This window comes from Sporofaciens sp. SGI.106, assembly GCF_050314255.1.
Taxonomy (GTDB): domain Bacteria; phylum Bacillota; class Clostridia; order Lachnospirales; family Lachnospiraceae; genus Claveliimonas.
On sequence record NZ_JBNPMZ010000012.1, the window covers coordinates 1 to 57,671 of the forward strand.

54 protein-coding genes and 2 tRNA genes (1 of these 56 running past the window's edge) are annotated in these 57,671 nt (G+C 40.2%); 44 read left to right on the forward strand and 12 right to left on the reverse strand.

All coding sequences use genetic code 11. The annotated features are described in order from the left end of the window. Nucleotides 1-205: 205 nt before the first annotated feature. From ACQRCC_RS09715 to ACQRCC_RS09730, 4 genes are all read right to left on the reverse strand, one after another. Nucleotides 206-293 (reverse strand) — tRNA-Ser (locus tag ACQRCC_RS09715). Nucleotides 294-360: 67 nt separating this feature from the next. Beyond that, nucleotides 361-1,077: a lysophospholipid acyltransferase family protein gene (locus ACQRCC_RS09720; RefSeq protein ID WP_427850623.1), complete on the reverse strand. Its 717-nt coding sequence runs from the start codon at nucleotides 1,075-1,077 to the stop codon at nucleotides 361-363. Next, complete coding sequence (locus ACQRCC_RS09725; protein ID WP_427850624.1) at nucleotides 1,077-1,625, reverse strand: Fe-S-containing hydro-lyase; 549 nt, start codon at nucleotides 1,623-1,625, stop codon at nucleotides 1,077-1,079. The genes ACQRCC_RS09720 and ACQRCC_RS09725 overlap by 1 nt, the downstream gene beginning before the upstream one ends. A gap of 2 nt (nucleotides 1,626-1,627) precedes the next feature. Next, the gene (locus ACQRCC_RS09730) at nucleotides 1,628-2,470 is read right to left on the reverse strand and encodes a fumarate hydratase (RefSeq protein WP_427850625.1); all 843 of its coding nucleotides are present in this window, start codon (nucleotides 2,468-2,470) and stop codon (nucleotides 1,628-1,630) included. Between the two features lie 139 nt (nucleotides 2,471-2,609). On the opposite strand from ACQRCC_RS09730, the gene ACQRCC_RS09735 reads away from it, so the two are divergent. The 5 genes from ACQRCC_RS09735 to ACQRCC_RS09755 all read left to right on the forward strand — a co-directional run bounded on the left by ACQRCC_RS09735 (nucleotide 2,610) and on the right by ACQRCC_RS09755 (nucleotide 5,399). Continuing rightward, nucleotides 2,610-3,056, forward strand: a complete 447-nt coding sequence (locus ACQRCC_RS09735; protein ID WP_427850626.1) for a C-GCAxxG-C-C family (seleno)protein — start codon at nucleotides 2,610-2,612, stop codon at nucleotides 3,054-3,056. Between the two features lie 150 nt (nucleotides 3,057-3,206). Then, nucleotides 3,207-3,404 (forward strand): sulfur carrier protein ThiS, encoded by a 198-nt coding sequence (gene thiS, locus ACQRCC_RS09740; protein WP_427850627.1) that lies wholly within the window; start codon nucleotides 3,207-3,209, stop codon nucleotides 3,402-3,404. 3 nt (nucleotides 3,405-3,407) lie between these two features. Next, entirely contained in the window at nucleotides 3,408-4,055 is a 648-nt protein-coding gene (gene thiF / locus ACQRCC_RS09745; RefSeq protein ID WP_427850628.1) for a sulfur carrier protein ThiS adenylyltransferase ThiF, read from the forward strand. A gap of 4 nt (nucleotides 4,056-4,059) precedes the next feature. Next, entirely contained in the window at nucleotides 4,060-4,833 is a 774-nt protein-coding gene (locus ACQRCC_RS09750; protein WP_427850629.1) for a thiazole synthase, read from the forward strand. After that, nucleotides 4,833-5,399, forward strand: a complete 567-nt coding sequence (locus tag ACQRCC_RS09755) for a thiamine phosphate synthase (RefSeq protein WP_427850630.1) — start codon at nucleotides 4,833-4,835, stop codon at nucleotides 5,397-5,399. The genes ACQRCC_RS09750 and ACQRCC_RS09755 overlap by 1 nt, the downstream gene beginning before the upstream one ends. On the opposite strand, the gene gyrA is transcribed toward ACQRCC_RS09755, so the two are convergent. The 6 genes from gyrA to dnaA all read right to left on the reverse strand — a co-directional run bounded on the left by gyrA (nucleotide 5,394) and on the right by dnaA (nucleotide 13,907). Then, nucleotides 5,394-7,901 carry a DNA gyrase subunit A gene (gene gyrA, locus ACQRCC_RS09760; RefSeq protein WP_427850631.1) on the reverse strand — a complete coding sequence of 836 codons (2,508 nt, stop codon included), beginning with the start codon at nucleotides 7,899-7,901 and terminating at the stop codon, nucleotides 5,394-5,396. The two genes, ACQRCC_RS09755 and gyrA, sit on opposite strands and share 6 nt — an antisense overlap. A gap of 13 nt (nucleotides 7,902-7,914) precedes the next feature. Further along, nucleotides 7,915-9,846: a DNA topoisomerase (ATP-hydrolyzing) subunit B gene (gene gyrB, locus ACQRCC_RS09765; protein ID WP_427850632.1), complete on the reverse strand. Its 1,932-nt coding sequence runs from the start codon at nucleotides 9,844-9,846 to the stop codon at nucleotides 7,915-7,917. A gap of 9 nt (nucleotides 9,847-9,855) precedes the next feature. Continuing rightward, nucleotides 9,856-10,941: a DNA replication/repair protein RecF gene (recF, locus tag ACQRCC_RS09770; RefSeq protein ID WP_427850633.1), complete on the reverse strand. Its 1,086-nt coding sequence runs from the start codon at nucleotides 10,939-10,941 to the stop codon at nucleotides 9,856-9,858. Then, nucleotides 10,931-11,140 (reverse strand): RNA-binding S4 domain-containing protein, encoded by a 210-nt coding sequence (locus ACQRCC_RS09775; RefSeq protein WP_427850634.1) that lies wholly within the window; start codon nucleotides 11,138-11,140, stop codon nucleotides 10,931-10,933. Before ACQRCC_RS09775 ends, recF begins: the two co-directional genes overlap by 11 nt. 20 nt (nucleotides 11,141-11,160) lie before the next feature. Beyond that, nucleotides 11,161-12,267 carry a DNA polymerase III subunit beta gene (dnaN, locus tag ACQRCC_RS09780; protein WP_427850635.1) on the reverse strand — a complete coding sequence of 369 codons (1,107 nt, stop codon included), beginning with the start codon at nucleotides 12,265-12,267 and terminating at the stop codon, nucleotides 11,161-11,163. A gap of 263 nt (nucleotides 12,268-12,530) precedes the next feature. Next, nucleotides 12,531-13,907: a chromosomal replication initiator protein DnaA gene (gene dnaA / locus ACQRCC_RS09785; protein ID WP_427850636.1), complete on the reverse strand. Its 1,377-nt coding sequence runs from the start codon at nucleotides 13,905-13,907 to the stop codon at nucleotides 12,531-12,533. Between the two features lie 383 nt (nucleotides 13,908-14,290). Here dnaA and rpmH point away from each other — a divergent pair, with 383 nt between their 5' ends. From rpmH to rsmG, 8 genes are all read left to right on the forward strand, one after another. Beyond that, entirely contained in the window at nucleotides 14,291-14,425 is a 135-nt protein-coding gene (rpmH, locus tag ACQRCC_RS09790) for a 50S ribosomal protein L34 (RefSeq protein ID WP_427850637.1), read from the forward strand. A 53-nt stretch (nucleotides 14,426-14,478) separates the two neighbouring features. Then, on the forward strand, nucleotides 14,479-14,823 hold the full coding sequence (rnpA, locus tag ACQRCC_RS09795) for a ribonuclease P protein component (RefSeq protein WP_427850638.1): 345 nt from the start codon (nucleotides 14,479-14,481) through the stop codon (nucleotides 14,821-14,823). A gap of 21 nt (nucleotides 14,824-14,844) precedes the next feature. Beyond that, nucleotides 14,845-15,057 (forward strand): membrane protein insertion efficiency factor YidD, encoded by a 213-nt coding sequence (yidD, locus tag ACQRCC_RS09800; protein WP_427850639.1) that lies wholly within the window; start codon nucleotides 14,845-14,847, stop codon nucleotides 15,055-15,057. Nucleotides 15,058-15,080: 23 nt separating this feature from the next. Continuing rightward, on the forward strand, nucleotides 15,081-16,157 hold the full coding sequence (locus ACQRCC_RS09805; protein ID WP_427850640.1) for a YidC/Oxa1 family membrane protein insertase: 1,077 nt from the start codon (nucleotides 15,081-15,083) through the stop codon (nucleotides 16,155-16,157). Nucleotides 16,158-16,186: 29 nt separating this feature from the next. Further along, nucleotides 16,187-17,077 (forward strand): RNA-binding cell elongation regulator Jag/EloR, encoded by an 891-nt coding sequence (jag, locus tag ACQRCC_RS09810; RefSeq protein WP_427850641.1) that lies wholly within the window; start codon nucleotides 16,187-16,189, stop codon nucleotides 17,075-17,077. A gap of 80 nt (nucleotides 17,078-17,157) precedes the next feature. Next, a complete protein-coding gene (mnmE, locus tag ACQRCC_RS09815) occupies nucleotides 17,158-18,549 on the forward strand; it encodes a tRNA uridine-5-carboxymethylaminomethyl(34) synthesis GTPase MnmE (RefSeq protein WP_427850664.1) in 1,392 nt (463 codons plus the stop codon). Further along, on the forward strand, nucleotides 18,515-20,422 hold the full coding sequence (gene mnmG / locus ACQRCC_RS09820; protein WP_427850642.1) for a tRNA uridine-5-carboxymethylaminomethyl(34) synthesis enzyme MnmG: 1,908 nt from the start codon (nucleotides 18,515-18,517) through the stop codon (nucleotides 20,420-20,422). Before mnmE ends, mnmG begins: the two co-directional genes overlap by 35 nt. 15 nt (nucleotides 20,423-20,437) lie before the next feature. Further along, nucleotides 20,438-21,151, forward strand: coding sequence for a 16S rRNA (guanine(527)-N(7))-methyltransferase RsmG (rsmG, locus tag ACQRCC_RS09825; RefSeq protein ID WP_427850643.1), 714 nt, complete (start codon nucleotides 20,438-20,440; stop codon nucleotides 21,149-21,151). 62 nt (nucleotides 21,152-21,213) lie between these two features. On the opposite strand, the gene ACQRCC_RS09830 is transcribed toward rsmG, so the two are convergent. After that, nucleotides 21,214-22,194, reverse strand: a complete 981-nt coding sequence (locus ACQRCC_RS09830; RefSeq protein ID WP_427850644.1) for an alpha/beta fold hydrolase — start codon at nucleotides 22,192-22,194, stop codon at nucleotides 21,214-21,216. A gap of 250 nt (nucleotides 22,195-22,444) precedes the next feature. On the opposite strand from ACQRCC_RS09830, the gene ACQRCC_RS09835 reads away from it, so the two are divergent. The 25 genes from ACQRCC_RS09835 to ACQRCC_RS09955 all read left to right on the forward strand — a co-directional run bounded on the left by ACQRCC_RS09835 (nucleotide 22,445) and on the right by ACQRCC_RS09955 (nucleotide 52,267). Continuing rightward, the gene (locus ACQRCC_RS09835; RefSeq protein WP_427850645.1) at nucleotides 22,445-23,203 is read left to right on the forward strand and encodes a ParA family protein; all 759 of its coding nucleotides are present in this window, start codon (nucleotides 22,445-22,447) and stop codon (nucleotides 23,201-23,203) included. Between the two features lie 19 nt (nucleotides 23,204-23,222). Further along, on the forward strand, nucleotides 23,223-24,137 hold the full coding sequence (locus tag ACQRCC_RS09840) for a ParB/RepB/Spo0J family partition protein (protein WP_427850646.1): 915 nt from the start codon (nucleotides 23,223-23,225) through the stop codon (nucleotides 24,135-24,137). Between the two features lie 20 nt (nucleotides 24,138-24,157). After that, on the forward strand, nucleotides 24,158-24,691 hold the full coding sequence (locus tag ACQRCC_RS09845; RefSeq protein ID WP_427850647.1) for a DUF4446 family protein: 534 nt from the start codon (nucleotides 24,158-24,160) through the stop codon (nucleotides 24,689-24,691). A 29-nt stretch (nucleotides 24,692-24,720) separates the two neighbouring features. After that, entirely contained in the window at nucleotides 24,721-26,007 is a 1,287-nt protein-coding gene (gene serS, locus ACQRCC_RS09850; RefSeq protein ID WP_427850648.1) for a serine--tRNA ligase, read from the forward strand. A 1-nt stretch (nucleotide 26,008) separates the two neighbouring features. Further along, the gene (locus ACQRCC_RS09855) at nucleotides 26,009-26,884 is read left to right on the forward strand and encodes a DUF3881 family protein (protein WP_427850649.1); all 876 of its coding nucleotides are present in this window, start codon (nucleotides 26,009-26,011) and stop codon (nucleotides 26,882-26,884) included. A gap of 12 nt (nucleotides 26,885-26,896) precedes the next feature. Next, nucleotides 26,897-28,384 carry a helix-turn-helix domain-containing protein gene (locus ACQRCC_RS09860; protein ID WP_427850650.1) on the forward strand — a complete coding sequence of 496 codons (1,488 nt, stop codon included), beginning with the start codon at nucleotides 26,897-26,899 and terminating at the stop codon, nucleotides 28,382-28,384. A gap of 154 nt (nucleotides 28,385-28,538) precedes the next feature. Further along, a complete protein-coding gene (locus tag ACQRCC_RS09865) occupies nucleotides 28,539-30,800 on the forward strand; it encodes an AMP-binding protein (protein ID WP_427850651.1) in 2,262 nt (753 codons plus the stop codon). 219 nt (nucleotides 30,801-31,019) lie between these two features. Further along, a complete protein-coding gene (locus ACQRCC_RS09870) occupies nucleotides 31,020-39,803 on the forward strand; it encodes a hypothetical protein (RefSeq protein WP_427850652.1) in 8,784 nt (2,927 codons plus the stop codon). Between the two features lie 134 nt (nucleotides 39,804-39,937). Beyond that, nucleotides 39,938-42,454 (forward strand): Ig-like domain-containing protein, encoded by a 2,517-nt coding sequence (locus tag ACQRCC_RS09875; protein WP_427850653.1) that lies wholly within the window; start codon nucleotides 39,938-39,940, stop codon nucleotides 42,452-42,454. A gap of 216 nt (nucleotides 42,455-42,670) precedes the next feature. Beyond that, nucleotides 42,671-42,747: transfer RNA gene (locus ACQRCC_RS09880), tRNA-Arg, on the forward strand. A gap of 569 nt (nucleotides 42,748-43,316) precedes the next feature. Next, complete coding sequence (locus tag ACQRCC_RS09885; RefSeq protein WP_223385014.1) at nucleotides 43,317-43,520, forward strand: hypothetical protein; 204 nt, start codon at nucleotides 43,317-43,319, stop codon at nucleotides 43,518-43,520. Further along, nucleotides 43,517-44,446, forward strand: coding sequence for a DUF6017 domain-containing protein (locus ACQRCC_RS09890; protein WP_002304312.1), 930 nt, complete (start codon nucleotides 43,517-43,519; stop codon nucleotides 44,444-44,446). Before ACQRCC_RS09885 ends, ACQRCC_RS09890 begins: the two co-directional genes overlap by 4 nt. Nucleotides 44,447-44,452: 6 nt before the next feature. Further along, nucleotides 44,453-45,280 (forward strand): ParA family protein, encoded by an 828-nt coding sequence (locus tag ACQRCC_RS09895; RefSeq protein ID WP_002304313.1) that lies wholly within the window; start codon nucleotides 44,453-44,455, stop codon nucleotides 45,278-45,280. Beyond that, nucleotides 45,237-46,163 (forward strand): ParB/RepB/Spo0J family partition protein, encoded by a 927-nt coding sequence (locus ACQRCC_RS09900; RefSeq protein ID WP_002304314.1) that lies wholly within the window; start codon nucleotides 45,237-45,239, stop codon nucleotides 46,161-46,163. The genes ACQRCC_RS09895 and ACQRCC_RS09900 overlap by 44 nt, the downstream gene beginning before the upstream one ends. 8 nt (nucleotides 46,164-46,171) lie before the next feature. After that, nucleotides 46,172-46,699 carry a hypothetical protein gene (locus tag ACQRCC_RS09905; RefSeq protein ID WP_002304315.1) on the forward strand — a complete coding sequence of 176 codons (528 nt, stop codon included), beginning with the start codon at nucleotides 46,172-46,174 and terminating at the stop codon, nucleotides 46,697-46,699. Nucleotides 46,700-46,753: 54 nt separating this feature from the next. Continuing rightward, nucleotides 46,754-47,395, forward strand: a complete 642-nt coding sequence (locus ACQRCC_RS09910) for a DUF3846 domain-containing protein (protein WP_427850654.1) — start codon at nucleotides 46,754-46,756, stop codon at nucleotides 47,393-47,395. A gap of 10 nt (nucleotides 47,396-47,405) precedes the next feature. Next, nucleotides 47,406-47,717 (forward strand): DUF5720 family protein, encoded by a 312-nt coding sequence (locus ACQRCC_RS09915; protein ID WP_002304317.1) that lies wholly within the window; start codon nucleotides 47,406-47,408, stop codon nucleotides 47,715-47,717. A 36-nt stretch (nucleotides 47,718-47,753) separates the two neighbouring features. Next, the gene (locus ACQRCC_RS09920) at nucleotides 47,754-48,236 is read left to right on the forward strand and encodes a PcfB family protein (protein ID WP_002304320.1); all 483 of its coding nucleotides are present in this window, start codon (nucleotides 47,754-47,756) and stop codon (nucleotides 48,234-48,236) included. Then, a complete protein-coding gene (locus ACQRCC_RS09925; RefSeq protein WP_002588968.1) occupies nucleotides 48,236-49,987 on the forward strand; it encodes a VirD4-like conjugal transfer protein, CD1115 family in 1,752 nt (583 codons plus the stop codon). The genes ACQRCC_RS09920 and ACQRCC_RS09925 overlap by 1 nt, the downstream gene beginning before the upstream one ends. A 12-nt stretch (nucleotides 49,988-49,999) precedes the next feature. After that, the gene (locus ACQRCC_RS09930) at nucleotides 50,000-50,320 is read left to right on the forward strand and encodes a hypothetical protein (RefSeq protein WP_002304332.1); all 321 of its coding nucleotides are present in this window, start codon (nucleotides 50,000-50,002) and stop codon (nucleotides 50,318-50,320) included. Between the two features lie 5 nt (nucleotides 50,321-50,325). After that, complete coding sequence (locus ACQRCC_RS09935; RefSeq protein WP_002304334.1) at nucleotides 50,326-50,718, forward strand: helix-turn-helix domain-containing protein; 393 nt, start codon at nucleotides 50,326-50,328, stop codon at nucleotides 50,716-50,718. A gap of 83 nt (nucleotides 50,719-50,801) precedes the next feature. Next, nucleotides 50,802-50,960 carry a Maff2 family mobile element protein gene (locus ACQRCC_RS09940; RefSeq protein ID WP_005929973.1) on the forward strand — a complete coding sequence of 53 codons (159 nt, stop codon included), beginning with the start codon at nucleotides 50,802-50,804 and terminating at the stop codon, nucleotides 50,958-50,960. A gap of 154 nt (nucleotides 50,961-51,114) precedes the next feature. Beyond that, entirely contained in the window at nucleotides 51,115-51,387 is a 273-nt protein-coding gene (locus tag ACQRCC_RS09945) for a helix-turn-helix domain-containing protein (RefSeq protein WP_002584334.1), read from the forward strand. Continuing rightward, nucleotides 51,347-51,724: a TnpV protein gene (locus tag ACQRCC_RS09950; protein WP_002584333.1), complete on the forward strand. Its 378-nt coding sequence runs from the start codon at nucleotides 51,347-51,349 to the stop codon at nucleotides 51,722-51,724. Before ACQRCC_RS09945 ends, ACQRCC_RS09950 begins: the two co-directional genes overlap by 41 nt. Nucleotides 51,725-51,775: 51 nt before the next feature. After that, nucleotides 51,776-52,267: a nucleotidyltransferase domain-containing protein gene (locus ACQRCC_RS09955; RefSeq protein ID WP_002584332.1), complete on the forward strand. Its 492-nt coding sequence runs from the start codon at nucleotides 51,776-51,778 to the stop codon at nucleotides 52,265-52,267. A 118-nt stretch (nucleotides 52,268-52,385) separates the two neighbouring features. Here the strand turns inward: ACQRCC_RS09955 and ACQRCC_RS09960 are convergent, their stop codons facing one another. Next, a complete protein-coding gene (locus tag ACQRCC_RS09960) occupies nucleotides 52,386-53,192 on the reverse strand; it encodes a helix-turn-helix domain-containing protein (RefSeq protein WP_002584331.1) in 807 nt (268 codons plus the stop codon). Between the two features lie 483 nt (nucleotides 53,193-53,675). On the opposite strand from ACQRCC_RS09960, the gene ACQRCC_RS09965 reads away from it, so the two are divergent. The 6 genes from ACQRCC_RS09965 to mobQ all read left to right on the forward strand — a co-directional run. Then, nucleotides 53,676-53,864, forward strand: coding sequence for a hypothetical protein (locus ACQRCC_RS09965; protein WP_002584330.1), 189 nt, complete (start codon nucleotides 53,676-53,678; stop codon nucleotides 53,862-53,864). Continuing rightward, on the forward strand, nucleotides 53,861-54,202 hold the full coding sequence (locus ACQRCC_RS09970; protein ID WP_002584329.1) for a DeoR family transcriptional regulator: 342 nt from the start codon (nucleotides 53,861-53,863) through the stop codon (nucleotides 54,200-54,202). Before ACQRCC_RS09965 ends, ACQRCC_RS09970 begins: the two co-directional genes overlap by 4 nt. Continuing rightward, nucleotides 54,195-54,491, forward strand: a complete 297-nt coding sequence (locus ACQRCC_RS09975; RefSeq protein ID WP_002584328.1) for a DUF3847 domain-containing protein — start codon at nucleotides 54,195-54,197, stop codon at nucleotides 54,489-54,491. The genes ACQRCC_RS09970 and ACQRCC_RS09975 overlap by 8 nt, the downstream gene beginning before the upstream one ends. A gap of 746 nt (nucleotides 54,492-55,237) precedes the next feature. Next, the gene (locus ACQRCC_RS09980; RefSeq protein ID WP_002584327.1) at nucleotides 55,238-56,698 is read left to right on the forward strand and encodes an Lsa family ABC-F type ribosomal protection protein; all 1,461 of its coding nucleotides are present in this window, start codon (nucleotides 55,238-55,240) and stop codon (nucleotides 56,696-56,698) included. Between the two features lie 214 nt (nucleotides 56,699-56,912). Further along, entirely contained in the window at nucleotides 56,913-57,458 is a 546-nt protein-coding gene (locus ACQRCC_RS09985) for an AAA family ATPase (RefSeq protein ID WP_002584326.1), read from the forward strand. Between the two features lie 196 nt (nucleotides 57,459-57,654). After that, on the forward strand, nucleotides 57,655-57,671 hold the 5' portion of the coding sequence (gene mobQ / locus ACQRCC_RS09990) for a MobQ family relaxase (protein ID WP_002584325.1). 1,564 nt of this gene lie beyond the right edge of the window; the window shows 17 of its 1,581 coding nt (coding positions 1-17); the start codon lies at nucleotides 57,655-57,657; its stop codon lies off the right edge, out of view.

A 57,671-nucleotide genomic window follows, 5' to 3' on the forward strand; every position in this document is an offset into this window, starting at 1 on the left:
TTTTGCTGTCTCACTGAGTCAGCTCAAACATAATATCATGATTCATATGTGTTTGTCAATAGTTTTTTTAAACTTTTTTCAACTTTTTTTGACATTCACATTTCAGCGTCTGATAATAGGAAGTTTTGTTAAAACTTCTATTTGCTTCCACGCCTCATAAGGCAAACAAAAAACTACTGAACTTTCTCAGCAGTTTTCGCCTTAACGGAGAAAGAGGGATTTGAACCCTCGCGCCGGTCACCCGACCTACACCCTTAGCAGGGGCGCCTCTTCAGCCTCTTGAGTATTTCTCCAGCAAGGGTTATTATACTATCCCCTTGTTTACTTGTCAACATGTTTTTTTATATTTTTCTTTTCTTTTTAATCAGACGTATTTGCATGTATTACTTCTTCAATTCTTCTCTTTACTTCTGCTGCAATCTGATTAGTCTTCATATCTTTATATTCTTCATAATATAGGGGGTTCAGAAAATGTACCTGAACTGTTACCGGTTTAATCGTATTCGTATCAAAAGGTTTAAATGAATCTATCAGAGCTACCGGTACAATCGGACATTGTGCTTTTGTAGCTGCTTTAAAGCTTCCACCTTTAAACTCTCCGGGATGGTTTCCATTTTTAGAACGTGTTCCTTCTGCAAATATAAGATAATTTCTTCCATTCTTTACTTCTTTTGTTACATCGATAATTACCTGCATTGCCTGACGGACATCATCCCTGTCAAGCAAATATGCACGCATACAGGCAATCACCTGTTTCAGAAATTGTATATTCTGAACTTCTTTCTTTGCTACAACAGAGAAGGGATGAGGACATACATCCAGAATTGCAAGTACATCATAAAGCCCCTGATGATTTGGATAGAACATAAATCCATCTTGATCCGGAATATTTTCCTGTCCATGCACATCTACCGTTACATTTCCGCCAATATTTGCACGACGGGTAATAAAGCGGAGCATTTCATAATGTTCTTCTTCTGTATACTTATCCACATGAGATGCATGATAACAAAGTTTTATCCACATATATGGCACAAGAAGAATATTTCTTAATACCATCATAATAATTCTTTTCATTATTTCTGATACTCCTTAATCGCCGTCTCATACAGATTATTGCCTTCACAGTCTGCCACTACAATCACAGGAAAATCTTCTACTTCCAGTTTGCGGATTGCTTCTGCTCCCAGATCATCGTAGGCAACTACTTCTGATTTTTTGATACATTTTGATAATAATGCTCCCGCTCCACCAACAGCTGCAAAGTAAACACTCTGATTTCTCACGATGGCATCCAGCACTGCCTGGCTTCTTTTTCCTTTTCCTATCATTGCTCCAAGTCCCAGATCCAGAAGCCTCGGAGCATATTTATCCATACGGCTTGCTGTCGTAGGACCGGCAGAACCAATTGGTCTTCCTTCTCTTGCAGGGGATGGTCCCATATAATAGATCATCTGATTTTCGATATCAACCGGAAGCTTCTCACCTCTGTTAAGAGTTTCATCCATTCTCTTATGAGCTGCGTCACGGGCAGTATAGATAGTACCGGTAATATAGACGTAATCACCTGCACGCAGCTTCTGTGCCTCTTCTTTTGTAATTGGTGCCTGAATATATTTTTCCATCTCTATACCTCCCTGATAATATGTCTGTTCACATGACAGCAGATATTAATTCCCACCGGAAGACCTGCTATATGAGTTGGATAGGTATTTACATTAACGGCAAGTGCAGTCACTCTTCCTCCGAGACCACCGGGGCCGATTCCGAGTCCGTTAATTTTTTCAACCATCTCTTCTTCCAGAGATTTCACCCATTCAATTTCTGAATGTGTCCCAACTTCTCTTGTCAATGCTTCCTTTGCCATCAGAGCACATTTTTCGAAGGTACCGCCGATTCCGACACCTACAACCATTGGAGGGCAGGCATTTGGACCTGCATCTTTTACTGCAGTAAGAATAGCATTCTTTACTCCTTCTATACCATCAGCAGGCTTCAACATGAATACACGACTCATATTTTCACTGCCAAATCCTTTTGGAGCAACTTTTATCTTAACTTTATCGCCGTCCACTATATTATAATGAATAACAGCCGGGGTATTATCTTTCGTATTTTCACGGATAATCGGATCTCCAACTACTGATTTACGCAGGAATCCCTCTACATATCCCTGGCGGACCCCTTCATTGACAGCCTCCGTTATACTTCCGCCTTCAAAATGAACTTCCTGTCCTACTTCCAGGAATACGACTGCCATTCCGGTATCCTGACATATTGGAATCATATCCTCAGCGGCAATGCGGAGATTATCCTGAAGCTGATTTAAAATCTGTTTTCCCAGCGGTGCCTCTTCTGTCTCTACAGCCTGTCTCATCGCATCATCCATATCTTTAGAAAGAAAGTGATTGGCTTCAATACACATTTCTTTGATATTCTTCGTAATTTCACTTACATTAACTGTACGCATTGTTGTCCTCCTTATCTTTTGCTTTCTTTAAATAGTATAATAGCAATGCAGCTTTAAAATCAAGTCAACGAAAAATAAACTTTCCAAATCATACCAATTGTTATAAAATATATTTAAGAAAATCAAAGGAGGTTTCTCTATGACTACTAATATTGATATGGAACAGCTTCAGAAGGATGCTGTTGATATTTTTAATTCCGGATTTGCCTGTTCTGAATCTGTAATTTATGCAATCAGAAAACATTTTGAAATTGATTTGTCAGATGACGCCATTGCTATGAGTTCCGGATTTCCATGGGGTCTTGGCGGCGGAGGATGTATCTGCGGTGCACTTGCAGGTGGAACGATGTGTCTCGGATATTTCTTTGGAAGAAAAACACCAGGTGATCCGAAGATTACGAAATGTTTTGAACTTACTAACGAGCTTCATGATTATTTTAAAGAAACCTGTGGAGCTACCTGCTGTCGTGTTCTTACAAAAGGGAAAGAAAAAAATTCTCCGGAAAGAAAAGCACAGTGTACAACATTTGTTGCCAATACTGTAAAAAAGGTTGCTGAAATTATTATTCGGGAACTTGAACAGTAAAAAATAATTGACATTTTACTCATATATTTTTATACTGAATCTGAATTACATATTGTAATAATTGAGATTGAACAGAAGTTCATGAAGGGGTGCACCACCACGGGTGTATTTCTTTGTGGACTTCTTTTTTTCTATCGGAAAGGAGGATTTATGATAACGGTAAATGGAAATGAAATTTTCTTAACTCTGCCTATGACACTGTCTGAATATCTGGAACAGAATCAATACAAATTAAATCGGATTGCTGTTGAATTAAATGGAAATATTATTCCCAAATCAGAGTATACTTCTGTTTCTTTAAATGATGGAGATCATCTGGAAGTGGTCAGTTTTGTAGGAGGAGGCTAGATTATGCAGAATTTACTTACCAGAGAACAGATATCGGAAGCTCTCATCAACCGCCATTCCTCTGAAATACAGGAAAAGCTCACCAGTGGAAATGTTGCAATCGCCGGATTGGGAGGTCTTGGTTCCAATGTGGCATGTTACCTTGCCCGAATCGGAGTAGGACATCTTCATTTGATTGATTTTGACATTGTAGATATCACGAATTTGAACCGTCAGCAGTATTTTATGGAGCATATTGGTATGTATAAGACAGAAGCTATTGTTTCTATTCTTATGAAAATTAATCCTTATCTGGATATCAGAACCAGCTGTGTAAAGGTTACTAAAGAAAATATTTGTGAATTATTTCAGGAAAATGACATCATATGTGAGGCTTTTGACGACCCTGAATCAAAGGCAATACTGGTAAATGGTATACTAGAACATTTCCCAGGAAAGAAAATAGTTGCCGCATCGGGAATGGCCGGATATGGAGACAGTAATAAAATCCGCACCAGGAAGATTACATCAAATTTCTATTTATGCGGGGATGAGACCAGCGAATCCGCACCGGGTAACGGACTTATGGCACCCAGGGTAGCTATCTGTGCTGCCCATGAAGCAAATATGATTACCAGACTAATTCTGGAAAACAAAAGAAAGAAGGACTGATATTATGAATTTTACAGACGATAAATTAATCATTGGAGGTCATGAATTTACCTCCCGTTTTATATTAGGTTCCGGTAAATATTCTCTGGAACTGATTCAGGCATGTGTTGAAAAAGCAGAAGCTCAGATTATTACCATGGCACTTCGCCGCACCAGTGAGCAGGATACTACCAATATTCTGGACTATATTCCGGATCATGTAACTCTGCTTCCCAATACTTCCGGATCTAAAACAGCGGAGGAAGCTGTCCGTATTGCCAGACTTTCCAGAGAGATATGCGGAAGTAATTTTGTGAAACTGGAAGTAATCCCAGACTCTAAATATCTCCTTCCGGATAATTATGAAACGATCAAAGCAACTGAAATTCTTGCAAAAGAAGGATTTATTGTTATGCCTTATATGTACCCTGATCTGAATGCCGCAAGAGCAATGGTCAACGCAGGTGCTGCATGTATTATGCCTCTTGGTGCACCAATCGGTTCTAACAAGGGACTTTGCACCAAAGATTTCATCCGTATTCTGATCGATGAGATTGATCTTCCTATTATCGTAGACGCAGGTATAGGACGTCCTTCTCAGGCATGTGAAGCCATGGAAATGGGTGCTGCTGCTGTTATGGCAAATACTGCGATTGCCAGCGCGGGCAATATTCCTCTTATGGCAGAAGCATTTAAACTTGCTATCCAGGCCGGAAGAATGGCTTATTTATCCGGATGTGGAAAAGTGATTGAGAAAGGTGCAAGCGCATCCTCACCCTTAACAGGAGTATCAAAATAATGAATTACAATGATGTTATTGCAGTGACAAACCGTCATATCTGTTCCCGCCCGCTGCCGGAACAGATAGAACGGGTCTGCCGCCTCCATCCACATGCTGTGATTCTCCGGGAAAAAGACATGGAAGAGGAAGAATATCTCATTCTTGCACGTCAGGTAATGGATATATGCAATTCCTATCAGGTTCCCTGTATCCTGCACAATTTTATAAATGCTGCCAGAAAACTGAATTGCAAAGCTATTCATCTTCCGCTTTCCGTTCTTCGGGAAAAATATAATCAACTGGAGTATTTTAAATTGATCGGCACATCTGTACATTCCACAGAAGATGCTTTAGAAGCAGTAAAACTGGGAGCTGATTATTTAACCGCAGGACATATTTATACCACAGACTGCAAAAAAGGAATCCCTCCCCGTGGGACGGAATTCCTTCGTAATGTCTGTCAATGCACAGACCTTCCGGTCTATGCAATCGGCGGTATAAAATTTAATGATTCACAATTTGATGAAATTAAAAGCTGTGGCGCCAAAGGCGGATGTATTATGTCGGGGGCGATGAATCTATGATTCCTCCCCCTCCATATTTTCGATTTCATTTCCATTTTCGTTCTCATTTACATTTTCTTCATCACCCTTGCGTACTTTTGCAATACTTGCAACGGTAATTTTATCTTCCAGATTAATCAGTTTTACACCGGAAGTAATTCTTCCAAGAACAGAGATTCCATCACATTTCATACGGATGACGATTCCCTCTGTATTGATGATCATAATCTCGTCATCTTCATCTACTGCTTTCACACCTACCACATTTCCGGTCTTTTCTGTAATCTTATAGCATTTTACTCCTTTTCCTCCACGATTCTGAGGAGTAAATTCTTCCATGGCAGTCCGTTTTCCCATACCTTTTTCTGAAGCGATCAGAAGATGAGTTCCCTGAGAATCCAGCTGCATGCCAATTACTTCATCCCGATCTGTAAGATTCATACCTCTTACACCCATAGATGTTCTTCCTGTTGAGCGGACATCCTTCTCATTGAATCGAATACATTGTCCATATTTTGTAACCAGAATAATATCCTTATCATCATCTGTATATTTCACTTCGATCAGTTCATCTTCTTCTCGCAGTGTAATGGCAGCAAGTCCGGTCTTTCTCACATTCATGTATTCTCTGATCGGGGTTTTCTTTACCAGACCTTTCTTCGTTGCCATGAACAGATACTCGCCTTCCCTGTACTCATCTATCGGGATAACAGCTGTAATCTTCTCTCCCGGCTGAAGCTGAAGAAGGTTTATAATGGCTGTTCCTCTGGAAGTTCTGCTTGCTTCCGGTATCTCATATGCCTTCATCCGGTATACACGGCCGGTATTTGTAAAGAACATGATATAATGATGACTGTGAGTCATAAACAGCTCTTCTACATAATCTTCCTCCAGAGTCTGCATACCCTTGATTCCCTTACCTCCGCGGTTCTGAGCCTTGAAAGTATCATGAGACATTCTCTTTATATACCCAAGCTTCGTCATGGTAATCACAACATCTTGCTTCGGAATCAGATCTTCCATGGAAATGTCATACTCATCAAATCCTATGGATGTTCTTCTCTCATCACCATATTTATCGCGGATAATCAGAATTTCTTTCTTAATCACACCGAGAAGCAGTTTTCTGTCTGCAAGAATTGCTTTTAATTCACCGATTCTTACCATCAGCTCATTGTACTCATTCTCAAGCTTCTCTCTTTCCAGACCGGTAAGAGCACGCAGACGCATGTCTACGATAGCCTGTGCCTGTACATCGGATAACTCAAATCGTTCCATTAATTCAGTCTTTGCAGTCTGTACAGTGGAGGAACCTCTGATAATCTTAATTACCTCGTCAATATTATCCAGAGCAATCAATAAACCTTTTAAGATATGTGCACGCTCTTCTGCTTTATTTAACTCATATTTTGTGCGTCGTGTCACTACTTCTTCCTGATGAAGAAGATAATAATTCAGCATATCCAGAAGGTTCATTACCTTCGGCTCGTTATTTACCAGAGCAAGCATAATCACGCCAAAAGTATCCTGAAGCTGTGTATGTTTATATAACTGGTTCAGGAGTACATTCGGATTCACATCACGGCGAAGTTCGATGCAGATTCGCATTCCTTCTCTGCTGGACTGGTCACTTAATTCGGTAATTCCATCCAGCTTCTTATCCCTTACCAGTTCTGCAATCTTTTCAATCAGACGGGCCTTATTTACCATGTAAGGAAGTTCGGTTACGACAATCCTGCTCTTGCCATTTGGCATGGATTCAATATCCGTCACCGCGCGAACGCGTATCTTTCCTCGTCCTGTTCTGTAGGCCTCTTCAATTCCTCTGGTACCCAGAATCATGGCACCCGTCGGAAAATCAGGTCCTTTCACAATCTGCAGGATATCTTCCATGGTAGTTTCACCATTTTCATCAATCTGATCGTCAATAATTTTAACTACCGCATTAATAACCTCTTTCAGATTATGAGGAGGAATATTGGTAGCCATTCCTACAGCAATACCGGATGTACCATTTACAAGAAGATTCGGAAATCTGGAAGGAAGCACCACCGGCTCCTTCTCCGTCTCATCAAAGTTAGGAGTAAAATCAACCGTATCCTTGTTAATATCTGCCGTCATTTCCATGGAAATTTTACTCAGTCTTGCCTCTGTGTAACGCATAGCCGCAGCGCCGTCACCATCTACAGAACCAAAGTTTCCATGACCATCCACCAGCGGATATCTGGTAGACCATTCCTGTGCCATATTTACCAGGGCACCATAAATGGAACTGTCTCCGTGAGGATGATATTTACCCATGGTATCACCGACAATACGCGCACATTTTCTATGCGGTTTGTCCGGACCATTGTTTAACTCGATCATAGAATACAGAATTCTTCTCTGCACCGGTTTCAGACCATCTCTTACATCCGGCAGTGCACGGGAGGCGATAACGCTCATGGCATAGTCGATGTAAGAAGTCTCCATCGTCTTCTTCAAATCCACTTCGTGGACTTTATCAAAAATATTGTCTTCCATCTCTTATCCTCTCCTATACATCCAAATTCTGTACATATTTTGCATTTTCTTCAATAAATTCTCTTCTTGGCTCAACTTTATCACCCATCAGAGTTGTAAATGTAAGATCCAGCTCTGATGTAGATTCATCATCCATAGTAACACGAAGCAGGATACGGTGTTCCGGATCCATGGTCGTCTCCCAAAGCTGATCTGCATCCATTTCTCCCAGACCCTTATATCTCTGAATCTTATTGTTCGTATCTCTTCCTACTTCTTTCAAAATGGAATCCAACTCTTCATCGCTGTATGCATACCATACCTTTTTATTTTTCTCAAGCTTGTAAAGTGGCGGCTGAGCCAGATATACATATCCCTGTTTGATCAGTTCAGGCATAAAACGATATAAAAATGTCAACAGAAGCGTGCTGATATGAGCACCGTCCACGTCGGCATCCGTCATAATAATAATCTTGTGATAACGAAGCTTTGAAATATCAAAATCATCATGGATACCGGTTCCAAATGCAGTAATCATTGCCTTAATCTCTGCATTGCCGTATATCTTATCCAGCCTTGCTTTTTCCACGTTCAGAATCTTTCCACGAAGCGGAAGAATAGCCTGAGTAGCACGATCTCTTGCAGTCTTTGCAGAACCTCCGGCTGAATCTCCCTCTACGATGTAGATTTCGCATTTGCTCGGATCTTTATCTGAACAGTCTGCCAGTTTACCCGGAAGTGCCATTCCATCAAGTGCTGATTTTCTTCTGGTGAGATCTCTTGCCTTTCTTGCAGCTTCTCTTGCCCTTTGGGCAAGTACGGATTTTTCAATGGTCATCTTTGCAACCACCGGGTTCTGCTCCAGATAAATCTCCAGCTGCTTACTTACGATGCTGTCCACCGCACCTCTTGCTTCACTGTTTCCAAGCTTCTGCTTCGTCTGCCCTTCAAACTGAGGCTCCTCAATTTTAACACTGACGATTGCAGTTAATCCTTCTCTTATATCTTCACCGGACAGATTTGGTTCACTGTCCTTTAATATCTTATTCTTTCTTGCATAGTCATTAAATGTCTTGGTCAGAGCATTCCTGAATCCTACAATATGTGTACCACCCTCAGGAGTTGTAATATTATTTACAAATCCATAAGTATTGTCACTGTAAGAATCATTATGCTGCATAGCCACCTCTACCTGAACATTATTTACCGTTCCCTCACAGTAAATTACATCCTCATAGAGAGCAGTCTTGCTTCTGTTCAAGTAGGTTACAAATTCCTTGATTCCTCCCTCGTAATGAAAGGTCTTCTCTCTTACATTTTCTTCCCTTTCATCCCGGAGGATAATTCGAAGTCCCTTTGTAAGAAATGCCATCTCACGAAAACGCTGTTTTAAAATATCATAGTCAAATACTGTTTCCTCAAAAATCGTATCATCCGGCATGAAAGTAACCTTAGTTCCTGTTTTTCCAGCTTCACATTCTCCTATAACTTCCAGCTTCTGTACGACTTTTCCTCTCTCATACCGCTGTTTATATATTTTTCCTTCATTGCAGATTTCAACTTCAAGCCAGTTTGAGAGCGCATTTACAACAGAAGCTCCCACTCCGTGAAGACCTCCGGACACCTTGTATCCTCCACCGCCAAATTTTCCCCCGGCATGAAGTACTGTAAATACGACCTCTACTGCCGGAAGCCCGGATTTGTGATTAATACCTACCGGTATTCCACGTCCATTATCCACAACTGTAACTGAATTATCCTCATTGATCGTAATTGTAATCGTATCGCAGAATCCGGCCAGAGCCTCATCCACAGAATTATCTACGATTTCATAAACCAAATGATGAAGTCCTCGAGATGAGGTGCTTCCGATATACATACCAGGACGTTTTCTTACAGCTTCCAGTCCTTCCAGAATCTGAATCTCATCTGCTCCATATTCATGCTGTACCTTTTCTGTACTCATATTATCCTCCTAGTTCTCTCCTGTTACCTGTCCTTCATGGACATGAAATATTTTGTTTATAGAAAAACGATGATTGACAAATTCATCAACCCCCGTACAGGTGATCAATGTCTGTATATCATCAATACTATCTAATAAATAGTTTTGCCTGTGTTTGTCCAGTTCAGACAAAACATCATCAAGTAAAAGAACCGGTTTATCTCTCGTGATCCTTTTTACCATCTCTATCTCTGCAAGTTTCAGAGATAATGCTGCCGTTCTCTGCTGTCCCTGCGAACCGAATTTACGAATATCTATATTTCCTGATTGAAAACATACATCGTCTCTGTGAGGTCCTACAGAAGTACTCTGCATTCTTAAATCTCTCTCCCTGTTTTTGATTAAGGCCTGTTCCAGCGTATAATTACCCGTATTAGGCTCATATATGAGAAAAAGATCCTCCCTCTCACCGGTAAGTTTTCTGTGTATTCCGGAAATAATTTCGTTTACCTGTTCGATGAAAATCTTCCTTGCCTCAATAATCTTTGTCCCATACTCAATCAATTGCAAATCCCATATATCTAAAGTATCTATGAGACTGTTCTGTCTGTATATATCCTTTAATAAATGATTACGCTGATTCACAATTCGATTGTAGTTAGATAGATTGCTAAGATATACTCTGTCAAGCTGGGACAATTCCAGATCGACAAATCTTCTTCTCTCCGAAGGTCCGTTTTTTATAATATTCAGATCCTCCGGTGAGAAAAAAACAATATTGATAATTCCAAATAATTCACTGGCCTTCCTGATAGGAATTTTATTAATGGCAATCCCCTTGGGACTGTTCTTTTTCAGATGCATGTCAATCTGATGAACCATTCCTTTTTTTTCCACTAATACTTCAATATGAGACTCATCTTTTTCAAACTGAATTAAATCTCTGTCTTTTGTCCCTCTATGAGACTTGGTAGTCGCACAGAGATAAACCGACTCCAGAATATTGGTCTTTCCCTGTGCATTATCCCCATAGAAAATATTAGTAGCAGGATCAAATTCCAGTGACAAAAGATCATAATTTCTAAAATTCTTTAATTTCAAAGAGTTAATCTTCAATTTTTATTTTCTCTCCGTCAAAAGATACTATATCTCCGGCATACAGTTTCCGCCCGCGTCTGGTATCGATTTCTCCATTTACTTCTACCAGTCCGTCCTGAATCACTTCTTTTGCCTCCACTCCCGACTCCACCAGTCCAGCAGCCTTAAGAGCCTGGCCTAACTTGATAAATTCTTCTCTTAATTTTATAATTTCCATATTTTTTCACCTGCTTTTCTCTAAATAGCATTAAAGTTTACCGGAAGAATCAGATAAATATAGCTTTCATTCTCATCCTTGATAAAGCATGGTGCCTTTGCATTCATGAGATAAAGATCAACTTCTTCGTCATCGATAACCCTCAGAGCATCAATCAGGAATTTAGGATTAAATCCAATCATTAAATCCTTACCTTCTTTGGTAATAAATATCTCTTCATTCATGGAACCAAGCTGTGATTTGATCTTAAGTTCCATAATCTCATCGCCAATATTAATAATTATAGGTTTTTTATCCCCTTCTTTTACCAGAAGAGTTGCTCTGTCTATACAGTTAAGGAGTTCTTTTTTATTGATTCTTACTTTTGTCTCATAATCACTGGAGAGCATCTGGTCAATCCTAAAATAATCTCCCTCTATCAGACGGGAAACCACCACTGTATGATCAAATTCAAACACAATGTGGTTATCTGTACAGTAGATACATACTTCACTTTCTACCTCACCCGAAAGAATTTTACTGATTTCAATCAGTGTTTTTCCCGGAACAATAATCTTTCTGTCAGGATATTCCTGTTTCAGCTGAATCTTACGGATAGAAATTCTATGTCCGTCAAGAGAAACAACTCTCAGTACGTTGTTATTGATCTCAAACAATTCTCCTGTCATTAATTTATTGCTTTCATTGTCAGCGATAGAAAATATAGTCTGACGGATTACTTCTTTCAGCGTAAACTGAGAAAGAAGGATCGTCTCGTTTTTCTCGATGATAGGAAGATAAGAAAAATCTTCTCCTGATTTTGCTGAAATATCGAATTTCGCTTTTTCACAGGTAATGGTCATCTGAAGGTTTTCATTGGTCTCGATTACAATTTCATTGTCCGGTAGTTTTCTTACAATCTCTGAAAATATCTTTGCATCAATTGCAATCATTCCGTGGTCGATGATTTCTCCTTCTATTTCTGTCTGAATGCCAAGTTCCATATCATTGGCAGTTAATTTGATAATGTCCATGGTAGCGTCAATGAGAATACACTCCAATATAGGCATTGTGGTCTTGGAAGGAACTGCTTTTGATACGATACCCACTCCTTTGACCAGATTTGATTTTGTGCATATGATTTTCATATGTGTATAACTCCTTTCACGCGCTGTTATAAATATATAATATAAAATAATTTCGTCTTCTTCGTAGTAGGGGCTGTGGATAAGTGGATAAGTGCCTTCAGCCCTTTATTTTCAAGGATTTTCACGTTCAAAAACTACGTTGAAATCTCAAAAATTGTCTGTTGATGTAGTGAGGACAACTTTTTTCATTCTCTGTAACGGAAAAGTTATCAAAAAGCAATTAACAGGTTGTCCACATATAATTGACAAAGTTATGAACATTTTTAAATAGGGTTAATCTTTTTCTTAATAATGTCAACCGTATTGTTTAATGTTTCGTTTTCTTTGATTTCTTTTTCTATTTTTTCTACTCCGTGCTTAATCGTAGAGTGATTCTTGCCTCCAAGAAGAAATCCGATGGATTTGAGAGGTACATCTGTCATATTTCTGCAAAGATACATGACAATCTGCCTTGCAGTCGCAAGGTCGGCATTTCTCTTTCCACTCTTTATATCTGAAACTGAAATTCCAAAATGATCGGATACGATATCAAGAATCAGTTCAGGAGTAACGACACGGTTATTTTCAGAAGAAATAATATCCTTTAATGCTTCAGCTGCAAGGGGGATATCGATTTCTCTCTTGTTCTGTTCCAGACGGTAAAGAGCAATCAGTTTGTTCAGGGATCCCTCCAGCTCACGGATATTTTTCTTAACATTTGTAGCAATATATTCCAGAACATCGTTAGGAATATTATATTTTTCCAGATGGTCAAGCTCTATTTTTTTCTGAAGAATAGCCATTCTTGTTTCATAATCCGGAGCGGAAATATCTGCGATCAGACCCCACTCGAATCTGGTACGAAGTCTTGCTTCGAGTGTTTCGATATCCTTTGGAGGACGGTCACTGGAGATAATGATCTGTTTTCCGGATGTATGTAAATGATTGAACGTATGGAAGAATTCTTCCTGCGTACTTTCTTTTCCGATAATGAATTGAATATCATCAATAAGAAGAACATCATTGTTGCGATATTTATCACGGAAATCTGCCATGGATGTTTCTTTTCCGTTCTTGAGAGCGTGAATCAGTTCATTGGTAAATGTTTCACTTGTTACATAAAGAACCCTCTTTTTCGGATTTTTATTCAATACAAAATGTGCAATAGAATGCATCAAATGTGTCTTACCAAGACCAACACCTCCGTAAAGGAACAAAGGATTATATACTTCTCCCGGAGATTCCGCCACTGCAAGGGATGCGGCGTGTGCAAAATTATTATTACCGCCTACAACGAAGGTATCAAAAGTATACTTGGGATTCAGTCCTGCTTTCTCAGCAGCAGATCTGGTATGTTTTTTTTCTGTTGCTTTTGATGCCATCTCTTCAATTGTGGCAAGTCTTTCATCCTCTTCGGAGATGAGAGTGACTTCATATTCAATTCCTGTAACCTCTGCGATAGAAACCTTCAGAGGCAGAAGGTACTTTTTCTCAATATAATCGACGCTGGAATTCATATTTACCAGGATGAACACGGTATTATCAACCACGTTATATACTTTTAACGGAAGGATCCATGTTGTAAAAGATACATTGGATAAATCGTGTTCTACCCGAAGATATTCTATGATTTCTGACCATTTTTCCTCAACGATGTTCATTACTGTTTAACTCCTAATCTGTACATTTCAAGCATTTGGGCATAAAAAACCACTCTTTACTATTCTACATCAAAATAAAAATTTAAGCAATGAAAAAAGAATGTTGATAACTTTATGAAATGAAAAAAGTGCGGAGGTGATTGGTTTTTTGATAGAAATTTTTATGTTATCATCATAAAATCACAAAGATATCAACATTTTGTGGATATCTTTTTTGGAACATAAAAACAGAGATGTATTGAATAAGAAGAAAAATGATGATTTTTTTAATATAAATAGAAGGAATTGCTTGACGTACAGCGTTTTTTTTTATATAATAAATTGCGATGTCTTTAGAAATGAACAGGTGTCATCCTGTATAAAATACAAGGAGGTGGATATCAATGAAAATGACATTCCAGCCAAAAAAGAGACAGAGAGCAAAAGTTCATGGTTTCAGATCAAGAATGAGCACAGCAGGTGGAAGAAAAGTACTTGCAAGAAGAAGAGCTAAAGGAAGAAAACTGTTGTCAGCGTAGGCCGCATATATTGTGGCCTTTTCTTCTACAAAAAAAAGACAGGGGAAATGACGATGGAATTTTCCGAATCATTAAAAAAAAATAAGGATTTTCAGACTGTCTATCGAAAGGGAAATTCAAATGCCAACCGTTATCTCGTAATGTACGTGTTGGAAAACCATTTAAATAAGAACAGACTCGGAATTTCCGTAAGTAAAAAAGTAGGAAATAGTATAGTAAGACATCACTTAACCAGATTGATCAGAGAGAGCTACAGGCTCAGTGAAGACAAATTTATGTGTGGGTATGATATTGTAGTGATAGCAAGAGCAGGGGCGAAAGAAAGAACATATTGGGAAATAGAAAGTGCTCTGCTTCATCTTGGACGTCTTCACAAATTAGTAAGAACGGAAACATAGTTTAAATGGAGTGACGAGAAGTTGAAAAGAGTGTTTATAGGACTGGTACGATTTTATCAGAAATATTTATCAGGATTGAAGGGATATTCCTCCTGCAAATATTTTCCTACCTGTTCTCAGTATGCAATAGAAGCCATTGAAAAATATGGTGCCTTAAAAGGGGGGCTTCTCGCTGTGTGGAGAATACTGCGTTGTAATCCATTTTCCAAAGGAGGATATGATCCGGTTCCCTAATAACACAGATGGAGGAAATAATAATGTCAGGTATTTTATTAGCAGCCAAGGCTGCAACGACCGCAGACTGGCCGATTGTTGGACAGATTGCCTGGTTACTTGGTAAGGTTATGGAGGGTATTTATACTGTATTGGATAATATGCTTCCAACAGACAATGGTCTTGTAGGATTATCAATTATTATCTATACAATTATCGTATATACTCTAATGTTGCCATTAACATTGAAACAGCAGAGAACAACAAAAATGTCTTCTGTTATGAATCCGGAATTGCAGGCAATTCAGAAGAAGTATAAAAATAAAAAAGATCAGGCATCTATGCTGAAGCAGCAGGAAGAGATGCAGCAGGTTTATGATAAATATGGTTCATCCATGATGGGAGGATGTCTTCCATTATTGATTCAGATGCCTTTGCTTTTTGCTCTTTATCCGGTTATTTATGATATGGAAAGATATGTTCCTGCAATTAAAAATGCGACTGCAGATGTTCATAAGTTTCTTTTGATTCCGAATCTGTCTATGTCACCGTCAGCAATGATCAAGGCAAGAGATACTTTCGATATGGCACCGGCGCTGGTAATTGTTGTTTGTATTGCATTGCCGATTATTTCCGGTCTTACACAGTATCTGAGTATTAAATTATCTCAGGCTATCTCCGGACAGAGTATTGATAAAGATAATCCGATGGCATCTACAATGAATACCATGAATGTTACAATGCCTTTATTCTCTGTATTTATGGTATTTACACTTTCATCTGGTATCGGTCTGTACTGGATTGTCAGTGCGATAGTAAGATGTGTACAGCAGGTTCTTATTAATAATCATCTGAAAAAGATGTCTGTTGAAGATCTGATTGAAAAGAATAAAGAAAAAGCTGCTAAGAAACGTGAAAAACGTGGAGAGAGAGCAGAAAAAATCAATGCGATGGCTCAGACAAATACAAGAAACATTTCTGGTTCTGCTAAAAAATCTACAGTTTCTGAAAAAGAAAAAGCAGAAAAACTGCAGAAAGCTCAGGAAAAGAGAAATAATGCAAAACCGGGAAGTCTGGCTTCCAAGGCTAATATGGTTAAAAAATTCAATGAAAATGATTAATCTTTCAGGACTGTAAGGAGGAAGAGAGTATGGAGGAAATTACAGTATCCGCTAAAACGCTGGACGATGCGATTACAGAAGCGCTTATACAGCTTGGTGTAACAAGTGACAGACTGGATTATGATGTAATAGAAAAAGGAAGTGCAGGATTTCTTGGTTTCGGAATGAAACAGGCCGTAATTAAAGCAAGAAGAAAACCTGAAGTGAAGGTAGAGCCTGAAATAAAGGAAGAACCAAAGAAAGAAGAAGAGAAAGAATCCATAGATGCAGCTGCAGTAAAAGCTGTAGATAAGCCGGCAAAAGAGCCGAAAAAAGATTTCAAGAAAGAAAATAAAAAAGAAACAAAAAAAGAGCCAAAGAAAGAATTTAAGAAAGATCAGAAAAAAGAAAATCGGAAAGAAACTAAAAAGGAAATTGAAAAAGAAAAACCTGAAATCAAAGAGGTTGAACTTGCAAAGGTTGAAGATGCAACGATTAAGGCATGCGAAGAATTCCTTTATAGTGTGATGAAAACCATGGACATGGAAGTTGAGATTGTATCTAAGATAGATGAAGAGGGTGCTCTCAGCATCGAGATGAACGGAAAGAATATGGGAATTCTGATCGGAAAACGTGGACAGACTCTGGATGCACTTCAGTATCTGACAAATCGTGTTGCTAACAAGATGCAGGATGGTTATGTGAGAGTAAAACTTGATACAGAAGATTACAGAAGAAGAAGAAAAGAAACACTTGAGAATCTTGCAAAGAATATTGCACACAAAGTAAAGAAGACAAGAAGACCGGTTTCATTAGAACCGATGAATCCATATGAGAGAAGAATTATTCATTCAGCTCTTCAGGGAGATAAGTCAGTAACAACGCACAGCGAAGGTGAAGAACCTTACCGTCGTGTAGTGGTAACTTTAGTAAGACGTTAAAAATAGGGGCTATGCCCCTATTTTTTTCATCTTCCAGAAGGCGTATTTGAATTATATGATTTAGGAGGTGCAGTTTAATGATGAAAAATCAGGCACAGACAATAGCGGCTATTTCTACGGCAATGACAGAGTCAGGAATTGGAATTGTGAGAATGAGCGGAAGTGAAGCAGTAGAGATTGCGGATCGAATATATAGAGGGAAAAGTGAAAAAAAACTGGAAGACCAGAAATCTCATACGATTCATTATGGATATATTGCAGACGGAGATGATGTAATAGATGAGGTTCTGGTTATGCTGATGAGAGGGCCACATAGTTTTACAGGTGAAGATACAGTTGAGATTGATTGTCATGGTGGTGTGTTTGTAGTAAAAAAAGTATTGGAAACTTTGATCAAATACGGGGCAAGGCCTGCAGAGCCGGGAGAATTTACAAAGAGAGCTTTTCTGAATGGAAGGCTTGATCTTTCACAGGCGGAGGCAGTAATCGATGTGATTCAGTCAAAAAATGAATATGCATTAAAAAGCTCACTCAGTCAGTTAAAAGGAAATGTGAAACAGAAGATAACAGATATCAGAAATAAAATTATTTATCATACAGCATTTATTGAGACAGCACTGGATGATCCGGAACACATCAGTTTGGATGGATATGACGAGACATTAATGAAAGTTTCACGGGAAATTATAGAGGAACTTCGAAAACTGATTGATTCTGCGGATGATGGACGAATTGTGAGAGAAGGAATTAGGACAGTAATTGTAGGAAAACCGAATGCGGGAAAGTCTTCTCTTCTGAATGCACTTTTAGGTGAGGAGAGAGCAATTGTAACAGATATCGCCGGAACTACCAGAGATGTACTGGAAGAAACAATTAATCTTCAGGGAATTTCACTTAATATTATGGATACCGCCGGAATCAGAGATACCAGTGATGTGGTAGAAAAGATTGGTGTGGATAAGGCAAAAAGTCATGCCGAGGATGCAGATCTTATTATATGCGTTGTAGACGCAGCTTCTCCTCTGGATGAAAATGATGAAGAAATTTTCCGGATGATAGAAAAAAAGAAGGCTGTTGTCTTGTTAAATAAATCAGATTTAGATATGATAGTAACGAAAGATGAGATAACAGAAATATATTTTAAAGGGAAGGATGTTCCGATTATTGAGATATCTGTAAAAAATGAGAATGGCATAGATATTCTGGAACAGACTTTGAAAGATATGTTTTATAATGGTGAACTTTCATTTAACAGTGAAGTGTATATTACGAATATGCGTCATAAGACGGCGTTAATTCAGGCTCTTGAGAGTATGAAAAAGGTAGTGGAGAGTATTGAAAATCAGATGCCGGAGGATTTTTATTCCATTGATCTGATGGATGCATACGAATCACTTGGAAGTATTACCGGTGAAACGATAGGAGAAGATTTGGTAAATGAAATATTCAGCAAATTCTGTATGGGAAAATAAAGATTATTATGATGTTGCAGTCATCGGAGCGGGACATGCGGGTTGTGAAGCAGCACTTGCATGTGCGCGTCTGGGATTTGAGACAATTGTATTTACAGTAAGTATTGACAGCGTAGCTCTTATGCCCTGTAACCCGAATATAGGAGGAAGTTCCAAAGGTCATCTTGTGCGGGAACTAGATGCTTTAGGCGGAGAGATGGGAAAGGTTATTGATCAAACATTTATTCAATCCAAAATGTTGAATCAGTCTAAAGGGCCGGCGGTTCACTCTCTGCGCGCTCAAGCGGATAAAGCCTGGTATAGCAGGACCATGAGGCAGGTTCTGGAAAATCAGGAAAGGCTGGAGTTAAAGCAGGCAGAAGTAGTAGAAATACTGACAGAAAATGGAAAAGTGACGGGAGTGCAGACTTATTCCGGAACAATTTACCGTTGCAAGGCAGTGATACTGTGTACGGGAACTTATCTGAAATCCAGATGTATTTACGGTGATGTCAGCACAAATACCGGTCCTAATGGACTCCAGGCTGCAAATTACCTGACAGACAGTCTGAAAAAACTGGGAATAAAAATGTATCGATTTAAAACAGGAACACCTGCTCGGATTGATAAAAATACAGTAGATTTTTCAAAAATGGAAGAGCAGTTTGGAGATGAGAGGATTGTTCCATTTTCCTTTACGACAAATCCGGATGATATACAGAAAGATCAGGTTTCCTGTTGGCTTACTTATACAAATGAAAAGACCCATGAGATTATAAGAAATAATCTGGATAGATCTCCTCTTTTTTCTGGAATGATAGAAGGAACCGGACCCAGATATTGTCCGTCTATAGAAGATAAGGTGGTAAAATTTGCGGATAAAAACCGCCATCAGGTATTCATTGAGCCGGAGGGACTTGAAACCAACGAAATGTATATCGGAGGAATGTCAAGCTCTCTTCCTGAGGATGTTCAGTATGCTATGTACAGAACTGTCCCGGGACTGGAACATGTAAAAATTGTCAGAAATGCTTATGCTATTGAATATGACTGTATAGATGCAAGACAGTTAAAACCTACTCTGGAATTCAAAAATGTGGAGGGGCTGTTCAGTGGAGGACAGTTTAACGGAAGCTCCGGTTATGAGGAAGCAGCAGCTCAGGGATTGATGGCAGGAATTAATACTGCGAGAAAACTGCAGGGAAAGGAAGGAATCATACTGGATCGATCAGAAGCATATATTGGTGTGCTTATTGATGATCTGGTTACTAAAGAAAGCCATGAGCCTTACCGAATGATGACTTCAAGGGCTGAGTATCGTCTGTTGCTTCGTCAGGATAATGCTGATCAGAGATTAAGCAGAATAGGATATGAAGTAGGACTGATATCAGAAGAAAGATATAAGAGAGTTGTGGATAAGATGTACTGGATTGAAAAAGAAATTGAACGTCTGGAGCATGTTAATATCGGTGCTAATGCGGAAGTTCAGGACATTTTGAAGCAGTATGGAAGTACACCTCTGAATTCCGGGACAACACTGGCGGAGTTAATACGGCGCCCCGAATTATCCTATGAGAAACTTGAGAGTCTGGATAAAATGCATTCGGAACTTCCTGTGGGATTAAAAAATGAGATTTTGGAACAGGTTAACATAAATATAAAATATGATGGTTATATAAAACGGCAGAAAAAGCAGGTTGAACAGTTTAAAAAACTGGAAAATAAAAAAATACCGGATAATATTGATTATGATGCAGTGAAAAGTCTAAGAATAGAAGCAGTTCAGAAATTAAAAGAGTATCGTCCTGTTTCTATTGGACAGGCATCTCGTATATCGGGTGTATCGCCTGCAGATATATCTGTTTTACTTGTTTATCTGGAACAGTTTCGATAAAAGGAAGAAAATAAAATGAGTGAAATATTTAAGAGTAAATTAAATGAATTAAATATATCTCTTACAGAACAAATGTATCAGCAATTTGATAAATATTATGAGATTCTTGTAGAGTGGAATAAAGTGATGAATTTGACGGGAATCACAGAATATGAAGAAGTAAATGAAAAGCATTTTGTTGACAGTTTATCTATAGTGAAAATTCAGGATTTAAAAAATATTGAATCTGTAATAGACATAGGAACCGGAGCGGGATTTCCTGGAATACCATTGAAGATTGCATTTCCACATTTGAAAATTACTCTTCTGGATTCTTTAAATAAGAGAATTAAATTCCTTAACGAAGTAATAGATCAACTGGGACTTCAGAATATTGAGACAATTCATGGAAGAGCAGAAGATTCTGCAAAGCAGAAGGAATATAGAGAAAGTTATGATCTATGTGTTTCCAGAGCAGTAGCAAATCTTTCTACTTTATCTGAATATTGTCTCCCATATGTGAAAGAAGGCGGATTCTTTATACCATATAAATCTGGAGAGATAGAAGAAGAACTAAAGAATTCAGAAAGAGCAGTTAAAATCCTTGGCGGAGATATAAAAGATATAGTGAAATTTGAATTGCCGGGAACTGATATTAAACGTTCTTTTATCAAAATAGAAAAGAAAGAACACACGGCAAAAAAATATCCAAGAAAAGCTGGCTTGCCGGCAAAAGAACCATTAAGTTAAAGTAAAAGAACTTTAGATGAAAAAATGCGGGGCGTGATTGTACGACCCGCATTTTGCACTAACTAATTAGGTATATTTGAAGTATAGTCACTAACTAAAAGTATAGAAACATTTTTTGTGAATTCATCTGCCTTCTCCAATTGAGGAAGAAATTTTGTATTTTCTATTTCTATTATTTCTATAGAAGGCAAAAGTGTCTGATATTGTTTTGCGTACTCCATTTGAATTTCTTCTTTTTCTCCTACAAATATAAAAATACTATTGTTTAGCCCTTCAAGATATAAAGAAATATTAGCTGTTGTATAATATCCACAAATACTTGCAAAAAGGAATTTAGAAGAAGCATTTCCACAATGTGCAGCTTCATAATATGTTTTTACTAGTTGATTATCAATCTTACTGCAATCATAATAGTACTTTTCAGAGAAAGTCAGTTGAATATTTTTTTCTGTAGTCAAGAGGTTATATAATAATGTGCCAATAAGAGGAAGATTAATCAGTTTTGTGAGTACTTTTGTACTTTTAGTTGGTATATTAGATGTTGCTTTAATATCGGACGGATTGATAAGAATAATATTATCAATGATATCATGATCATTATGACAAGCTCCTAATACAAAGCTGGCGGATAAACCTGTTGCTGCAATATCAGTTTTTTCATTGATTATATTTTTAATAAAATCTGTAATCATTTGAACATATAAAAAGTTTGTATATGTGATATTAGGTTTATCTGAACGACCACAGCCTAATAAATCAATTGCATAGACCGTATGATTATGACTGAGATTTTTTATTATTTTTTTCCATTCCATAGCCGAACTAAACGTGGATAAATCGTGAACAAGAAGTATAGGCTTTCCGTTTCCTGTTTTTTTATAAAATATTTTTCCAAATTTCCACTCATAATAATTACCATCGCTATTGTTAAGATTATTGTCTACGATAGAAGATAAGTAAATTGTTTTATTTATCAAATGTATACCAATTGCAGCAGAACCAGTTAATAACGTTGTGAGAGTAATCTTTTTCTTCCAACCCATTATGAAGCCTCCTTCATTTTTTCTTATTAAATAGTTTATCACAAAGAGGTAAAGTCATCAACGAAACATGATGAATAAATATAAATTAAGTAATTGTTTAGAACTATCTTTCAAAATGCGCTAAAAAGTGAAAATGTTTCACGTGAAACATTTGGTTAAAAAGTAGAAAAATGTTTCACGTGAAACATTTGGTGGATTATAAAAAGAAAAAGTGATATACTAGTTTTAGTAAAAGAAAGGTGATGAACATATGGGGAGAATTATAGCAATAGCGAACCAAAAGGGTGGAGTAGGAAAAACAACAACTGCAATCAACTTATCCGCCTGTCTGGCTGAAAAAGGAAAAAGAGTTTTAGCGGTTGATATGGATCCACAGGGAAATATGACAAGTGGACTGGGTGTTGACAAAGATAATGCAGAAAAAACAGTTTATGATCTGATTATAGGAGAAGCAGAAATAAATGAAGTAATCTGTCAGGAAGCATTAGAAAATCTTGATGTGATTCCAACAAATATAGACTTATCTGCAGCTGAGATTGAACTGATAGGGGTTGAAGATAAGGAATATATTATAAGAAATGCGATACATAGAGTGAAGGATGAATATGATTTTGTGATTATAGACTGTCCTCCATCATTAAGTATGTTAACAGTTAACGCTATGACAACAGCTGACAGTGTTCTGGTTCCTATTCAATGTGAATATTATGCGTTGGAAGGATTGAGTCAGTTGATACATACAATTGAACTGGTTAAGGAAAGACTGAATCCGGAGCTCGAGATAGAGGGAGTTGTATTTACAATGTACGATGCGAGAACAAATCTATCCCTTCAGGTGGTGGAAAATGTAAAAGACAATCTTAATCAGAATATATATAAAACCATAATACCAAGAAATATTCGTTTGGCAGAAGCTCCCAGTTATGGTATGCCTATCAATAAATATGATACAAAATCTACAGGAGCAGAAAGTTATCGAATGCTAGCAGAAGAAGTGATTAATAGATAGTTTAACAGGAGGAAATAATATGGCCGTAAAGAAAAAAGGACTAGGAAAAGGCCTTGATAGTCTGATACCAGCCGGAAATTCTGCGAAAACTGTATCTAAATCGTCGGAGATGGTCTCTCAGAGTAGTGAAGTATCTGAAAAAGGCGAAAAAATGGTAAAAATAAATATGGTAGAGCCAAACAGAAATCAGCCGAGAAGAAATTTTGAAGAAGATTCACTTCTGGAATTAGCAGATTCTATCAAGCAATTTGGTGTATTACAGCCATTAATTGTAAGAAAACAAAACGATTATTATGAAATAATCGCAGGAGAAAGACGATGGAGAGCAGCAAAACTTGCCGGAATTAAGGAAATACCTGTGATTGTAAAGGATTACAGCCAACAGGAAATCGTAGAAATTGCTCTTATTGAAAACATACAGAGAGAAAACCTGAATCCAATCGAAGAAGCAATGGCCTTTAAAAGATTATTAACTGAGTTTAATTTAAAACAGGATGAGGTGGCGGAAAGAGTATCAAAGAGCAGGACAGCGGTTACTAATTCTATGCGTCTTCTGAAATTGAATGAAAAAGTACAGCAGATGATAGTAGATGATATGATAAGCACGGGACATGCAAGAGCTCTTCTGGCAATTGATGATCCGGAACAACAATATCAGCTGGCAAATAAAATATTTGATGAAAAGTTAAGTGTTCGTGAAACAGAAAAACTGATAAAAGAATTGAAAAATCCCAAAAAACCAAAACCTAAAAAAGTAGTAGAGAACGCTTTTATATACGAGGATATTGGAAATAAGATGAAACAGGTACTGGGAACAAAGGTAAATGTGACATCCAAAGGAAATGGAAAGGGGAAGATAGAGATAGAGTATTACTCTGACGAAGAATTAGAACGTATGTTTGAAATGATAATGTCATTGCAAAAGGGAGAATAAATGAAAGGAAATAAGGGTGTATGGAAAGTAAAATATTAGCAAAGCTTGGAATAGATCCGGCATTCATCTTTTTATTTTTGATTGTACTCATAATCGTCTTGTTTGCCTTATATGTAAATGTGAGTATGAAGTATGATCGGTTAAAAAACAGTTATAATTCGTTTATGAGGGGAAAAGATGGAAAGAATCTTGAAGAGAGTATTTTATCAAAGTTTTCAGAAATAGATACTCTTGCCAAACTAACAAAACAGAACAGACAGGATGTAAAGGAAATGAGTCGTATTGTAGACCGAAATTTCCAGAAGTTTGGTATTGTGAGATACGATGCATTTAATGAAATGGGTGGAAAGCTAAGCTTTGTCATTGCAATGCTGGATGGAAATAATAGTGGATGGATTCTGAATGCGATGCATAGCAGAGAAGGATGTTACACTTATCTAAAAGAAATTGTAAAGGGTGAAAGTTATATAGAACTTGCGGAAGAAGAGACGGAAGCACTTGACAGAGCAATCTTCAGTGAAGCATATGACACAGATATTAAAAGTAATAACTAATTATAAGAAAGGTTTAATGAGGTGAAGAAATGTTAGATATTAAATTTGTAAGAACAAATCCAGAAGCAGTAAAGGAGAATATCAAAAAGAAATTCCAGGATGATAAGCTTCCGTTAGTAGATGAAGTACTGGAACTGGATCAGAGAAACAGAGATATCAAACAGGAAGTAGAAGCACTTCGTGCTGAAAAAAATACAATTTCCAAACAGATTGGTGCATGTATGGCACAGGGAAAGAAAGAAGAAGCAGAAGAATTGAAAAAACAGGTTCAGGCAAATGCTGACAGAGTAGAGGCTTTATCTGGAGAAGAGAAGGATGTAGAGGCAAGAATTAAAAAAATCATGATGACTATTCCAAATATTATTGATCCTTCTGTTCCGATTGGAAAAGATGACAGTGAGAACGTAGAAATTCAGAAATACGGAGATCCTGTTGTTCCGGAGTATGAGATTCCTTATCATACAGAGATTATGGAAAGCTTCAATGGTATTGATCTTGAAAGTGCAGGAAAGGTTGCAGGAAATGGTTTTTATTACCTGATGGGCGATATTGCAAGACTTCATTCAGCAGTAATTTCCTATGCGCGTGATTTCATGATCAACCGCGGCTTCACATACTGTATTCCACCGTTTATGATCAGAAGTAATGTAGTGACAGGTGTTATGAGTTTTGCTGAAATGGATGCAATGATGTACAAAATTGAGGGCGAGGACCTCTATCTGATTGGAACCAGTGAACATTCTATGATTGGTAAATTTATTGATACTATGTTAACGGAAGATCAGCTTCCTCAGACACTGACCAGCTATTCTCCATGTTTCAGAAAAGAAAAGGGAGCTCATGGAATTGAGGAACGTGGAGTATATCGTATTCATCAGTTTGAAAAACAGGAAATGATCGTTGTATGTAAGCCGGAAGAAAGTATGGAATGGTATGATAAATTATGGCAGAATACAGTGGACTTATTCCGTTCAATGGATATTCCGGTACGTACTCTTGAGTGCTGCTCTGGCGATCTGGCAGACCTGAAGGTAAAATCCTGTGATGTAGAGGCATGGTCTCCGAGACAGAAAAAGTATTTTGAAGTAGGAAGCTGTTCTAACCTGGGTGATGCACAGGCAAGAAGACTTGGTATCCGTGTAAAAGGAAAAGATGGAAAATATTTTGCTCATACATTAAATAATACAGTAGTAGCTCCACCGAGAATGCTGATCGCTTTCCTTGAAAATAACCTCCAGGCAGACGGTTCTGTACGTATTCCGGAAGTATTACAGCCATATATGGGTGGAATGACAAAAATCGAGAAGAAAAAATAATATGCATATATTTTTAAAATCAATAGGATATGGAAAAATTAAGTCAGAAAAGATATGGAATCATTATCTTAAGGAGACGGAAAAAACCTATACCCATCATGAATTAGTTGCCCTGGACAGAGAGATAGATTTTTGTGAGTTTCGACGCGAATGCGGAACGGGAATCGGTATTTCGGTGTGTGGAGATATGGATGAGTCAGAACACTTTGAACGTCAGTATTATTATCCTTATTTTTCAGGCAGCGGAATATCCTCCTGTGCGGAGGTGACAATAGAAAGAAGAATGGACAGAGAAGCATATATCGGAATATGTGAGGATTCCAGAATTGGAATTACTCTGATTTTCCATTTGCAGAATACAGCAGAATATCTGATAGAAAAGCAGGCGGGAAAGAACCGATTTGGCAGTGAGTCAATAACGCTGGCGGGATTATGCAATGAAGGAACTATTCTTCTTCCTGTAATGAAAAACAAAGAACAAAAGGAACAGATAAAAAAAGAATCCAGAGATCGAAAAATTCTTTTAAGCGCAGCAAGAAGCGGAGACCAGGATGCAATGGAGACACTGACACTGGATGATATGGATACTTATTCGAAAGTATCCAGAAGATTGATTACGGAAGATATATTCAGTATTGTGGATACATATTTTATGCCTTATGGTATGGAGTGTGACAGATATTCCATTTTGGGAGAAATCATTAGTATTGAGATGATTGAGAACAAAGATACAAAAGAGCCTTTATATAAAATGAGGCTTGATGTAAATGAACTTCCGTTTGACATTTGTGTTCCTAAAAATTCAGTTATCGGAGAACCGGAAGCGGGCAGAAGATTTAAAGGCGATATATGGCTTCAGGGAAAAATAAATTTCTAGAAGAGGTGTAAAGTGGAAGAAAAAAACAGATTTAGCCAGTTATTGGATAATCTAATGGAAGAAGCAGAACTCAAAAATTATATGCTTGCACAGAAGCTTCAATATGATGTATCGTATATCAGTAAATGGGTAAGCGGCCGGATGATTCCTTCTGAAAAAACTGCAGAAAAGGTTATGAAAGGAATATGTGATTGCATTGTCGAAGATGCAAGTGACAGAGGACTTGAAAATCTTCTTGGCATTTATAAGGTGAAAAATGGTGACGAACTGAAATTGGCAATTTACGATAATCTGGAGGCAGAGTATCTATATGTAAAAGAATTGCAGAAAAGTACCGGACATGAAGTGGCACCAAAGACGCAGTATTTTCCGGAAATGAATATCAGGCAATATATTTCAAAAATGCATCATCCTGTACTTCGAAGAGTAAATTCATTAAATATTGTATCTTTAATGGATCTGATGACTATGGATTATGAAGACCGTATACAGTTTACCACGATTGATAATGAGCGTGTGACGGATACTACCAGATATCCGGATGTCCATTACTCAATGGTGATCAATATAAGACCTGATAAATGGAGATATCTTGAAGATACTTTTTTTCTGATTCATTTAATTTCGGACAATGCTATGATAGATTTTCAGTTATATGGCGACAGTCAGGCAATGGGAAAAATGATATTTGCCGTAAGAGATGATTTTGTTATTTCAGGTATACTGATCAATCGGAATATCTGTATGTCTGTTGGAGTAAGTGAAGATTCTGACACATGTAATACGATATATAAGAATATCAGGATGCAGTGCAGCCGTGAGAGATTACTTTTCCGTACGACAAATATAAGAGAGATGATATCAAATTTTGAATACTCTCATACTTTGCTTTCTCCGAACCTCAGGTGGGAAATCGGACATCTGACAGAACATTTTCTTCCGGATGATCTTTTTGAAGAAATAATTGAAAAACTATGCAAAGAGCAAAAAATATTAGATGAAGACAGAGTCCGTATGATCCATAAATTAACACAGAAGGTTATTCAGGAATCAAATGTAAGAATACTGATTTCTGAGGCGGCATTTTCCAATATGGTGATTGAACATAAAATAGATTTTTTTAATCATCCAATATATCTGAACGCTAATCAGAGAATGCGCTGTGCGGAACATATTCTGTCATTATGTGAAAATAATCATAATCTGGATATAAGACTGGTTTATGGAAAATTTGGCCTTGATTTTGATTATTCTGATAATCAGAGTACATTTCTGGCAGATACAATTACTCATCTGCGTTTAAAACATGTGGGAAGCCCGAATAATGTAATGATTATAAATCGCATGGATATGCATAGAATCTTTGAACGAACTTTTGAAGAACTCTGGAATTATGGTGATAATGTAATTCTAAAAGACAGAACAATGGTAACAGAATATATGAAACATATGATGCGAAGTATAGAACTTACCACAAATCTTGAAAAAGAAAAAAACTAAAATGAAAAAAGTGAATCACATGACTCAATGTGATTCACTTTTTTAAGTTTTTTAGCAATTTGATTCTCGAGTATTCCATATTATGTCATGATATACTATGTTCAATCGTTTATATCACGAAAGATGTGAAAAATCAAAGGAGTACATGAATATTATGGATAACAAAATGACTGGAAAAGCAAGTATCGATAAACCGTGGCTTAAATACTATCCGGAGGAATTTCAGAATTTAAAAGTTCCAAAGATGACATTGGAAGCATTCTTAAGGATGAAAAATCCGGATGAAAATAAAGAAGCGATTGAATATTATGGTAAGAAATATACCTGGAAATTTATATGGAATGAAGCAGAAGTTGCAGCAAAAGCTTTAAAAGTGATTGGATTTGAGGAAGGAGATCGCATTCCGGTATTTGTTCAGGCTGTTCCGGCACATATTATTCTTCTTCTGGCAGCTGAAAAGATTGGCGCTGCATTGATCTGCCGTGATGATGTTCCGGAAGAACTTTGCTTTGCTATACGTAAATCAAAAGCATCCACAGCTTTTGTACACGACTATACTTCAAAGGATGATGAAGAATTATTCCGTGCTACAACACCTATGACTCGAATGGTTAAGGTTTCTCCTTATGATTATGCAGATAAAAAGAGCATTCCGGATTATATTGCAAAAGAAATTAAATCCCGTTATTCCAGCGAGACGGAGACAACAGAGGGAGATCTCACATGGGATGAATTCATGGATCTGGGAAGAAAATACATTGGAGATTTTGCTGTTCCTGAAAATCCAGACAGACCGTTATTTGGGGCATATACAAGCGGATCTACCGGAATTTCAAAACTGGTTATCCATTCCGGGGCTAATATTGTAGCAGTGGCATATCAGATGTCAATCTTTGCTCAGCCTTCAGAAACCCAGGAAACCTGGTGGCTTCCAATTCTGACACCTGCATTAATTGCAGTAACAGTGTCCATGATGGCTTTTCCAATGTCTGCCGGAATGAGAGTAATTCTGGATCCATATTGTCCGATTAATGATATGGATATCCGATTTATGGAGCTGAAGCCAAATTACTGGGCACAGATACCAATGATGTATGAAATTCTAATGAAAAATGGCAGAATTCCGGAAGATTACGATATGTCACATTTAAGAAGTATCGGACCTGGTGCTGAAGCATTGAGTGACAGAAAATATCGTGAAGTCGAAGAATACTTCCATAAACATAATTGTAATCAGCCATTAAGTGCTGCTTATGGTCAGAGTGAAGGTGGTTCCTGTCTTACTTTACCAAATCCATTATTCCCATTAAAGGATGGATGTGTTGGTATGCCGATGCCTGCAACTGTGATTTCCATATTTGATCCTGAAACTTTAGAAGAGAAAAGTTATGGAGAAGTCGGAGAAGTATGTATGGATGGTCCGGCTAAAATGCTTGGCTACAGTGGATACATGGGCGAAGAGATGACTGACAGAACATTGATCGCACATGCAGATGGAAGAATATGGTTACATACAGGTGATATCGGATACATTACAGAGCATGGTATTCTTCATATTCTCGGACGTGGATTCTCAGAACGTTACGGCGGCGGATATTTGTTTATGATGAGAATGGAAAGCCGTGTAGTTGAAGCTGAAGGTGTAAATGATGGTTTCTTCTGTATAGTACCTGATCAGGATCACGAGGGATATTTCGTACCGTATTTATTTGTCATTCTGGAAGATGGATGGACATTGGATGATGCAAAGCCGGGAATTTTTGCTGCACTTGAGAAACATGAATATCCGGTTGAGATTACCGTAATTAAGGAAAGACCGTATTTCCATTTTAAGACAAATAGAAAAGAGCTGACAGCAGCAATTGTTGAAAGACTGCAGAATGCAGAGAATGGAAAGATGAAAATCTCCTGGACTGAGAATAAGATTGCATCCGGCTACGAAATCAGTTACTGTAATAACAGTGCTTTTGATGGAGATAAGACAATTACTGTTCCATCAACTGAAAAACTTCAGGAAGTAATCGGAGGACTGAGAAAAGGAGAACGATATTACGTCAGAGTACGTGCTTTCAATACAGTTGCTTCTAATACTTATTATTCAGCATGGTCTGAGACAAAATCTATTATTCATACTAAGGTAGAATGCTGCAATACGGAAGATGGAATTGAGCTTGTATGGACAACAGTAAAAGAAGCAAGTGAGTACAGAGTTTACCGTAAGAAATTCGGTGAAAGTTCTTATAGCAGAATCGCAGTGATCGAGGGCGATACTTCTTATGTAGATATTGATGTAGAAAATGGTGTACGCTATTGTTATTACGTATCACCTCAGATTACAGGCGTAAAAGCTACCACAAACGCTGCAGTTCAGATGTATCTGGCTGCACCACAGATTGAAAAATTGTGGAATAATTAGTAGATAATTTAAAAGTAAAACAGTGCCGTTGTAAAAGTGGTTTTAGCCGTTTTTACAACGGCTTTTTCTTGAAATAAAAGGCAGATTATGGTATTGTGAATATGGGGTATACCCTCTGCTGAAATTATGGGGAGATTTCATTTTTGAAATTTATGTCGGCAGCATTTCAGTGGAAACTTATTAACATGCTACAAAATAATTAATAAAGGAAGGAAGAATATGAAAAAGAGAATGAAAAAACTCGCGAGTCTCTGTTTATCAGTCTCAATGGTCTTTAGTATGTTCTCAGTGCCTGTGTATGCATCCCCTGCTGATAATGAGGCATCCGAACAGACAGAAACTGTGGAAAGTACTGTGACGGAAGATAACGCAGAAGCTTCTAATCAAGAAGTGGAAGAAGCGCAGCCGCAGACTACAACGGTTGTGGAAACCTTCGGTACCTATACGGTCAATGCAGCGGATCTAGATGTATCTGATGTAACACCTTATAGTGTATCTGTAGAAGGTGAAGTAGCGGTTGATGAAAGCAACCCGATAACGACAACTATCGAAGAAGAGTTGGGCGATATCAAGGTACTGAATAAAGATGGAGAATCGGTTGCTCTGACCGAAGAACAGATTCAGCAGATTCTTTATGTTTGGGGACAGTATCAGGATCAGTGTAAAGCCAATGCTAACTTACTTGGTGTACAGCAGCCGTTTTTCCTTAGTTATAATGATAATAAGGACGGTCTGGGTGTTCTGGGAGAGATGCTTGTTCTTGCAGGTAAATCAGTAGATGATGTCAGAAGCGGAAATTATTCTTTTGACGATCTGATGGGAATGATTCAGAATTTCCTGTATGCCGATAAGTTTGGTGTTGAGTTTTATGGTGAAGCTATTGCAGCAAAACGTGATGAAGCGATAAAAGAAGTAGAGAAATCCGGTGCCAAGACAATGGCTCAGAAGCTACTGGTACTGAATGACTGGATCGCACATCAGGCTACATTTGATATGGCCTATATTATGAAGGGCGATACGGATGGTGATGGCAAGCAGGACGATCCGCTTATGGTAGCTCAGGATCCTCAGGAGCATAAATATCATGATACAATTTATGATGAAATGTATAAATTGTATGAGCAGCAGATTAGGCAGCAGTTCCGTGACAAGATTGCAGAGGGAATTAAAGATGCTGTTTATAATCAGGCATTGGAACAGGCTAATGCTGCTCATGATGATATTTATGCGCAGGTATATCAGGGATTGTTAGACAGTGGAATGGAAGATAATGAAGAAACTAAAGCAATCGCTGAAGAACAAACACAGGCGCAAATTAAAAAAATTGCAGAAGATGCAGTAAATGATGTTGTGGAAAATGGAATGCCTCAAACTGATGATAATGGTAATCCTATTACGGATGAAGAAGGAAATCAGGTTAGAGTTCCATTTGAGACAGTAATTGATTATCAGATGGATCAGCCACTCGATGATCTTGGTGGAATGAGTCCTAACCAGGCAATTCCGATTTACGCTCAGCAGGCTGCAGAGGGTCTGACACAGGGTATTCTCGGTGCATGGGAAGGTAACCATATCGGTATCCTTGCTGAGGGAACTGGTGTATGTGCCGGTTATTCTAAAGCATTTTCTTATATTTTACAGTATATGAGCCCGGAATACTATGGTGTGAATGGTGCCGAAACTGACATGAGTGATTCTGCAAACTGGAAGACTCCTGAAGAACTGTACTATACTACAGATGCAGATGGAAATAAAAAACTGGACATTGAAAAAGATTATATCGTTGATATGGTTCGTATTACCTTCGATGCAGAAACATCCATGTTTGGTGAGTCAGCTCCTTTTGGTGAGGTTCATTTCTGGAATGCAGTTAAGGTTGATGGAACATGGTATTACGTTGACCCATGTTATGCAGACATTTATGTAGAATGTATGAATCGTGACCGTGTAGAGATCGATGGTACGATGAACCATATGTATTTCCTGTTCAGTGACAGTACCGCACGCGAACTTTATGATGGAAATATGAAGGAAATTGCAACGCTGTATAAAGATGCTGCAAAAAATACTTCATATGAAGATTCCTGGTTTGCACGTATTTCAAGTAATGCATATTCAGATGGAAGGAATTTCTATTATCTGTATGATTCAACAGATCAGCTTTCTATGATGAGAGAGTTCAATAATATGAATCAGGATAATATGGATTCAGGGGATTGGGAAGCTCTGATGGCAGGATCTGACCCGGATTATAAAATTGTATATCATCCGATTAGCGATACAGATAAGACAGGAGGAGCAGATTCTGACTTTACTACATTAATCAATTTCAATCCAAAGGATGATGACGATAATACCCTTTCTGCACAGGTTTATGACCCTGCATCAGGAAAGATGGTCGATAATGAACTTCTGACTGATTTATTTGCGAAGTATAAAGAAGAATGTAATATTTATCCATCTATCATGCTCACAGCTGCTATGTATGATGGTAAGGTATACTTCAATCTGAGTAATTGTATTCTTAGCTATGACCTTTCATCCGGTAATGTTTCAATTGTAAAAGAATACGATAAAGTGTCAGGAACACGCGATAATACCAATCCATTTGGAGGAATGGCATTTACAACATGCAGTGAAGGCCAGGGTGAATTTACCTTTACAAATCGTCCGATTGCAGCAATGACAATCAAAGAAGATGGAAAAATGTATGTATCTGTTGCAACAAACCTTGGATTTATCTCTGGTAAAGAAACTGTAAATGATATTTCAAGCTATGGATATGAATACGAGGAAAGTAATTACAATCCGAATTACAGCAATTATACGCAGGATTCCGACTACAGCGAAGCAGAGCTTGAAGAGATGGGATTCAGCAAGGAAGTGAATGACAACGATGAGTTCATGTGGAGTGCAGTTTTTGTAGACACAATTAATATGTCCGGAATGTGCACAAATCATAGTTATGAAAGTGTAACAGAAACATTCTGTGGACGCGATGGTTATACTGAGAATCGTTGTACTACATGTGGCGCCGTTGAAGATGGTTCCAGAGTAATTAATGAAGGAACAGCTCATGAACATCACTACGTTCACTTTGAAGAACAGTATTATACTAAGAATGACAGCGGTAATTGGAATACAGGTGATTGCTATGTCTGCACTGTATGCGGATTCTCAATTGAAGAGCCTACAGAGCCGAAGCAGAATCAGCAGGAATCTGATGAAGAATTTGAGGAAAGAAAGGCTGAGTACGAAAAAGAAAAAGAAATCTATGATCATGCTGTTGAGACTGCAGGTCATACATATGAAGCAGATGAAGCAAATGTAAGTTGGGCTGAAGATAATACTACAGCAACAGTAACAGGTAACATTCATTGTGCAGTATGCGAGAATAAGAAGCTGGATGTACTGGGAGCAAATCAGTATGATCCAAAGGCTAAAGAAAACGCAGCTAATGCAGTTTTATCTGCAACACTGGAAAACCCAGTTGAACTTACAGTAGATGAAGAATCCAAGACTGTAAGCGGTACCTGTGATACAGGTCTTACAATCAGCTGTACAGCTACCGGAACTACCGAAGATGGTAAGAAGATTGTAGCAAAGAAGACAGAAACTACAGAGGCAGGAAGACATGATTATGTAGCTGAATTTACATGGAAAGATGCAGAAGAGGAAGATGCAGAAATTCCGTATACTGCAACTGCTGATATCAAGTGTTCTGCTTGTGGAGATTCTGCAAAAGGACTGGAAGCTACCGTTGTATTGGATGAAGAGAGCAGTGTAGCAGCTACCTGTGAGGAAGCAGGAAAGTCTGTTTACAAAGCTACAGCAACCTATACGAAGGCAGAAGGTGAAGAACCTTATACCTTTGAAGATTCCAAAGTAGATGAGGTTAAAGCAACCGGACATGATTACGCAGGTGAAATTACCTGGGTAGAAAAGACCGACGAAGCTGGAAATGGCACAGGTGAATGGGATGCAACAGCAGTCTTTACATGTAAGAATAACAGCGAGCACAAATTCGAAGGTGATGCTGTAGAAGTTAAAGTAGAAAAAGATACTACAGAGGCAACCTGTGATAAAGCAGGAAAGGTTGTATACACAGCAACAGCGTTAGTAAAAGGTGACGAAGGCAAGGATATCGAACCGGTTACAGATACTAAAGAGGTTGAAATTCCTGCATTAGTCCATAAATATGAATGTGAATTCGAGTGGTCAGACAACAAAGATTATACAGCAGATGCAACAGCAGTATTTACATGTGCAAATGGCTGTGGAACAAAGTATGAAAAAGATGATGTAGAGGTTGTAATTACAAAAGTTGAAGAAGAAAGCAAGGCAGCAACCTGTACAGAAGATGGACAGAATGTATACACAGCAACAGCTACAGTAAAAGGTGAGGCAGGAAAAGGAATTGAGGCAGTAACATCTGAAAAACATGCAGTCACAATTCCGGCAACAGGCCATACTTATGCAGATGATGCAGAGCATGCAGTATGGACATGGTCAGAGGATCATAAGACAGCAAGTCTGCTTCTGACATGTACAGTATGTGGAACTGAAACAGAAGCAATCAAAGCAGAAGTTGAGGAAAAAACAACAGATGCAACCTGTACAGAAGCAGGAACGACAGTTTACACTGCAACTGCAAAACATGAAGGAACAACCTATACAGCAAAAGAAACAGTAGCAGGCAAAGCATTGGGACATGACTACAAAGAAGAGTGGAAATGGACCGAAGCAGAAGGAGAAGTTCCACACAAAGCAACACTGACCCTTACATGTTCCAGATGTGAAGACAAACAGACAGTTGACGGAGATGTGAAGTTAACCAGTCAGAAGGCAGCAACCTGTACAGAAGATGGAGAAGATGTATACACAGCAACAGCAACCTACGAAGGAAAAGAGTATACAGATACCCATAAAGATACTTATAAGGCGACCGGACATGATTACGCAGGTAAAATTACCTGGGTAGAGAAGACTGATGAAGCTGGAAATGGCACAGGTGAGTGGGATGCAACAGCAGTCTTCACATGTAAGAATAACAGCGAGCACAAATTCGAAGGTGATGCTGTAGAAGTTAAAGTAGAAAAAGATACTACAGAGGCAACCTGTGATAAAGCAGGAAAAGTTGTATACACAGCTACAGCAACTGTAAAAGAGAATGAGAAGCTTAAGGTAACAGATACTAAAGAAGTTGTGCTTCCTGCATTAGGCCATAAATATGAATGTGAATTCGAGTGGTCAGACAACAAAGATTATACAGCAGATGCAACAGCAGTCTTTACATGTACCAATGGCTGTGGAACAAAGTATGAAAAGGATGATGTAGAGGTTGTAGTTACAAAAGTTGAAGAAGAAAGCAAGGCAGCAACCTGTACGGAAGATGGACAGAATGTATACACAGCAACAGCTACAGTAAAAGGTGAGGCAGGAAAAGGAATTGAGGCAGTAACATCTGAAAAACATGCAGTCACAATTCCGGCAACAGGCCATACCTATGCAGATGATGCAGAACATGCAGAATGGACATGGTCAGAGGATCATAAGACAGCAAGTCTGGTTCTGACATGTACAGTATGTGGAACTGCAACAGAAGCAATCAAAGCAGAAGTTGAGGAAAAATCAACGGATGCAACCTGTACAGAAGCAGGAACAACCGTTTACAAAGCAACAGCTGAATATGAAGGAAAGACATATACAGCTGAAGAAAAAGTAACAGGCCAGGCATTAGGACATGATTATAAGGAAGAGTGGAAGTGGACAAAGGTTGAAGGTGAAGATGGTAAGACATCTTATACAGCAAGTCTGACACTGACATGTAACAGATGCGATTCTGTTGTAACAGATCTTAAACCTGAAGTAACAGTGAAGAGTGATGTTGCAGCAACCTGTACAGAGGATGGTGAGACCGTATACGTAGCAAGAGCTGAGTATGAAGGCCAAAAATACAATAGTGAAAAAACAATAGTAAATAAGGCAACAGGTCATACTTATGCGGATGATGCAGAGCATGCAGTATGGACATGGTCCGAAGACCATAAGGAAGCAAGTCTTGTTCTTACATGTACAACATGTGGAACTAAAACAGAGGCTATTGATGCTAAGGTTACAACAGAAACAACAGATGCAACCTGTACAGAAGCAGGAACGACAGTTTACACTGCAACTGCAAAACATGAAGGAACAACCTATACAGCAAAAGAAACAGTAGCAGGCAAAGCATTGGGACATGACTACAAAGAAGAGTGGAAATGGACCGAAGCAGAAGGTGAAGTTCCACACAAAGCAACACTGACCCTTACATGTTCCAGATGTGAAGACAAACAGACAGTTAACGGAGAAGTGAAGTTAACCAGTCAGAAAGCAGTAACCTGTACAGAAGATGGAGAAGACGTATACACAGCAACCGCAGTATATGGTGAAAAAGAGTATACAAATACTCACAAGGATACTTATAAAGCAACAGGTCATACTTATGCAGATGATGTAGAGCATGCAGTATGGACATGGTCACCAGATCATAAGGAAGCAAGCCTTGTTCTGACATGTACAACATGTGGAATCGCAACAGAAGCAATCAAAGCAGAAGTTAAGGAAAAATCAACAGATGCAACCTGTACAGAAGCAGGAACGACAGTTTACAAAGCAACAGCTGAATATGAAGGAAAGACATATACAGCTCAAGAAACAGTAACAGGCGAAGCATTAGGACATGACTACAAAGAAGAGTGGAAATGGACTGAAGCAGAAGGTGAAGTTCCACACAAAGCAACACTGACCCTTACATGTTCAAGGTGTGAAGACAAACAGACAGTTGACGGAGAAGTGAAGTTAACCAGTCAGAAAGCAGTAACCTGTACAGAAGATGGAGAAGACGTATACACAGCAACCGCAACCTATGACGGAAAAGAGTATACAGATACCCATAAAGATACTTATAAGGCAACAGGCCACACATACGCAGACGATGCAGAACATGCAGTATGGACATGGTCAGAAGATCATAAGGAAGCAAGTCTTGTTCTGACATGTACAACATGTGGAACCGCAACAGAAGCAATCAAAGCAGAAGTTGAGGAAAAATCAACAGATGCAACCTGTACAGAAGCAGGAACAACAACTTACAAAGCAACAGCTGAATATGAAGGAAAGACATATACAGCTGAAGAAAAAGTAACAGGCGAAGCATTAGGACATGATTATAAGACAGAGTGGAAGTGGAGTGAAGCAGAAGGTGAAGTTCCACACAAAGCAACACTGACTCTTACATGTTCAAGATGTGAAGACAAACAGAAACTTGACGGAGAAGTGAAGTTAACCAGTCAGAAAGCAGTAACCTGTACAGAAGATGGAGAAGACGTATACACAGCAACCGTAACCTATGACGGAAAAGAGTATACAGATACCCATAAAGATACTTATAAGGCAACAGGTCACACATATGCAGACGATGCAGAACATGCAGTATGGACATGGTCTGAAGCTACCGAAGAAAGTGAAACAGCTTATGTAGCAAGCTTAGTTCTGAAGTGTACAACATGCGGAACTCCAACAGAGGCTATCACTGCAAAGGTAACAGAAGAATCAACAGATGCAACCTGTACAGAGGCAGGAACAACAGTTTATACTGCTAAGGCAACTCATGAAGATAAAGAGTATACTTCTACCAAGACGGTAACAGGAGAAGCATTAGGTCATAATTATAAGTCTGAATGGAAGTGGACTAAGGTTGAGGGCGAAGATGGTAAGACATCTTATACAGCTGATCTGACCCTGACATGTGACAGATGTGATTCTGTTGTAACAGATCTTAAACCGGTTGTAACAGTTAAGAGTGATGTTGCAGCAACCTGTACAGAGGATGGAGAGACCGTATACGCAGCAACTGCAGAGTATGAAGGAAAAACATACAATAGCGAGAAAACTGTAGTCAACAAAGCTACTGGCCATAAGTTTGGCGAGTGGGAAGTTGAGATTGAGCCGACAGAGTCCAGTGAGGGACTTGAGGTAAGAACCTGTGAAGTATGTGGAGCACGTGAAGAGAGATCAATTGGAAAAGAATCCAGTGTAAGTGTACTCTACAAGACACATATCCAGACATACGGAACAGAGAAAGAGTGGAAATCCAACGGAGAACTCAGCGGAACATCCGGAGAAGCTAAGAGACTGGAGTCTATCAGAATTAAGTTAGATAACAATGGTGTTTATGAAGGTGGTATTGAGTACAGTACTCACGTTCAGAGAGAAGGATGGCAGGATTGGAAAGAAAACGGTGCCATGAGCGGAAGCGAAGGAAGCGGACTGAGACTGGAAGCAATCAAAATCAGACTGACAGGAGATCTTGCTAAACACTACGATGTATACTATGCAGTACATTCTCAGACATATGGTTGGCTTAACTGGGCTAAGAATGGAGAGATTGCCGGAACTGCAGGACAGGGCAAGAGACTGGAAGCAATTAAGATCATTCTGGTTGCCAAAGGTGGAGATGCACCGGAGAAGATTGGTACAGAAGATCGCTGCTACGTTCATTACTATGTAGGATACAGAACCCATGTACAGACTTATGGATGGCAGGATTATGTATATGACGGAACAATGAGCGGAACATCCGGAGAAAGCAAGAGACTGGAAGCAATCAACATTAAGCTGATGAATCAGGAATACGATGGAGATATCGAGTACCAGACTCATGTGCAGACATATGGATGGGAAACCACATGGAGCAAGAATGGCGCTTTAAGTGGAACATCTGGAGAGGCTAAGAGACTGGAAGCAATCAGAATCAGACTGACGGATGAGATGGCAGAGAAGTATGATGTATACTATCGTGTACATGCGCAGTATTACGGATGGCTTGGCTGGGCAAAGAATGGCGAAGAAGCCGGAACTGCAGGATTCGGAAAGCGTCTGGAAGGTATTGAAATCGTACTGGTAGAAAAGGGAGGAAAAGCTCCTGGAACTACAGAAGGTGCTTTTATCAGTAATAATTAAAAAAAGAGATAGGTTGTGCAAAAGCACAACCTATTTTTTTGTGTAATAAAGTAAAACTTGATAAAGCCGGTATAACTATGTATGATAATGGTGTAACATGTGAATATATGGTAAAAATACGGGAGTAAAAAGAGATGAGAGCAACAGTAAAGAGGATATTGGCTATTATTCTGATTCTTACGATGGTTCAATTTCCGGGCATTAGAGTTGAGGCAGAGGAAATCATAGACAATCAGAATACGGGGCGCATTGAAGAGACATTTATTAATCCTTTATATGATGATGTCATAAGTGAAGAGGATCTGGTTAGTGCCGATGAATCTTCGTTTATCGAGGCGTATGCTGAAGAAGAGTATTCCTCTTCCATAGAGGAATGTGCTGCTCAGCTCCGGGAAGGAATGAAACAAAGAATAGAAAGCATTAAGGTCTATTATCAGGTTCCTGAATATGAGGGAGGATATGCGAAACAATTATTGGATCTGGCAATGATGCATACAGGAAATCCGAGTGAAGGAGATTACATAAAATGGCAGTACGGGGGCTGTAAAGCAAGTACAAGTTATTTTACAGACGATACTGGTATGTGTTGTATGACAATAACATTTACATGTACTTATTATACTACTGGGGAACAAGAATCTGTTCTGGATGAAAGAATAAATGAAGTGCTTGCAGAACTAAATGTGTATGAAGCAGATGACTATGAGAAGGTGCGGGCAATATATGATTATGTCTGTACTCATGTAGAATATGATTATGAAAATGACGATGATTATAAACTAAAATATACAGCCTATGCGGCTTTGATAAATGGAAAAGCAGTCTGTCAGGGATATGCATTATTATTTTATAGGATGACATTAGAACTTGGTGTTGATAATCGATTGATTCCGGGAACAGGTAATAATGGAGCGCATGGATGGAATATTGTAAAACTTGGAAAGTATTATTACAATGCCGATACTACATGGGATTGTAATAAGGAAGAATATCAGTACTTTTTGAAATGTGATGAAAATTTTAGAAATCATACACGTGATAAAGAATATTCTACGGAAGAATTTTATAGTGTTTACCCGATGGCAGGAAAGGATTATAAACGCGCGGAAAAAATAGAATTAGATCGATCATCCTGTGAAATAAATATTGGTGAAAGTTTTCAGTTGACGGCTGTTTGTGATCCGGCTCCGGAAAGTCAGAGTGAGATTGAGTGGAGGAGTGACAATGAAGAAGTTGCGGCTGTTGACGAGAATGGAATTGTGACTGGAAATTCAAAAGGAACAGCTGTTATTACAGCTTGTTATGGCGACAAAGAGGCAAAGTGCAATGTGAATGTCAAAAATATATGTCCTTCAACCGAACATGATTATAAAGCAGAGTGGGACTGGACTGAAGCAGAAGGTGAAGTACCATATAAAGCAATACTGACGCTTACATGCTCTAAATGTGAAGATAGACAGACAGTTGTCGGAGAAGTTAAGTTAGAAAGTAAGAAAGAAGTAACCTGTACGGAAGATGGAGAGAATATATATTCAGCAACCGCAGAGTATGGAGAAAAAGCATACAATAGTGAGAAAACTGTAGTCAACAAAGCAACCGGTCATAAGTTTGGCGAGTGGGAAGTTAAGATTGAGCCAACAGAGTCTAAAGAAGGACTCGAGATAAGAACCTGTGAAGTATGTAAAGCGCAGGAAGAGCGTACAATTGGAAAAAAATCTAATGTAAGCGTACTCTACAAGACACACATCCAGACTTATGGAACAGAGCCAGAGTGGAAATCTAACGGAGAACTCAGTGGAACATCCGGAGAAGGTAAGAGACTGGAGTCTATCAGAATTAAATTAGATAACAATGGTGTTTACGAAGGTGGTATTGAGTATAGTACTCATGTACAGAGAGAAGGATGGCAGGATTGGAAAGAAAACGGTGCCATGAGCGGAACCGAAGGAAGTGGATTGAGATTGGAAGCAATCAAGATCAGACTGACCGGAGATCTTGCTGAACACTATGATGTATACTATGCAGTACATGCGCAGTATTACGGATGGCTTAACTGGGCTAAGAATGGCGAGGTTGCCGGAACAGCAGGACAGAGCAAGAGACTGGAAGCAATTAAGATCATTCTGGTTGCCAAAGGTGGAGATGCACCGGAGAAGATCGGTACAGAAGATCGCTGCTACGTTCATTATTATGTAGGATACAGAACCCATGTACAGACTTATGGGTGGCAGGATTATGTATATGACGGAGCAATGAGCGGAACATCCGGAGAAAGCAAGAGACTGGAAGCAATCAACATTAAGCTGATGAATCAGGAATACGATGGAGATATCGAGTACCAGACTCATGTACAGACCTATGGATGGGAACCGAAATGGAGCAAGAATGGTGCTTTAAGCGGAACATCCGGAGAAGGTAAGAGACTAGAAGCAATCAGAATCAGACTGACGGATGAGATGGCAGAGAAGTATGATGTATACTATCGTGTACATGCGCAGTATTACGGATGGCTTGGCTGGGCAAAGAATGGCGAAGAGGCCGGAACTGCAGGATTCGGAAAGCGTCTGGAAGGTATTGAAATCGTACTGGTAGAGAAAGATGGAAAGGCACCAGAGAATTCTGGTGAAAAGAAAGCATTTATTTCTCAATAAACATAGAAAACGGGGTCTGATCAATTCAGACCCTTGATTTTTCTTTCTGTAAATGGTAGAATAATAAAGCTAAAGAGCAGATAATTGATAATGTCCTGTTAGTTTAACGGATAAAACAAGCGCCTCCTAAGGTTGCGTTACAACGGCCACCTCAAAAAAAACTAAATAAGGGATTGCAGTTCGACTTTGATCGGGCTATAATCATATATCAGACACGTCCATATAGCTCAGCTGGATAGAGCACACGCCTCCTAAGCGTGGGGTCGGAGGTTCAAATCCTCTTATGGACGCCAGTGAACAACGCCGAAAGCCTTTGTTTTCAAGGGTTTTCGGCTTTTCTTATATAAAAAGCTACGAAAAAGCTCTTTCACTGTATGAGATAAAATTCTACTCCAAAATTTGATTTTTGACAACCCCTCCAGAATCGAACGGTTGTTATAAGACAAAATCGCCAGCTAATTTTTAGCAGAAAACGGGCTGTTCTTGCTAATGAAAATGCCCTTCCTGCTAATCAGCCCCAAAATCGTGCCAAAAATCCAGCTAATCAAAAAAGGCGGATGTTTTGAATACCATGCAGTTATAGCAGATAAAATTAAATATCGTTATGTACATAGAGCGTCTATTTGCCCCGCATTGGGGATGGATAGGCGCTCTTTTTTTATGCCCAAACCCATGGGCAAATACAAGAGATTGGAGGTGTTTTATTTGAGCAAGCCTGTTTATACCGCAGACAAGCCGAGCGACTGTCATTACTGCTACTTCTGGACGAATGGCAGAAAGGGCTGCCGTCTGGGTAGAAATAATTGCTACTACTTAATCTCTTTGCCGCCGAAACCCAAGTCGGAATGTGATGGCTGTCCCTATGGGCGAGATCACCCGTGCATTGGTTGGTGTACGAAGAAGGTTATGCGTGAAGTGGGGCTTCGTTGATATGGATGTGTATGAACAGGAATACCGCTTCTACTATTTTGCCCGATGTCCTTACGAAAAGACGGATACGACTTTCCGCAGCATTCCGCTGACAACAGAAAGTTTTCCGCAGAAAGAAGGTGGTGAAGCCGTGTGAGTTTTGATTATTTTTACGGTCAGCAATCCGATCTATTCACATTCTATCGAGTTCCGAAGGTGTTGTTCACGAACGAGAGGTTCTGGAATATTTCTGCCGATGCCAAGATGCTGTATGGCATTTTGCTTGACCGCATGAGCCTGTCTGCCAAGAATGGTTGGATAGATAAAAACGGTAGAGTGTATATCATTTTTACAATCGACGAAGCGAAGATGGCTCTGAACTGTGCTGAACAAAAGGCTATCAAGCTGCTCAGTGAACTTGAGAAGAAAGCAGGATTGATTGAACGTAAGCGCCAGGGTTTGGGAAAGCCCAACCTGATCTATGTGAAGAACTTTATCTCTGCTGTGGATTCACAACTCTTGAATTGTGAAAATCACAATTCTGGAACAATGGAAATCACAACTCAAGAACTTCCGAAATCACAATGTAATAATACTGATATTAAAAATACTGAATTTAGTGATACTGATTCTATCTTTCCTTCCGGAAATGGTGGAATGATGGACGAGAATGACCGGTATCAAGAATACTTTGATTATTTCTCGGATCAGCTTAGTATGGATTTGTTGAAGAAGGATTACCCTTACGATTCCGAAATGCTGGATAACATTCTGGAGTTGATCGTTGAAACAGTTTGCACGAAGCGACCGTTGATTCGCATTGGTGCAGAGGAGCGTCCGGCAGAAATTGTCCGCAGTCGGTTTATGAAACTGAATGCCGAACACATTCGATATGTTATGGACTGCTTCAAGGAGAACACCACAAAGATTAGAAATATCCGTCAGTATATGCTGACTACGATATACAATGCGCCGACGACAATAGACACCTACTACGATGCTCTTGTTCGGCACGATATGTCACACGGATATTTGGAAGGAGGATTTAAGAAATTGAAAATGAAGCGAGAGGAAGGAGAGTGACGATAAATGTCGAAAAAAGCAACCATCATTGCGGTGGTCAATCAGAAAGGAGGCACTGGAAAGACCACCACCACCGAGAATCTGGGCGTTGGCTTGGCTCTTGAAGGAAAAAAGGTGCTTCTGGTAGACACCGATCCCCAGGCTTCCCTGACGGTCAGTTTGGGCAATCCCTGCCCGGATGATCTGTCTCCGACACTTTCCGATCTGATGGGAAAGATTATGATGGAAAACCCTATTACTCCCGATGAAGGGATTCTTCATCATCCGGAGGGCGTTGATTTGGTGCCGTCCAACATCGAACTCTCAGGTATGGAGGTAGCACTGGTCAATGCCATGAGCCGGGAAACCATTCTCCGGCAATACCTGGATACAGTCAAACAGAATTATGATTACATTCTTCTTGACTGTATGCCGTCTTTGGGTATGCTGACCGTCAATGCGTTGGCAGCTGCCGACAATGTGCTGATACCGGTTCAGGCAGCATACCTTCCTGCAAAGGGTCTGGAACAGCTGCTTGGAACCATCAACAAGGTCAAGAGGCAAATCAACCCGAAACTGAGGATTGAAGGGATTCTTCTGACGATGGTGGACAGCCGCACCAACTACTCCAAAGACATCAGCAATCTGATTCGGGAGAGCTACGGCGGAAAGCTGAAGGTTTACAAGACCGACATTCCCCGCTCTGTCCGTGCAGAGGAAATCAGCGCAGAGGGAACCAGTATCTTCAAGCATGATCCCAAAGGCAAAGTTGCCGAAGCCTATAAAATTCTGACGAAGGAGGTGTTAAACAATGCAGAAAAAAGGCGCAAACATCAGCTTGAAGGGGTACGATGATATTTTCTCCACCGATCAATCCAGAGCTGAAGCCCAGCAGGAGCGTGTGCAGGAAATTCCGCTTTCTGAGCTACACCCCTTTGAGGGACACCCCTTCCGTGTGGTTGATGATGAAGAAATGATGAAAACGGCAGAGAGCGTCCGAGATTTCGGAGTTCTCACTCCTGCGATTGTCCGTCCTGACCCCGACGGTGGTTATGAAATCGTTTCTGGTCACAGGCGGCACCGGGCATCGGAGCTTGCGGGTAAGGAAACCATGCCTGCGATTGTTCGTGACCTGGACGATGATGCAGCCATTATTTTGATGGTTGATGCGAATTTGCAGAGGGAGAGTATCCTGCCGAGTGAAAGAGCATTTGCTTATAAGATGAAGCTGGATGCGATTAAACATCAAGGTCAACGCACCGATTTAACTTCATCCCAAGTTGGGATGAAGTTGCAGGCAATGGATATAGTCGGTCAGGAGGCAGGAGAAAGCAGAAATCAGGTACACCGTTATATCCGTCTGACCGAACTGATTCCGGAACTGCTGGATATGGTAGATACGGGTCAGATCAAATTCAATCCTGCGGTGGAGCTTTCCTATCTGGCAAGTGAAGAACAGAAGGATTTTCTTTCTGCAATGGATTATGCTCAAGCAGCTCCTTCCCTTTCGCAAGCACAGCGAATTAAAAAGCTCGCACAGGAGGGCGAGTGTACGCTGGATGCGATGTGCGAGATTATGAATGAAATCAAGAAGGGAGAGCTGGACAGAGTAACCTTCAAAACGGATTCGTTGCGAAAATACTTCCCGAAGTCCTATACCAACAAGCAGATGGAGGATAAAATCATTCAGCTTTTGGAGCAATGGCAGAAAAAAAGAGAAAAATCAATGGAAAGGTAAGGTAAAAAATGTTTACACCCAAAAACATTCAGGGCGCTTTGGAAGAACTCTACGACCTTTGCGATCCTGATTATATGGTAGATATGCTCGTAAACTACAGTGAGGAGTTCGATGATATTTCTCCTGCGCTTCTGGCAAAGTCGTTTCAGAAAAATGCCGAGATGATTAGCGAGTATCGAGTATTGTCCTCTGCTGGTGAGGGTATCGACTATCAGGGAAAGGTACTTCTGAACAGCAGAGCCGTGCGGCTTCTGTCCTATGTAGAAGATATGAGCGGCGATGAAAAAGTTCGCACGATTCAGAGCAAGGAGCTGTGGTTAGCAGAAGATATGACATTCTATGTGGTGTCCTGTATGTCTACGATCACGATGGACAAGGAAGAAGCCATTTGTCTTAACGAACACCGCAGCGTGGTTACTACGGTGGAATGCGAGGACGATATTTTCTTCGACATGGGTTCCCTGATTTGCGAACTGGACGATATTTGCTTGTTCGAGCTTTTAGCCGATGTGGATGCGACTATTTATGAACTGTAACAGGTTCATGGATGGTCGCTTTTCTTATTTCCAAAGAAACGGAGGTATCGAAACTTGAAAGAATACGATGTGAAGATCACCGAAACCTTGGAGAAAACGGTTACGGTGCAAGCAGAATCTCACGATGCGGCAGAGGAACAGGTTAGAGCCGCTTATTACAATTCGGAGTACATTCTGGACTCCGAAAACTTTACCGGTGTTGCGTTCGGCACGACCGAGGAACGGGAGGTTCAGAAAGAACAGGCAGATACCATGAATGTGTTGCTGGTAAAGCCGTTCATGTATCCGCAGGCTGTGCAGATCGGCTGTGAGCTGGAGGATTTGCAGAAAGCCGTAGGTGGCGATATTGAGGCAACTTATCCGTTCAATGAGTCGGTTGCACTGGTGATGCACGACGAAGGTAAACTCGTAGGCAAAGAACTGAACCGTGCGCTGCGTGATGATGACGGCGATATTTATGACATTATCGCCGGTGATTTTCTGGTTGTGGGATTGGGCGAGGATGATTTTTGTTCTCTGTCCCCGGAACTGATGAAGCAGTTTGAGGAACACTTTCATCAGCCTGAGACTTTTGTACGCATGGGGCGCAGCATTATGGCGCTTCCCCTGCCGGATGACATGGTGAAGAAAGAAGATGCACCTGTCAAAGCTGATTCGGTTCCCCACAAAAGTAACCCTGACCGAGATGTTCTGTAAGGAGGTTCTTATGCAAAGAAATTCGACGATTGGAGAGCTGATGGAGCGAAAGCGGATTCAGGATGGTGCCAAGGAGTACCAGGGACATACCTATATGGACTTGGCACGATTTGATGACGCCACCAAGCACATGATTATTTTCGATGTGCTGACCGATGAATCGCCTGTCGGTTGGAAAGGCGAAAGAAATCGCCTGTATTTGAGCGATGTGGGTTATCAGAAGGCTCTGGATAACCAGAAAGCTGGCAATATCAAGATTATCAGCCATGCCGCAGTTGCCAAGGGCAATCTGTATTACGACCACAGAGATATGGCACGATAATCTGTTCACTCTACTGCTTGCAGGAGGTGATGAATCATGCAGGAAGAAGTTGAAAACAGAACAGTAAACCTGGCGATCAGCACAACCAAGCTGACGGGGCGCACTATCATTGCCGGTATCCGCAAGTATTTGCAGCACCGGGAAAAAGTGAAGATGAAAAAGGCACGAGACCCTGCCGTTCATGGAAAGCAATCCGTGAAACAGCTTTTGGGACAGAATCAGGGTGCTACGAATGTTGAGATCGACAAAGAGAGTATCCGTGATTTTGAAAAGCTCGCCAAGAAGTATGGCGTGGACTTTGCCGTAAGAAAAGATAAGTCCGTTGATCCTCCCCGGTTTCTTGTTTTTGTCCGTTCTAAAGATGCAGATGCTTTGGATGCAATCTGCAAGGAACATCAGGCAAGGGCATTAACCAAGAATGAAAAGCCGAGCGTTCTGGCGCAGCTGAAGAAGTTCAAGGAAATTGTCGCAGCGATTCCGAAGAAGGTTCGAGAGAAGAAACAGGAGCGTGATCTGTGATGGATAAGAGAAAAATGAAAAAGCTCCTGATTCTGAATTTACCGTATTTTCTGGTAGGGTTGTTCGCTACGAATTTAGGAGAAGCATGGAGATTGGCTGAGGGGGCAGATTCATCTGCGAAAATCCTCAGCTTTTTTCATGCCCTTCCGATAGCCCTGAACAATCCGTTTCCCAGCTTTCACCCGTTGGATTTGCTGATTGGTATTCTCTGCGGCGCAGGACTTCGGCTGGCTGTCTATCTAAAAGGCAAAAACGCAAAGAAGTACCGACACAATGTTGAGTACGGTTCTGCTCGTTGGGGAACGGCAAAAGATATTGAGCCGTTTATTGCACCAAAGTTCGAGGACAATGTGATCCTGACGAAAACGGAGCGGCTGATGATGAGCAATCGCCCGAAGAATCCTGCCAATGCCCGAAATAAGAATGTTCTGATTATCGGCGGTTCGGGTTCCGGTAAAACTCGCTTTTGGTTGAAGCCAAACCTTCTCCAGATGCACAGTTCCTATGTGGTCACTGACCCGAAAGGCAGCATCGTGATTGAGTGCGGCAACGCCCTTTTGAAGCATGGCTACACCATCAAGATTTTCAACACCATCAACTTTCAGAAGTCGATGCACTATAACCCATTTGCCTATATCCATTCAGAAAAAGACATTCTGAAACTGGTGACAACGCTGATTGCCAACACAAAGGGTGATGGAAAAGCCGGTGATGAGTTCTGGACGAAGGCGGAAACGCTGCTCTACTGTGCCTTGATCGGATATATCCACTATGAAGCTCCGGTTGAGGAACAGAATTTCTCCACCCTGATTGAGTTCCTGAACGCAATGGAGGTGCGGGAAGATGATGAGGAGTTCCAGAACCCGGTGGATCTGATGTTTGAAGCCCTGGAAAAGAAAAAGCCGAATCACTTTGCAGTCCGTCAGTATAAAAAATACAAGCTGGCTGCCGGCAAGACCGCTAAGTCGATTTTGATTTCCTGCGGCGCTCGTCTGGCTCCTTTTGATATTCAGGAGGTCAGAGATGTGACTGCCTATGACGAGTTGCAGTTGGATACTCTCGGAGATAAGAAAACGGCGCTCTTTCTGATTATGTCAGATACGGATGCGACGTTTAATTTTTTGATCTCCATGATTTACACACAGCTGTTCAACTTGTTGTGCGAGAAAGCAGATGATGTGTACGGCGGCAGACTGCCGGTTCATGTGCGCTGCTTGATTGATGAGATGGCAAACATCGGTCAGATTCCCAATCTGGAAAAACTGGTAGCGACAATCCGAAGCCGTGAAATATCGGCTTGCCTTGTTCTCCAGGCACAATCACAGCTGAAAGCCATTTATAAAGACAATGCCGATACCATCATCGGCAACATGGATTCCCGAATTTTCCTGGGTGGTTCTGAGCCAACCACGCTCAAAGAACTGAATCAGGCATTGGGAAAAGAAACTATCGACACCTACAACACCTCCAACACCAGAGGTAACAGCCCGTCTTACGGCTTGAATTATCAGAAGTTAGGCAAAGACCTTGCGAGCGTAGATGAGCTTGCGGTTCTGGATGGCAGCAAGTGTATTTTGCAGTTGCGTGGTGTCAGACCGTTTCTTTCTGACAAGTACGATCTGACGCAGCACCCCAATTATAAGTACACATCAGACTTTGATAAGAGAAATGAGTTCAACATTGAGCAGTTTCTGAGTCGAAGGTTGAAGCTCAAGGCAGGTGATGAGTTTGTGGTAGTCGATGCGGATTAAGGAGGTTTCTGTTTGGAAAATCTGAAAACGGTATCTGCCCTGGTTAAGAACATCTTGGAACACGACCACAAGGCAAGAAATACCGACAATCATTTGTACCTGATGGTACTGGAACACTATTCCGGTCTGCGTGGCATCGACATTCATGCCATGACGGTTCCTGTGTTTTTGAAGGAACTGGATAGACGCAGCTTTCCGGGGTTTGAAACTGTCCGCAGAAGCAGACAGAAAGTGCAGGCAACCTACCCTGACCTTGCTCCCAGTGAAGCCGTAGGCAAGCGCAGAGCAAAAAATGAGGTTGTATATCGAGAATTTGCAGAAAGCGAGGTGTAAAAAAAATGACTTGGTGGATCACGGATACCTCTATTGGGCAGCGATTGAAGTTCGTTAGACGATTTCGCCGCCTTACCCAGAAAGAGCTTGGACTCCTGATGGGGTATTCCGAGAAAACAGCGGATGTCCGTATTGCTCAGTATGAGAAAAACGCTCGAACCCCTAATGCAGAAACCACAGCGAAACTCGCAGAGGTTCTGAAGGTTTCACCTGTCGTTTTTTCACCGACAATCTGTGCTTCTCGTGAAGATTTGTTGCAGTCAATGTATTGGCTGTTTCTTATGAAAGGTGGTGGTGATATATATGATTGTGAAACTGAATATGCAAGAAGCAGAATGGAACAGAAACTTGGCGTGATAACCGTCGAGGAGTTCCTTGAAAAGATTCTCGTAAACTAAGCCTTCCGTCCGGTTTTGATGCCGGTAGTACGGAGGGCTTTTTCTATTCTCAAAACAATTTCAAATTTTAGGAGGAAAATATTATGGCATTTTTCAATAGCGCAGTAACCGTTCTTCAGACTCTCGTTATCGCTCTGGGCGCAGGTCTTGGCATCTGGGGTGCAATCAATCTGCTTGAGGGCTACGGCAACGATAACCCCGGCGCAAAGTCCCAGGGCATGAAGCAGTTCATGGCTAATTAAAGGGAACAAAAAGAAAGGAAAAGCCAATCCAGACGGTATCAGCGGCAGGCTACAAGAATAAATTGTGATTTCACAAGATTGGTGCTATAATAAGAGAAAAGTTCCTGCCGGGGCAGCCGCTCCGGTGGTATGGATAGAAAGGCAGGAAAACAATATGCACATCAGCTATAAACCACTCTGGCACACACTGTTAGAGCGTGATATGAGAAAAGAGGATTTAAGGCTTGCCGCTGGTATGACAACAAATATGATTGCCAACATGAGCAAAGAGGGAAAGCACATCAGCATGGATACATTAGCCCGTATCTGCGAAACGCTGAATTGTGAGATTACCGATGTGATTGAGTTAGTACCAGACGAGCCTGCTTCCACAGGAGGTAAGGAACATGAGCGAATTGAAACCAAGAATAAAAGAAAACGGAATTGATTATATCCTTGTTGGAGATTACTACATCCCGGACTTGAAGTTGCCGGAGGAACACCGCCCCATCGGAAAGTACGGACGGATGCACCGGGAATATTTAAGAGAAGTCTGCCCAGCCAGATTACACACATTGACCCTGACCGGGGAATTGTGGACATATCTTGCAGACCTGAACGAACAGGCACAGAAACGGTTAGACACCATCATGGAGCAGATGAAAGCTGCCGAGGGCGTGACCGAGGAATTGAAGCGTACCCGTCAAATGGAATGGGTGCAGCGTTGCAATAACATTCACAACCGGGCAGAAGAAATTGTTTTACATGAGATGATTTATTCATAACGGTATGGTAGAATGATTATTACAAATTAGAAGTTGTAAAGGAGACTTTGTATGGGTAGAAAAGAAATAACAACAAAAGAAGATTTAATGAAAGTAATAGAATTATTCGAAAATACTGGAATTACATACTGGTTGGATGGCGGATGGGGTGTAGATATTTTAGCTGGTAAACAAACAAGAATTCATAGAGATATAGATATAAATTTTGATGCTCAACATACGGAAAAATTGTTAAATGTGCTTTTGAATCTGGGCTATAAAATTGATACAGACTGGAAACCGGTTAGAATAGAGTTATATAGTGATGAACTTGGTTACTTAGACATTCACCCGTTCGTTTTAAGTGAGGACGGAACTTCAAAACAAGCTGATTTAGAGGGTGGCTGGTATGAGTTTGAAAAAGATTACTTTGGTAGTGCTTTTTTTGAAGGAAAAACAATTCCTTGTATATCCTTAAAAGGCCAAAGAGTTTTCCATTCAGGTTATGAATTAAGAGATAAAGATAAGCATGATATTTCAATTCTTGAAAGTTTATCAAAATAACATTGCTGTAATTTCTAAGATAAATTCCACTTTATCGCTTTGAAATTTTAACTGAATAAGTATAGCACCAACCGCTGCTACATGGAAGCAAACACAACCATGCAACAGCGGTTTTTCTTTACCGTTTTTTCCTTTGACTGATAGGAGTTCCTGTTTTCTTTGATTTTTGTAGAATCCGAATGAGCCAGCGAAATTCTTCGTCTGACAGATTTTTATAGTTGATGCCGAGCTGCTTGCAGTAAAGGACAACCAGCTTTTCATCCCGACTGCCCTTGAAATTTTCAACCGCTTCCAAATTTTCTTTCAATTCATCGGCAACGGTGGTCTGGGGCGCACTCTCGCTGTCCTTTTTGTGGGCTTCCCGAATATCCCGGATAATGAGATTGAGGTCATCAAGAACCATGTGGCTGAAATATTCATCATCGCTGATATGGGCGGCTTGCAGCACTTTCAAATGCGGGTCGTCTTCGCCGGGGCGATACCGTTCAATGATTTCATGCCGGACAGTATCGACAAGGGCGTTGAGGTTTTGAATCTGCATGGTGGCAATCCCATCTACATAAATCTCAATGTCCGCAAGAAACTTGATAAAGTCCTTATGAGTGGCAAGCTCACAGAGCAGACGGTTGTTAATCCGACCGCCTTTCAGAAGTGCCACCATCTCATCATTCAAATGCAGCTCTGTTAGTGGCGTGTTGATCTGCTCCCGGTTCTCTGTCCGGCACAGCAGATAATCAACGGAAACCCCATAGAAGTCTGCCAGCGTGATAAGGTTGCCATGATTGATTTCCTTATAATCCTCTTTTTCATAACTGCCAAGAGCTGATTTGGAAATGCCCGTCAGCTCTGATAATTCTTCCAGATTTAAGCCTTTGTCCTTGCGGAGTTCCCAAAGGCGTTCCTGTATGCTTGTCGCTCCTTTCATGGGCGCACGCTCCTTTCCGGCGGTTTCATTACTGCCGCTTAACTGGATTATATCATACTTTCCGCAATCGTGGAAATTTCTGATTTTTACCCTTAATTCCTACTTTGTGGACATACGGCACAGGGCACAAAAATGTTCTATGATACAGGTAGTTCATCGATGGATTATTCCAATCGAATGACCAGCCTGTGTGGGATATGCTTCCCCGGCGATGTAGCGCCATGACTTTTGGCAGGGATATGGAGGAACCCTGACCGAAACGAGCGTACCAAAGGGAGCAATACGCCGCTGTGAGATTCAGGGGAGGAACGACACCGGGGAGAACTGGCGAACTGATACCGAAATGATACCGAAACACGACAATCTGATAGGGGGATAGTCTACCCTATTGCTGATACTTCTGGAGATTTTAGACGGCTCTATGACCGTAATTTTGCCGAAAATCGCCCCGAAACTATACACTAAAACGGGAGGAAACGCAATATGCCGAGAATGAGCAAAAAGAGGAAGCATGAGCTTTCTTTTTACCTCAATGACCGGGGGCGTGTCACTTACAACGAATTATGCCGGAAATGCAAGCATGGGTGCAAGCAGAGCTTCCGGGCGGTTGTGGTTGACTGCCCCCGTTATTTATCCAAAAGAGCAAAGAAAAAGGAGGAACACACCGAATGAATTTTGAATTTATGACGATAGGCACACCGTTGCCGCCCTGTATGCCCTTTCCCAGAGCGTTGACAGGATTTCCAGTCAGCAGCACCGCAAAGGTCATGTACTGCCGGATGTTGGACGCTATGCTATCCAACGGACAGGAGGACGAGAACGGAATCCTGTTTATCTGCTTCCCTGTCACAGCCATTGCCGCAGTCCTGTCCCGCAGCCCCATGACGGTCAAGCGTTCTCTGAATGAACTGGAAACCGCCGGACTGATCATGCGAGTGCGTCAGGGCGTTGGAGAACCAAACAGGATTTATGTGCTGATACCGGGAAAGGAGGACGCTGCCCTTGCCTGATACCTCAAAGCTGGAAAAGCTCAACCGAGAGTTGGAAAAGAGTGAAAAGAAACTGCGGAAAGCCATCAATGATGAAAAGGCATTGCAGCACCAGCTAAAGCAGCTTACCCGAAAAGAACGGACACACCGGCTCTGTACTCGTGGCGGTATGCTGGAAAGTTTTCTGCAAGAGCCGGAACGCCTGACAGATGATGATGTCATGCTGTTGTTGACACTCATTTTTCACAGGCAGGACACGCAGGAACTATTGAAGAAACTGCTGGAACGTGAGAAGCCGGAAACCCCTTAGTTTACTAAGGGCGCAATTATACACCACCCAAAGGTTGGTGCATTGCGTTCTCCGAAGGCTCCTTGCCGGAGGGCTGTGATTTTTCGCAGTCATGGTCTGCTCCAAATCATACAGGGGACGCTACGCTTCCCCTGCGCTGGCTACCGCCAGCTACCCTTTTGTGGACTTGTCATCTGGGGACACCTTGCGTTGCAAGCTGTTCCCAGCCGACAAGTTTCATAAAATATGCTATCTTTTCGATAGGCAATAAAGTATAATAAAGTCAGCAATAAATCGGAATTTTACGGTCAGTAAGGAATGCGTAAAGTTATATGATTGTATTATAAGCGATTTGTTAAATTTTTATAACCACTTGTATTTGCCTGCGATTTATGGTATAATATTTTGAAATTTAGAAAGAGGTGGGAAGATGATTAACTTTTCTTGCAAATAAAATCAAAATATGCGGTAGTGCTATACTTTGGCATTATTGTGTCTATTGCAAGAAAGTTATATGTCTATCTTACTCAATATAGTGCTGTTGCCACTTTTGCTTAGTGGTGTTATTTTATGCTATGACGAGCTGCAAGGATAAACTTTCTTGTGGCTCTTATTTTGTTTTGGAGGTGCTTTATGAATAGTGCAGAACAGATAGTTACACATGATTCACTCCGTATAGTGTCGGTTCCTTTTGGTGAAATCTATACGTAGTAAACATTCACCGAACCGACTTTGTATCGTATGACATGCAAAGGAGGATAATATTTATGTCAATGATTAAAATTGAAAACCTTACGTTTTCATATCCGACAAGTTATGATAATGTTTTTGAAAATGTCAGTTTCCAGGTTGATACCGATTGGAAGCTTGGTTTTGTGGGCAGAAACGGACGAGGTAAAACAACCTTTCTGAATCTTCTGCTTGGGAAATATGAGTATAGTGGAAAAATCCTATCATCCGTACAGTTTGATTATTTTCCTTATCCCGTTTCAGATAAGAATCGTATTACAGAGGATATATTGCAGGAGATTTGCCCACTTGCGGAAGAATGGGAACTTATGCGAGAACTTTCTTATCTTGATGTTGATGTCGATGTGCTTTGGCGACCTTTTGAAACACTTTCCAACGGAGAGCAGACAAAGGTTTTGATTGCCGCTCTTTTTCTTAATGAAGGGCATTTCCTACTGATTGATGAACCTACCAACCATTTGGATGCCAAAGCGAGAAAAAGTGTGGCGGCATATCTGAAAAAGAAAAAGGGATTCATCTTAGTTTCTCACGATCGTCGCTTTCTTGACGATTGTGTTGACTATATTCTATCGATTAACCGAGCGAATATCGAAGTGCAAAGAGGAAACTTTTCATCATGGATGTCAAATTTTGAGCGACAGCAAGAATTTGAACTGGCTCAGAACGAACGTTTGCAAAAGGACATCAGACGATTACAGCAGTCGGCAAAACGCGCTGCAGTATGGTCTGAACGTGTAGAAGCTTCCAAAATTGGGGCAGCAGATAAAGGTTATGTCGGTCATAAAGCCGCCAAAATGATGAAGCGTTCAAAATCTATAGAAGCGAGACAACAACAGACAATCGAACAAAAATCAGCATTGCTGAAAAATATGGAAACCGCAGAAGCCCTCAAGATACAACCGCTTAATTACCATACAGATTTGCTTGCATCATTATCGAATGTAGTAGTTTATTATGATGGCATTTCAGTTTGTGAACCCGTTTCGTTTGAAATAAGACAGGGAGAACGCATTGTGCTTGATGGAAAGAACGGCAGTGGCAAAAGTAGCCTGTTAAAGTTGGTAGTCGGGCAGTCCATAGATTATACGGGTACAGTAACACTTGGCTCTGGGCTTGTAATTTCTTATGTGCCACAGGATACATCGTATTTATGTGGAACCCTTTCCGAGTTTGCAGAAGAAAACAACCTTGATGAAAGTTTGTTCAAGGCAATTCTTAGGAAAATGGACTTTGAGCGTGTACAGTTTGAAAAGGATATTAAAGACTTTTCTGGCGGGCAAAAGAAGAAAGTCCTAATTGCGAAAAGCCTTTGTGAAAAGGCACACTTGTATGTATGGGATGAACCGCTCAACTTTATTGATGTGTACTCACGTATGCAGATTGAACAACTCATAACGGAGTTTGCCCCGACCATGCTCCTGGTAGAACATGACAGTGTTTTTCGAGATACTGTGGCAAGTAAAATTGTGAATATCTAAATTGGTTCTTCCGCAATTTTACGTTTTTCGCTTTAATAAAAATGGAGAATGCTGATTTACACTGGCATTCCAGTATTGAAAAATTACAAAATACGGATAATTGCGTAAGAACCTCTAAATTAAAATAATTGTATGGGTTAATTCCAGCTTTACAGAGACTCAAATTCCAGTTTGTAGAATTAAGAAAATCGTAATTTGTGGAGGTAAAATATAGATGAATCAAGGTAGAATTATTGTAATCACAGGTGCGCCGGGGACAGGAAAAACTACAACGGCATCTGCTGTTGCAAAAGAATCAGATTTGGAAAAGTCTGTGCATATGCACACAGATGACTTTTATCATTATTTGAGTAAAGGGGCAATACCACCGCATTTGCCAGAATCAAATGAGCAAAATTTGATTGTCATTGAAGCGTTTTTAGAAGCTGCGAAGCGATATGCTCGTGGTGGATATGATGTAATTGTTGACGGTATTATCGGACCGTGGTTTTTAAAGCCGTGGCAAAGTCTTGTTCGGGAACATTATGAGGTGCATTATATTATTTTAAGGGCAAGTAAGGAAGAAACCTTGAAGCGAGCTGTTGAACGCTCAAAGTTAGACCGAAAGACAAATATCGAATTGGTAGAAACCATGTGGGAGCAATTTTGCAATCTGGGAATATATGAATCGAATGTTATAGATACGACCACTTATTCCATTCAAGAAACTGTTTCCGCAGTACAAGAAAAAATCGCAAGTAGGGCAGCGTTGTTGTCTTAGATTGTTTTGGTGCAATTCCAGTTTGTTAGCTTTACATCGGGTCAACTTGTCCCGAACTTTTACAACTAAATACCCGCCGCTCACACAGTGGCACACCGAGCAGGAAATCTGAAAAAGGTCTCCTGCTTTTTTTCTGCCCAAAATGAGGTGGTAAAACGCCACCCCATCCACCAATTAGCGAAAGGAGGGACACGAAATGCCTTGTCCACACAA

Coding starts and splice junctions, on each gene's coding strand:
- ACQRCC_RS09875 (WP_427850653.1), top strand. CDS start 39,938: ATGAGAGCAACAGTAAAGAGGATATTGGCTATTATTCTGATTCTTACG.
- ACQRCC_RS09830 (WP_427850644.1), bottom strand. CDS start 22,194: ATGGGTTGGAAGAAAAAGATTACTCTCACAACGTTATTAACTGGTTCT.
- rpmH (WP_427850637.1), top strand. CDS start 14,291: ATGAAAATGACATTCCAGCCAAAAAAGAGACAGAGAGCAAAAGTTCAT.
- ACQRCC_RS09720 (WP_427850623.1), bottom strand. CDS start 1,077: ATGAAAAGAATTATTATGATGGTATTAAGAAATATTCTTCTTGTGCCA.
- ACQRCC_RS09935 (WP_002304334.1), top strand. CDS start 50,326: ATGACTTGGTGGATCACGGATACCTCTATTGGGCAGCGATTGAAGTTC.
- ACQRCC_RS09960 (WP_002584331.1), bottom strand. CDS start 53,192: ATGAAAGGAGCGACAAGCATACAGGAACGCCTTTGGGAACTCCGCAAG.
- rsmG (WP_427850643.1), top strand. CDS start 20,438: ATGAGTGAAATATTTAAGAGTAAATTAAATGAATTAAATATATCTCTT.
- ACQRCC_RS09730 (WP_427850625.1), bottom strand. CDS start 2,470: ATGCGTACAGTTAATGTAAGTGAAATTACGAAGAATATCAAAGAAATG.
- ACQRCC_RS09775 (WP_427850634.1), bottom strand. CDS start 11,140: ATGGAAATTATAAAATTAAGAGAAGAATTTATCAAGTTAGGCCAGGCT.
- ACQRCC_RS09950 (WP_002584333.1), top strand. CDS start 51,347: ATGAGCGAATTGAAACCAAGAATAAAAGAAAACGGAATTGATTATATC.
- gyrA (WP_427850631.1), bottom strand. CDS start 7,901: ATGGAAGACAATATTTTTGATAAAGTCCACGAAGTGGATTTGAAGAAG.
- thiF (WP_427850628.1), top strand. CDS start 3,408: ATGCAGAATTTACTTACCAGAGAACAGATATCGGAAGCTCTCATCAAC.
- ACQRCC_RS09955 (WP_002584332.1), top strand. CDS start 51,776: ATGGGTAGAAAAGAAATAACAACAAAAGAAGATTTAATGAAAGTAATA.
- ACQRCC_RS09755 (WP_427850630.1), top strand. CDS start 4,833: ATGAATTACAATGATGTTATTGCAGTGACAAACCGTCATATCTGTTCC.
- ACQRCC_RS09840 (WP_427850646.1), top strand. CDS start 23,223: ATGGCCGTAAAGAAAAAAGGACTAGGAAAAGGCCTTGATAGTCTGATA.
- ACQRCC_RS09940 (WP_005929973.1), top strand. CDS start 50,802: ATGGCATTTTTCAATAGCGCAGTAACCGTTCTTCAGACTCTCGTTATC.
- ACQRCC_RS09915 (WP_002304317.1), top strand. CDS start 47,406: ATGCAAAGAAATTCGACGATTGGAGAGCTGATGGAGCGAAAGCGGATT.
- ACQRCC_RS09735 (WP_427850626.1), top strand. CDS start 2,610: ATGACTACTAATATTGATATGGAACAGCTTCAGAAGGATGCTGTTGAT.
- ACQRCC_RS09865 (WP_427850651.1), top strand. CDS start 28,539: ATGGATAACAAAATGACTGGAAAAGCAAGTATCGATAAACCGTGGCTT.
- ACQRCC_RS09845 (WP_427850647.1), top strand. CDS start 24,158: ATGGAAAGTAAAATATTAGCAAAGCTTGGAATAGATCCGGCATTCATC.
- ACQRCC_RS09905 (WP_002304315.1), top strand. CDS start 46,172: ATGTTTACACCCAAAAACATTCAGGGCGCTTTGGAAGAACTCTACGAC.
- mnmG (WP_427850642.1), top strand. CDS start 18,515: ATGAAATATTCAGCAAATTCTGTATGGGAAAATAAAGATTATTATGAT.
- ACQRCC_RS09805 (WP_427850640.1), top strand. CDS start 15,081: ATGTCAGGTATTTTATTAGCAGCCAAGGCTGCAACGACCGCAGACTGG.
- mnmE (WP_427850664.1), top strand. CDS start 17,158: ATGAAAAATCAGGCACAGACAATAGCGGCTATTTCTACGGCAATGACA.
- dnaA (WP_427850636.1), bottom strand. CDS start 13,907: ATGAACATCGTTGAGGAAAAATGGTCAGAAATCATAGAATATCTTCGG.
- ACQRCC_RS09920 (WP_002304320.1), top strand. CDS start 47,754: ATGCAGGAAGAAGTTGAAAACAGAACAGTAAACCTGGCGATCAGCACA.
- rnpA (WP_427850638.1), top strand. CDS start 14,479: ATGGAATTTTCCGAATCATTAAAAAAAAATAAGGATTTTCAGACTGTC.
- ACQRCC_RS09970 (WP_002584329.1), top strand. CDS start 53,861: ATGAATTTTGAATTTATGACGATAGGCACACCGTTGCCGCCCTGTATG.
- dnaN (WP_427850635.1), bottom strand. CDS start 12,267: ATGAAAATCATATGCACAAAATCAAATCTGGTCAAAGGAGTGGGTATC.
- ACQRCC_RS09965 (WP_002584330.1), top strand. CDS start 53,676: ATGCCGAGAATGAGCAAAAAGAGGAAGCATGAGCTTTCTTTTTACCTC.
- ACQRCC_RS09835 (WP_427850645.1), top strand. CDS start 22,445: ATGGGGAGAATTATAGCAATAGCGAACCAAAAGGGTGGAGTAGGAAAA.
- serS (WP_427850648.1), top strand. CDS start 24,721: ATGTTAGATATTAAATTTGTAAGAACAAATCCAGAAGCAGTAAAGGAG.
- ACQRCC_RS09945 (WP_002584334.1), top strand. CDS start 51,115: ATGCACATCAGCTATAAACCACTCTGGCACACACTGTTAGAGCGTGAT.
- ACQRCC_RS09725 (WP_427850624.1), bottom strand. CDS start 1,625: ATGGAAAAATATATTCAGGCACCAATTACAAAAGAAGAGGCACAGAAG.
- thiS (WP_427850627.1), top strand. CDS start 3,207: ATGATAACGGTAAATGGAAATGAAATTTTCTTAACTCTGCCTATGACA.
- ACQRCC_RS09895 (WP_002304313.1), top strand. CDS start 44,453: ATGTCGAAAAAAGCAACCATCATTGCGGTGGTCAATCAGAAAGGAGGC.
- jag (WP_427850641.1), top strand. CDS start 16,187: ATGGAGGAAATTACAGTATCCGCTAAAACGCTGGACGATGCGATTACA.
- ACQRCC_RS09980 (WP_002584327.1), top strand. CDS start 55,238: ATGTCAATGATTAAAATTGAAAACCTTACGTTTTCATATCCGACAAGT.
- ACQRCC_RS09750 (WP_427850629.1), top strand. CDS start 4,060: ATGAATTTTACAGACGATAAATTAATCATTGGAGGTCATGAATTTACC.
- ACQRCC_RS09855 (WP_427850649.1), top strand. CDS start 26,009: ATGCATATATTTTTAAAATCAATAGGATATGGAAAAATTAAGTCAGAA.
- ACQRCC_RS09900 (WP_002304314.1), top strand. CDS start 45,237: ATGCAGAAAAAAGGCGCAAACATCAGCTTGAAGGGGTACGATGATATT.
- ACQRCC_RS09870 (WP_427850652.1), top strand. CDS start 31,020: ATGAAAAAGAGAATGAAAAAACTCGCGAGTCTCTGTTTATCAGTCTCA.
- ACQRCC_RS09925 (WP_002588968.1), top strand. CDS start 48,236: ATGGATAAGAGAAAAATGAAAAAGCTCCTGATTCTGAATTTACCGTAT.
- gyrB (WP_427850632.1), bottom strand. CDS start 9,846: ATGAGTACAGAAAAGGTACAGCATGAATATGGAGCAGATGAGATTCAG.
- ACQRCC_RS09885 (WP_223385014.1), top strand. CDS start 43,317: ATGGGCGAGATCACCCGTGCATTGGTTGGTGTACGAAGAAGGTTATGC.
- ACQRCC_RS09985 (WP_002584326.1), top strand. CDS start 56,913: ATGAATCAAGGTAGAATTATTGTAATCACAGGTGCGCCGGGGACAGGA.